The organism is Catellatospora coxensis (assembly GCF_016862635.1).
In the GTDB taxonomy this organism is placed as follows: domain Bacteria; phylum Actinomycetota; class Actinomycetes; order Mycobacteriales; family Micromonosporaceae; genus Catellatospora; species Catellatospora coxensis.
The window spans coordinates 1-41,534 of sequence record NZ_BONI01000081.1 but is presented as its reverse complement, the minus strand read 5'-3'; the positions used below and the strand labels follow the sequence as shown (position 1 = coordinate 41,534).

The following is a 41,534-nucleotide window of genomic DNA, read 5'->3' as shown; positions in this document are numbered from 1 at the left end:
GGCACGCCGGCGGGTCCGACCCCAGGTGACGCGGCGGGTGACCGCTGTGGCATGTGGGGTCGGCCCTATCTCGGCGAGGCTCAGTGAGGAGTAGTCATGGGGCGATATGCCCTCCGCCGTTTGCTGCAGGCGATCCCTGTCTTCATCGGCACCACCTTTCTCATCTGGTTCCTGGTGTGGGGACTACCAGGTGACCCCTTTGCAGGACGATGCGGCGAGCGGCAGTGCCCGCAGGCGTACGTCGACTTCATGACCGACAAGTTCGGCCTGGACGACCCGCTGCCGATCCAGTACCTGAACTACCTGACCAACCTGCTGCGTGGCGAGTTCGGCCAGACCTTCAACGGCACCGAGATCGGCGAGCTGCTGGGCCAGGCGTTCCCGGTGTCCATCAAGCTCGCGCTGGTGGCCGTGGCCGCGGAGGCGCTGATCGGCATCACCGCCGGTGTGCTCACCGGCCTGCGCCGGGGCAGCTTCATCGACAACCTGGTGCTGGTGTCGACGCTGGTCCTGATCGCGCTGCCGATCTTCGTGATCGGCCTCGTGGCCCGCTACTCGCTGAATCTGTCCTCGGTGTCGCCGGAGGCGCCGCTGGTGGAACTGATCATTCCAGGACTCATCCTGGGCAGCGGGTCACTGGCCTACATCACCCGGCTGACACGGGTGAACCTGGTGGAGAACCGGCGGGCCGACTACGTGCGGACCGCGGTCGCCAAGGGCCTGACCCCGAGCCGCGTCACCGGTGTGCACACGCTGCGCAACTCGATGATCCCCGTGGTCACCTGGCTCGGCCTCGACCTCGGCTCGCTCATGGGCGGCGCCATCGTCACCGAGGGCATCTTCAACATCCGCGGCATCGGCGGCCTGCTGTTCGACTCGATCAACCGCAGGCAGTCCGGCGTCGTGGTCTCGATCGTGGCGATCCTCGTGCTCGTCTACCTCGTCGTCAACCTGCTCGTCGACCTTCTGTACGGGGTCCTGGACCCGAGGATCCGCTATGAGTAGCCCTGAAGTGGCCACCCCCACGGCCGAAGCCGCCCCGATGCCGGTGACCCCGGCCGTCGCGGAGCAGGCTCCCCAGAAAGACAAGAAGGACAAGCCCCGTAGCCTGTGGACGGACGCCTGGTACGAGCTGCGCCGCAAGCCGCTGTTCGTGATCTCGGCGATCCTGATCATGATCTTCGTGCTGATGGCGGCGTTCCCGTCGCTGTTCAGTTCCGTCGACCCGGCGGCCGCGGACCTCAACCGGAGCCTGACCAAGCCCGACTTCGGGGCCTGGTTCCAGTTCGGCAAGGGTGGCCAGTTCGGCTACAACGTGCAGGGCCAGGACATCTACGCCCGCACGATCTACGGCGCCCGCGCCTCGATCGTGGTCGGTCTGTCCGCGGTCATCGGCAACATGCTGCTGGGCGGGTTCTTCGGCATCCTGAGCGGCTACCTGGGCGGGTGGACGGACACGCTGCTGGCGCGGTTCGGCGACATCTTCCTCGGCCTGCCGTTCGTGCTCGGCGCGCTGGTGATCCTGTCGACCTTCGCCCCGGTGCAGAGCAACCCGAGCGCGTTCCGCATCACCAGCCTGGTGATCGCCACGTTCGTGGCGCTGGGCTGGCCGTCGTTCGCCCGCATCATGCGGGCGGCGGTGCTGTCGACCAAGCAGCTGGACTACGTGCACGCCGCTCAGGCGCTGGGCGCCCGGCCGGGCCGGGTCGTCTTCCGGCACGTCCTGCCCAACTCCGTCGCCCCGATGGTGGTCGTCGGCACGATCACGCTCGGCGCGTACATCGGCGCCGAGGCGACGCTGTCCTTCCTCGGTGTCGGCCTGCGGGAGCCGGTCGTCTCCTGGGGCATCATGATCGGGCAAAGCCGGCAGTTCATGGAGGCCGCTCCGTACATGATGGCCTTCCCTGCCGCATTCCTGGCCATCGCGGTGCTCAGCTTCGTCATGCTCGGCGACGCCGTGCGCGACGCACTCGACCCGAAGCTGCGCTAGGAGAGCGACGTGAGTGACATCAAGGTGAAGACGGCGCCGGTACAGGGCGTCGACGGCCGCTCGGGCGGCCACCTGCTCGAGGTCGAGAACCTCCACGTGGAGTTCCGCACCCGCGACGGCGTCGCGAAGGTGATCAACGGAGTGTCGTACCACGTGGACGCGGGCGAGACGCTGGCGGTGCTGGGCGAGTCCGGCTCCGGCAAGAGCGTCACGGCGCAGACCATCATGGGCATCCTCGACACCCCGCCGGGCTTCGTGACGGGCGGTTCCATCCGCTTCCGCGGCAAGGACCTGCTCACCATGGGCAAGGACGAGCGCCGGCTGGTCCGCGGCGAGGGCATCGCGATGGTGTTCCAGGACGCGCTCTCGGCGCTGAACCCGGTCTTCACGGTCGGGTTCCAGATCGCCGAGCTGTTCCGCAAGCGGCGGGGCATGAGCCGCGCCGACGGGTACAAGCGCGCCACGGAGCTGCTGGACCTGGTCAAGATCCCGGCGGCGAAGACGCGCCTGAAGGACTTCCCGCACCAGTTCTCCGGCGGCATGCGCCAGCGCGTCATGATCGCCATGGCGCTGGCGCTGGACCCCGAGGTGCTGATCGCGGACGAGCCCACCACGGCGCTCGACGTGACGGTGCAGGCCCAGATCATGGACCTGCTGGCGGAGATCCGCCGCGACCGGAACATGGGCATGATCCTGATCACCCACGACCTCGGCGTGGTCGCCGACGTCGCGGACCGGATCGCGGTCATGTACGCGGGCCGGATCGTGGAGCAGGCCGACGTGCACGCGCTGTACGGCAAGCCCTGCCACCCGTACACGCTGGCCCTGCTGGACTCGCTGCCGCGCCTGGACCTCAAGGGCCAGGAGCTCAACACCATCAAGGGCCTGCCGCCCAACCTGCTGCGCATCCCCTCGGGCTGCGCGTTCCACCCGCGGTGCCGGATGGCGAAGGACATCTGTTCGGCCGAGCGCCCCGCGCTGGTCGAGCTGGGCGGCGTCCGGGCCAGTGCCTGTCACTTCGCAGAGGAGCTGTACGGCCGTGAGTGAAGTGATCCTCGAAGTACGCGACCTGGTCAAGCACTTCCCGATCCGCCAGGGCATCGTCTTCAAACGCACCATCGGGCAGATCAAGGCGGTCGACGGCGTCTCGCTCGACCTGCACAAGGGTGAGACCCTGGGCATCGTCGGCGAGTCGGGCTGCGGCAAGTCGACGCTGGCCAAGCTGCTGATGAACCTGGAGAAGCCCACCTCGGGCGAGGTGCGCTACCAGGGCCGGGACGTGCTGCGGCTCAGCCCGGCGGAGCAGCGCAAGCTGCGCCGCAACATCCAGCTGGTCATGCAGGACCCGTACACCTCGCTCAACCCGCGAATGACCGTGGGCGACATCGTCGGGGAGCCTTTCGAGATCCACCCCGACGCCGCGCCCAAGGGCGACCGGCGGCGCAAGGTGCAGGAACTGCTCGACGTGGTCGGTCTCAACCCCGAGCACATCAACCGGTACCCGCACCAGTTCTCCGGCGGTCAGCGCCAGCGCATCGGCATCGCCCGGGCCCTGGCGCTCAAGCCGGAGGTCATCGTCTGCGACGAGCCCGTGTCGGCACTCGACGTGTCGATCCAGGCACAGGTCATGAACCTGCTGGACCAGCTCCAGACGGAATTCAACCTGTCGTACATCTTCATCGCGCACGACCTGTCGGTGGTGCGCCACATCGCCGACCGCGTCGGTGTGATGTACCTCGGCAAGATGGTCGAGGTCGGCACGGACGACGACATCTACGTGCGGCCGACCCACCCGTACACGCAGGCTCTGCTGTCCGCGGTGCCGGTGCCGGACCCGACGGCGCGTCAGCGCAAGGCGGTCATCCGGCTGGAGGGCGACGTCCCGTCGCCGGCCAACCCGCCGTCGGGCTGCCGTTTCCGCACCCGGTGCTGGAAGGCCCAGGAGATCTGCGCGACGGAGACGCCGCTGCTGCAGATCCGCCCCACCTCGGGGCACCCGAGCGCTTGCCACTTCGCGCAGGAGCGGGACGTGGTGCACGCGGGGTAGGAGTGTCTCCCGGTGGCGAACGGTCAGGTGGGGTTGAGCCTCCGGCCGGACCGCCCGCCACCGGGTCAACATAGAGCAGGGCACCGTCCGCGCAGCGGGCGGTGCCCTGTGCATGTGCGCCCGAACCCATGATCCACGGAACAGGCGCGCGGACCGGGCCGGTGCGACCCGCCGCCGCCGTCTCGCAATCGACGTTGGCCTATCTCATCGAATTCGATCTACGCCCAGTCGATGTAATAGGCCAACGTCGATTGCAAAGCGCGGCGGGCCTTGGTGCGGGTGGGGCGGCTGGTTACAGCGGGCCGCGGCCGGCGCGGAGGATGAGGAGGGCGAGCTGGGTGCCGTCGGGGCCCAGTTCGGCGCGGAAGCGGTCCATGATCTCGCGTTCGCGGCTGAGCACCAGGCGGGTGCCGCCGGAGGCGACGCGGGTCTTGCCGACCTGCTGGGAGATCGCGGCACGCTCCTTCCACAGCGCGATGAGGGCGGCGTCGATCTGGTCGATGCGCTCCCGCATCGAGGTGATCTCGGTGGCTGCCTCCGGCGCGGTGGTGCCGGTCTCGTGGGCGATGGCGCTCATGTGGGACTCCTCAGTGGGATTGTCGCTCACCAGTGGCCGGGACAAGGCGAAAAGCCCCGGGCTCTGGGAGCCCGGGGCTTTTCGTGAGGTCTGTGTGCTCAGGCGCGACCTACGACTGCCGGGTTCCCGGAGCCATAGGTAAAGTAGAACGCCTGGTTGATCACGTTGCCAAGTATGCCATGGATACCTCGCCACGCAAGCACGTCGACCATCATGTGAGACCTTGATCTATCCGCGCGGCGCTCAGCCGAGCTTGGTGATGCGATTGGCCGGCCCCGGGGTGACCGGGCCGGTGGCCAGGTGCGCCACCAGCGCGTCGACGTCGAAACCGGGCGCGTAGACCCGGCCCGTGCCCGCGGTCAGCGCCGTGAAGTTGTCGCCGCCGTTGGCCAGGAAGTCGTTCGTGGTGACCTTGTAGGTCGCCGCCGGGTCGATCGGCGTGCCGTTCAGCGTCAGGCCGGAGACCCGGCTGCCGAGCGGCAGGGTGCTGTCGTACGAGTACGCGAAGCCCGCCGAGATCTGCAGGATCTTGGTGGTGTTCTGCCCGGCGTGGCCGGCGAACTGCTGCTCCAGCACCGCGTCGAGCTGCGCCCCGGTCAGCGAGTAGGTCACCACCAGGTTGTTGAACGGCTGGACGGTGAACGCCTCGCCGTACGTGACCTGGCCCGCGGGCTCGCCACCGGGCGAGTTCGCGAAGGTGAGCGGCGCCCGGATGCCGCCCGGGTTCATCAGCGCGAGCTGCGCCCCGGCGGAGGCGGTGTAAGCCAGCTGGGCGTCGGCGATGACGTCGCCGAGCGGGCTCTCCCCGCTGGGCTGCACGTCGCGCACGATGTCGGCGGAGATGCTACCGACGACCCGGTTGGCCAGCGGCGCGACGGCGGTGCGGTACTTGTCCGCGATCGCCTTGGCGGCCGGGTCGACCAGCGCGGGGTTGCGCACGAACACGCCGGGTGCGGTGGTCTGCCAGGTGCCGTCGGCGTTGCGCACACCGTTCTCGGTCACGACGTTGTGCGCCTCGATCGAGGTGAAGGTGCGGCTGCGCCGGTCCATGGTCAGCGTGATGTCGGTGACCAGCTGGCCGTTGGTGCCTGCGCTGGTGACGACGACGGGCTTGCCCGACTTGTTGGGCAGCTGGCACGAGTAGAAGCGGTGGGTGTGGCCGGAGACCACGACGCCGATCTCGTCGCGCAGGCCGGCCACGATCGGGGAGATCACGCCGGTGAACCCGTCACAGGTGGAGACGTTGCCGGTGGCGCCCTGCTGGCCGCCCTCGTGCAGCAGCAGCACCTGCGCCTTGACGCCGAGCAGGCGGAGCAGGCCGCTCCACAGGTTCGCGGTCTCGATCTCGTCGCGGAAGTCGACCGTGGTGATGCCCGCCGGGTTCACGATGCCCGGGGTGCCCTCCAGCGTCATGCCGATGAAGCCGACCGGCACGCCGTCGATGATCTTCACGTCGACCGGCGGCAGGATGGGCAGCTTGGTGCGCTTGTCGGTGACGTTCGCGGCGAGGTACTGGAACTCCGCGCCGTCGAAGCCGTCGCCGGCGAAGCAGCCCTCGACCGGGTGGCAGCCGCCGTGCTGCATGCGCTTGAGCTCGGTGACGCCCTCGTCGAACTCGTGGTTGCCGACCGAGCTGACGTCCAGGCCGAGCTCGCTGAGCAGCTCGATGCTGGGCTCGTCGTGGAACGCCGCGCTGACCAGCGGGGTGGCGCCGATCATGTCGCCCGCGCCGACGGTGACGACCTCCTGGCCGGCCGCCTCGCCCTCGGCACGCAGCTTCTTGACCCAGTGGGCCAGGTATTCGACACCGCCCGCGGGGGTGCCCAGCACCGCCGCGCCGCTGCCGGTCGGCGGGTCGATCGCGCCGTGGAAGTCGTTGAACGCGAGAAGGTTGCCGTACGCCGTGTGGTCGGCCGGAGCCGCCGCGGCCATGTTCACCGACACGGGCGTGAGGGGGTTCCACGCCGGGGTGGAAGAGGCGCTCGATCCGCTGCTCAGCGGGATCGTCGCCACTACGGCCAGTGCCAGCGCCGGTAGCGCCAGGTGCCGCATCGTGCCTGCCCAGCCCCGAGAACGGGGGTGATTCATGGGGGGCCTCCAGAGTCGGCATCGCGCGGGGGTGCGCGATGATTTATGAAGGCATCCTTGCGTATGCGTTTCCGCCGCGCCACAGCCCATCGGTGACACCTGCACGACCGTCTCGCTACGGGCCGGTTTCACGCTCATCGGTGGCGGGCTGGGTCGATGTCGGTGGGGGCGCATAGACTCTCCAGACGATGCATGCGCTCTTCGATCTCCCCGAGATGACGCCGTCCGAGACGACGCCCGGGGGGAGGCCCGCCACCGCGAAACCGCCCGCCGAGAAGGCCTCTGGCGGCTCTTGGCCGTCCCAGGGCGACCGCGCCCCCACCGAGTCCGGCCCCCGCATAGCGGCGCTCCTGGAGGGCCTCAACGAGCCCCAGCGGGCGGCCGTCACCCACGAGGGCACCCCGCTGCTGATCGTCGCCGGCGCCGGCTCCGGCAAGACCCGGGTGCTCACCCAGCGCATCGCCTACCTGCTGGCCGCCCGGGGCGTGCACCCCGGCGAGATCCTGGCCATCACGTTCACCAACAAGGCCGCGGGCGAGCTGCGCGAACGGGTCGCCGCGCAGGTCGGCAACCGGGCCCGGATGATGTGGGTGTCCACGTTCCACTCGGCCTGCCTGCGCATCCTGCGCGCGGAGCACGAGCACGCCGGCCTCAAGTCGTCCTTCTCGATCTACGACGCGGACGACTCGCGCCGGCTGATGCAGCTGGTCGCGCGCGAGCTGGACCTCGACCCCAAACGCTACCCGCCGCGCAGCCTCGCCGCGCAGGTGTCGAACCTGAAGAACGAGCTGGTCGACCCCGAGGCGTTCACGCCGCACGGCCCCGCCGAGCGGGTGCTCGCCGAGGCGTACACGCTCTATCAGCAGCGGCTGCAGCAGGCTCAGGCGCTCGACTTCGACGACATCATCATGCGCACCGTGCACCTGCTGCAGGCCAAGCCCGAGGTGACCGAGAAATACCGGCGGCGCTTCCGGCACGTCCTGGTCGATGAGTACCAGGACACCAACCACGCGCAGTACGTGCTGGTCAAGGAGCTGGTCGGGGACACCGGCGAGCTGTGCGTGGTGGGTGACGCGGACCAGTCGATCTACGCGTTCCGCGGCGCGACGATCCGCAACATCCTGGAGTTCGAGCGGGACTACCCGCAGGCGCGCACCATCCTGCTGGAGCAGAACTACCGCTCGACGCAGACGATCCTGTCCGCCGCCAACTCCGTGATCGACCGCAACAGCGACCGCAAGCCCAAGCGCCTGTGGAGCGACCAGGGCGCGGGCGAGCAGATCGTCGGGTACGTCGCCGACAACGAGCACGCCGAGGCCGACTGGGTGGCGCGCGAGATCGACCGGCTCACCGACGCCGAGTCGGCGCGGCCGGGCGACGTCGCGGTGTTCTACCGCACCAACGCGCAGTCCCGGGTCTTCGAGGACATCTTCATCCGGCTCGGCCTGCCCTACAAGGTCGTCGGCGGGGTGCGCTTCTACGAGCGCAAGGAGGTCCGCGACGCGCTGGCCTACCTGCGCGCGGTGTCCAACGAGGACGACACGGTCAGCATGCGCCGGATCATCAACACGCCCAAGCGCGGGCTCGGCGACCGTGCCGAGGCCGTGGTGGAGGCGCTGGCCGCCCGCGACCGCGTCTCCTTCGGAGCGGCGCTGCGGCGGGCCGCGGACGCGCCGGGCATCTCGACCCGCGCGGTCAACTCGATCGGCGAGTTCCTCACGATGATGGACGCCGCCCGCGAGCTGGCCCGCACCGCGCCGCCGGAGCAGGTGCTGGAGCTGCTGCTCACCGAGTCCGGCCTGCTGTCGGAGCTGGAGGCGAGCCTCGACCCGCAGGACGAGGGCCGGGTGGAGAACCTCCAGGAACTCGTCAGCGTGGCCCGGGAGTACGCCGAGCGCACCGCGGCGGCCGACGAGACGCCGACCCTGGCCGGTTTCCTGGAGCAGGTCGCGCTGGTGGCCGACGCCGACCAGGTGCCCTCCGACGACCCGGAGCACCAGGGCGTGGTCACGCTGATGACCCTGCACACCGCCAAGGGCCTGGAGTTCCCGGTGGTCTTCCTCACCGGCCTGGAGGACGGGGTCTTCCCGCACCTGCGCTCGCTGGGCGAGGTCAAGGAGCTGGAGGAGGAGCGGCGGCTGGCCTACGTCGGCATTACCCGCGCCCGCCGCCGGCTCTACCTGTCCCGGGCGGTCACCCGCTCGGCGTGGGGGCAGCCGCAGTACAACCCGGCGTCGCGCTTCCTGGAGGAGCTGCCGCCGGAGCTGCTCGACTGGCACCGCACCGAGGGGGCGTACACCTCCTGGGGTTCGCGCGGCGGCGGTATCGGCGGCCGCGAGCGGGCCCAGGAGCGGGGCAGCGGCGGTTTCGTCGGCGGCACCGCCCGCGCGGCGGCGCTCGCCAGCAAGATCGGCATCGACCCGAGCAAGCTGGCCACCGCCAGCGACCTGGCCGCCGCGCCGTCGCTGTCGGCCGGCGACCGGGTCAACCATCAGCGCTACGGGCTGGGCCGGGTGCTCGCCGTGCAGGGCGCCGGAGCCCGCGCCCAGGTCCAGGTCGACTTCGGCGACCAGGTCCTCTGGCTGGTCCTGCGCCACGCCCCGATCGAGAAGATCTGACCCTCGCCGACCCGGCCGGGCACTGCCTCCAACGGTCTCGGCGAGGGCACCCCCACGGCCCGCCCCCGCGACCCGCTCCACGGCCCGCCTCCGGCTCGCCATAGACGCTGGCCTATCACATCGACGGTGACCCTGATCGAACTCGATGTGATAGGCCAGCGTCTATCAAGGCCGGACCGAAACGAGCGATCACCGCATCCTTCGTCAGACGCGTGTGGCCCAGATCTCGCGATCCGGGCCACACGTCTTCGGGGGGAAGGGGTTCTCGCTGGGGGGGGACCCCGGTGCGCGCGTGGGCGCGCACCGGTGTCCGGGATGGGTGGGTCGAGCTCAGCAGTTGACCGGCACGCCGCGGGCCTTCAGCCACGCGCTCGGCTCGATCTGGTTCCACATGCCCTTGTGCACCTCAAAGTGCAGGTGGGGGCCGGTGGAGTCGCCGGTGGAGCCCTCGTAGCCGAGCAGGTCGCCGGCCTTCACCTTCTGGCCGATCTGCACCGCGTCGCGGCTCATGTGGGCGTAGTGGGTGAAATAGCCGTCGCCGTGGTCGATGACCACCGAGATGCCGTAGCCGCTGTAGGCCCAGCCGTTGCTGAACACGGTGCCGGGGCCGACCGCGCGGATCGGGGTGCCGGCGGGCTCGGCGAGGTCGACGCCGGCGTGCAGGACGCCCCAGCGCTGACCGAAGCAGGAGGTGACCTGGGCGCCCGGCATGGGGCTGCCCCAGACGGGACGGGCCTTGACCGGCGCGGCGGCCTTCGGCGCGGCCTTGGGCACGGAGGTGCCGGCCTTCGCCTTGGCCTGCGCGGGCTGGACCGCCTTGGGGGCGATCGCCTTGGGCGCGGCCTTCGGCGCCGCCTTGGGTGCCGCGAGCTGGGTCTTGGCGGTGGCGCGCGCGGCGCGGTCGGCGCGATCGGCGGCCGCCTCGCGGCCGACCGTGGACGTCGCCGCCACGGGGGTGACCTCGGTGGGTCCGTTGTCGATGTTGGCGGCGACCAGGCCTACCGACGCGATGCCGGCCAGTGCCGCGATGGCTACGACGTGACGCGAGCGGCCGCGGAGGCCGCTTCGGATCTTGTCTCGGGCCACGTCGTACTGAGCGCGGGCTGCCTTCAGGAGTTCGGTGCTGCTGCCTTGCATGAGGTGGGAACCTCCGGGTCTTCGTTGACACGGGCTCGAGCCATGTTGCCTGGTCAAACCAGGTATGGCCAGCCCGCCCGAATCCCGGAACGGACACCCGGGCAGGTAGCACTCGGGAGTTATGTACCTTTTACGTACCCGCACCTACCCTGAGTCCCGTCAGGGTCGAGTGACGTGTGCCACCGGATTCGGGTGACCGGGGCCACCGCCTGTCGTGTCTGAATACGACAAAGCCGCCCGGATCTGGCGATCCCGGGCGGCTCTGCGGACGAAAAGTCGGCTCACCCGCCGTCGTAGGCCTGTTCGATCTCCAATTCGAGGTCGACGCCGTGTGCCTTGAACCACGGGAGGGGGTTCACGGCCACGTCGTTGACGTGGATCTCGAGATGCACGTGCGGGCCGGTGGAGTGGCCGGTGCTGCCGGAGATGGCGATGATGTCGCCCGCCTTGACCCGCTGGCCTTCCTTGACCATCAGGCGGCTGTTGTGCCCGTAGGTGGTCTTGATGCCGTTGCCGTGGTCGATGATCACCTGGTTGCCGTAGCCGCCGTTGTACGAGGCCAGCACGATGATGCCCTCGTGCATCGCGGCGACCGGGGTGCCCTCGGGGACCGCGATGTCGACGCCCTTGTGCGCCTTGCCCCAGCGCTGACCGAACAGGGAGGTCAGGCGGTAGTCGTGGTTCGGCAGGACCCACGCGTTCGGGGACTGGGCGATCGAGGTGGACAGCGAGCGGTCCTCGCCGCGGCCCGCGCGCTCGGCGGCCTCGAGGCGGGCGCTGCTGAGTTCGGAGGCGGACGTCTCGCCGACGAGAGCGTCGGTCTTCGCGTCCTTGATGCCGGCTCCGGCACCGAAAGCGACAACCCCGGCACCTACGAAAGCGGTCGTGACTACGGCGAGGTATCTGCTCCGGGGCGGGGCGGGAGCCCGTCGGCGGCCGCGGTAGCGGTCACCCTCCCGTAACAGTGTTGGCCTGTATTGCACGTACAGCCTCCGTCATCGGTGGCGCCGCGGACTCCGACGCTCTGTCACCCATTTTTGGATGGCACTTCTGGTTGGCACTTCTGGTTGGCACTGCGGCACAACTTAACCAACCCGTAGGGGTAGGCACAAGCTCCTGTCCGTCATCGCTTCGCTATGAGTGCGACTGTCCGGCCCGGAATGCCCGATAGCGACGTTAATTGTCCTGATATGCGATACACACGCTGCGTAATGGGCCTCGGGGCGGCGCGTATATATAGGTATCGCGGACTGAGACCACTGGACCGCTGGCAGTGACCGCCGGCGGGTGGGTTACCGTTCGTTAAGGTCAGTACGGCGGAGAGGTGAGCACTGATGGGCACTCGTATTCGCGTGGTCGTCGCCAAGCCTGGGCTCGACGGGCACGACCGCGGCGCGAAGGTGGTGGCCAGAGCCCTGCGCGACGCCGGCATGGAGGTCATCTACACCGGCCTGCACCAGACGGCGGAGCAGATCGTGGAGACCGCGATCCAGGAGGACGCCGACGCGGTCGGCCTGTCCGTGCTGTCCGGGGCGCACATGACGCTCTTCCCCCGGGTGGTCGAGCTGCTGCGCGAGCGCGGCGCCGGCGACATGGTGGTGTTCGGCGGCGGCATCATCCCCGACGCGGACATCCCGGAGCTGGAGCGGCTCGGCGTGGCCAAGGTGTTCACGCCCGGGGCGACCACGCACGCGATCGTGGACTGGGTGCGGGCCAACGTGGCGACCGCGCAGCCCGCCTGACCGTCCACCCCTGAAGACATCCGCACCCCCGCGCCGGAACGGCTCGGGGGTGCGTGCGTTGCGGATACGCAAAAAGGGAGGAGCCGGACGCACCCCTCACACGTCCGGCTCCTCTATGCACGATGCCCCGCCGCCACCCCTCGACCGACAGGGCATCGGCCGTTTGTGTCATCCTGCCTCGGCCGTTCCGACCTCAGCGCTCTGACATCAGACTCAACGACGGCCCGAGCCCGGGGTTACGGGCAATCGCGGGGTCACCGAAAAGAGTGACGGACTGCTAGGTTCACGCGCCATGACCAGCCCTCAGACCCCGGCGGGCACCCCCGCCCCCGTGCCGACCATCCGGCCGCTCATCCCGGCCGGCCTGCCGGTCACGGTCCAGCTGTCCGGCGCCGGGCGGCACCTGCTGGCCCACCGCCGCGGCGAGCTGACGGTGCTGGCGCTGCTCACCCTCTTCCTGGTGCCCGCCGGGGTCTACCTGCTGCTGCACTCGGCGGAGACGGTGCACAACGCCAGGTACGGCGACATGAACAGCGGCCTGCTCGGCGGCGCCGTGCTGGTGCTCGTGCTGGGCCTGCTGGTCTGGCTGCCGATCTCCGTCGTGCGCCAGCTGCGCCCGGTGCAGCTCGCCGCCGACGCCGAAGGGGTGTACGTGCGGCCCTTCCTCGACAAGGCCCGGGTGCTGCACCTGCCGTGGGCGGACATCGAGTCGGTGTACGTGCGGCACTGGCACGGCCCGCAGCTGTGCGTGAAGCCCCGCGACTCCCGCATCGAACCCCAGTTCAACCTCGTCAAGCAGGGCGACGCGGGCAGCCGGGCGGGTGTCGCCGTCGCGCAGAAGCGGCGCATGAAGAAGCTGGAGACCAACATCCACGTGCCTATCGCCGCGGCTCCGGGCACCCCCGCCGACCTGCTGGCCGCGCTGCGCTACCAGGCCGCCGGGCGGGTGCCGGTCGAGACGTCCGTCTGAGCACGGACCGGGGACGGGCCGGGCGGCCAACCGGCCGCCCGCTCCGACCGTGGACGTGGTGTGCAGTTGGGCACACCGGGCGGTCGTGCCGATACGTTGCGCTGACCGACCGTTAGGCTGCGCGGAAGGCCCAGCCAGCGGAGGATGGGCAATGGTCCCTACGCGTCGCAGCGGGCGTCCAGCCCGCGACGCCATGGGCTGGACACACGAAGAGGTATCGGTGGACCTGTACGAGTACCAGGGGCGCGATGTCTTCGAAAAGCACGGCCTGCCCGTGCTCGCCGGTGGCGTCGCCGAGACCCCGGAGGAGGCCCGCGCGATCGCCGAGCGACTGGGCGGCCGGGTCGTCGTCAAGGCGCAGGTGAAGGTCGGCGGCCGCGGCAAGGCCGGTGGCGTCAAGCTCGCCGCCGACGCGACCGAGGCGTACGACCGCGCGAACGACATCCTCGGCATGGACATCAAGGGCCACACGGTCCACAAGGTGATGCTGGCCGAGACCGCCGACATCGTCGAGGAGTACTACTTCTCCTACCTGCTGGACCGGGCGAACCGCACCTTCCTGTGCATCGCCAGCGTCGCCGGCGGCATGGAGATCGAGACCGTCGCCGAGGAGCAGCCGGAGAAGGTCGCGAAGATCGCGATCGACGCCAACCGCGGCGTCGACGAGGCGCTGGCCCGCGAGATCGTCGCCGCCGGCCACTTCCCGGCCGAGGTCGCCGACCAGGTCGTGGACATCGCCATCAAGCTGTGGCAGACCTTCCGGGCCGAGGACGCGACCCTGGTCGAGGTCAACCCGCTCGCGAAGATCAGCTCCGGCAAGGTGCTGTGCCTGGACGCGAAGGTGACGCTGGACGAGAACGCCGGCTTCCGCCACGCCGACCACGAGGCGCTGGAGGACAAGGCCGCGGTCGACCCGCTGGAGCAGGCCGCCAAGGCCAAGGACCTCAACTACGTCAAGCTCGACGGCGAGGTCGGCATCATCGGCAACGGCGCGGGCCTGGTCATGTCCACGCTCGACGTGGTCGCGTACGCCGGTGAGCAGTTCGGCGGGGTCAAGCCCGCGAACTTCCTCGACATCGGCGGCGGCGCGTCGGCCGAGGTGATGGCGAACGGTCTGGAGATCGTGCTGTCGGACCCGGCCGTGAAGAGCGTGTTCGTCAACGTCTTCGGCGGCATCACCGCGTGCGACGCGGTCGCCAACGGCATCGTGCAGGCGCTGGCCATGCTGGACAGCCGCGGCGAGACGGTGACCAAGCCGCTGGTCGTACGCCTCGACGGCAACAACGCCGAGGCCGGTCGCGCGATCCTCGACAGCGCGAACAACCCGCTCGTCGAGCGGGTGGACACCATGGACGGCGCCGCCAAGCGTGCCGCCGAGCTCGCCGCAGCGGGGAAGTGAATCTGACATGGCTATCTGGCTCACCAAGGACTCCAAGGTCATCGTCCAGGGCATGACCGGCTCCGAAGGCTCCAAGCACACCCGGCGCATGCTGGCCGCGGGCACCCAGATCGTGGGCGGCGTGAACCCGCGCAAGGCGGGCACCTCGGTCGACTTCGACGGCACCGCGGTGCCGGTGTTCGGGTCGGTCGCCGACGCGATGAAGGAGACCGGCGCGGACGTCACGGTCATCTTCGTGCCGCCGGCGTACACCAAGGACGCCGTCGTCGAGGCGATCGACGCGGGCATCGGCCTGGCCGTCGTGATCACCGAGGGTGTGCCGGTGCACGACACCGCCGCCTTCTGGGCGCACGCCGTCGAGACCGGCAACAAGACCCGGATCATCGGGCCGAACTGCCCCGGCGTCGCGTCCCCGGGCGCGAGCAACGCCGGCATCATCCCGGCCGACATCTCCGGCTCCGGCCGCATCGGCCTGGTGTCGAAGTCCGGCACGCTGACCTACCAGCTCATGTACGAGCTGCGGGACATCGGCTTCTCGACCGCCGTGGGCATCGGCGGCGACCCGATCATCGGCACCACCCACATCGACGCGCTCGCGGCCTTCCAGGACGACCCGGAGACCGAGGCCATCGTCATGATCGGTGAGATCGGCGGCGACGCCGAGGAGCGCGCGGCCGAGTTCATCAAGAACCACGTGACCAAGCCGGTCGTCGGTTACATCGCGGGCTTCACCGCCCCGCCCGGCAAGACCATGGGCCACGCGGGCGCGATCATCTCGGGCTCGTCCGGCACCGCCGACGCGAAGAAGGCAGCGCTGGAGGCGGCCGGGGTCAAGGTCGGCAAGACGCCGTCGGAGACCGCGCGGCTGATGCGCGAGGTCATGTCCGGCCGCTGACGCCGTACGCAGGCACAAAGGTGGGCGTCCTCCCGATCGGGGAGGGCGCCCACCGCTCTTTTCCGGTCAGTAGCCGCGGTTGTTGACGGACATGCTTCCGCTGAACGCGCCGGCCACGCAGAGCAGGATCGCACTGATCACCTGCACCGCGGTGAACGCGATGCCCAGCCAGAAGGCGACCTTGCCCAGCGTCTGGTCGGTGCCGCGCTCCCGGGCCTCCTTCATGGACAGCCAGCCGAACAGGATGCCCAGCGGGGCGCAGCAGAACACGGCGGTGACGATGCCGATGATGCCGTAGATCAACGGCATGTCCTTGCCGCCGCCGCTGCCCGGTGCGGGCGGCACGCCGTACGGCGGAGGCGGTGGTGGCGGCGGTGGCGGCGGGTTGAGCGGCGGCGGTGCCGGTGGAGGAGTCACCGGTGGCGGCTCGTACGGCGGCAGCGGGTCGTTCGTCATGGGTTTCCCCTATCCCGACTAGGTCAGTTGAACTTCATCCCGCCGCTGGCGTAGCGGATGCCGTAGATGATGTTCCAGATGATGCCGATGACGCCGATGGCCATCGCGATGTAACCCAGCGTCGGCTTCTTGCCGACCTTCTTCGCCTCCTGAACCGACAGCCAGCCCAGGATCAGGCCGATGATGCCGCAGCAGCAGAGGCCCAGCACGATGCCGAGCACGCCGTACAGCGTCACCTTGTCGCCGCCGCCCTTGGGCGGCATGCCGGATCCGTACGGCGGCGGTCCCGGCGGCGGTGGCGGAACCGGTGGCGGCGGTGGCGGCGGCGGCACTGACGGCGGCGGCGGTGTGTAGGTCACGGCAAGCCTCCTCGATGAACGACCTTGTTCGCAGCGTAACCCTCCTAACTCGCATATCGGGTCGAAATGGCCACGGGGTAGGGTTCGTAGTCAACCCGGCTCGTTTGTGGTTAGGTAGCGCCTGATGACGGAGCAAGGTGACACCCTCGGCGTGCAGCCTGAGCTGCGGCGCGCTGCGCCCGGCGAGGGATCGGACGCTTACGCGCGGCCGGCTTCCGGCGGATCGCGCCCGGCCGACATCCGTGTGCCCGGCCCGGCCCCGTCCGAACGCGAGGTTGCCGAACCGGACGGTTCGCGTGGCGACACGCCGGAGGGGAGCGGAGCGGACACCGGGCGCGAGGCCGATCCCGGCCCGTCGGAGCGTGCCGCCGACGCTCGCCTGTCCGGGCAGGATGCGGCCGCCGCCCCGCTCGGGCGCGCTGCCGACACCCAGCCGTCCAGGCAGGATGGGGACGCGGGCGCGCCCGTGGGCGGTGCCGACGTCTTGGACGCGGGTGTGGATCAGGATGCCGGTGCGAGCGCCCGGCGCGATGCCCATGAGGATCCGAGGGTCGCCGAGGCCGATCCGGACGCCGCCGGGTTCGACGACGACGTGTACCTGGCCACTCGGGACACCGTCAAGATCGATCTGGCGCACCTGGCGGCGCGCGAGACCGTCAAGATCGACTTGGACCGGCCCCTGCCGCGGGAGCCGCTCGACGACGAGATCTCCACCCGGGAGACCGTGCTGCTGCCGCGCGGCCGGCCGGCCGGCATGCTGCGCCCGCGGGGCGCGCCGCTGCCGGTGGCCGCGCTGGTCAACACGGGCTGGGCGGCGCTGCTGGTGCTCGGGCCGCTGCTGCTGCTGACAGTCGCGGTGCGCTTCGCCGAGGGGGCTGTCGACTGGGGACTGTCGGTGCGGCTGATGCTGGCCGGCTGGCTGCTCGGGCACGGCGTGCCGATCACCGTCGGGATCGACGGCCGGCTGGGCGTCATGGAGCTGGCGCCGCTGGCGCTCACCGCGTTCGCGCTGTGGCGGGTCAACCGGGCCGGGGTGCACACCACCCGGGCCATGGGCGCCCAGGGCAGCGGTTCGATCCGGCACGCGGTGCTCGGCACGGCGGCCGTCGCCGGGGCGTACGGCTGCTTCGGCCTGCTCGCCGCGGTGCTGGCCGACGGCCCGGGGCTGTTCGTGACGCCGTGGCGGGCCGGGCTGCACTTCCTCGTGCTGGGAGCGGCGGCGGGCGCGGTCGGGGTGCTGCGCAGCGGCGGGGTGCTGCGCCGGCTGGCCCGGCACACGCCGGTGGTGCTGCGCGACGGCGTACGCGCCGGGGTGGTGGCGGCGCTGCTGGTGCTGGCCGTCGGCGCGGGCGCGGTGGGCCTCGCGGTGGCCATGAACGGCGCACAGGCCACCCACGACCTAGCAGGCTTCCACACCGGGGTGCTCGGCCAGGCCGGCCTGACCCTGCTGAGCCTGGTGTACGGGCCGAACTTCGCCGTCTGGGCGGCGTCCTACCTGCTCGGCCCGGGGTTCGCCGCGGGCACCCTGCCGCTGACGCAGCTGCCGGTGTTCGCCGGAGTGCCGACCGGCCCGCTACGGGGCCTGGGCTGGCTGCTCACGGTGCTGCCGCTGCTCGGCGGTGTGGCCGCGGCGGTGCTGATGGCGCGGCGGCGGCTGCGCCCGCGCCGGAACCGGCGAGGTGACGTGCTCACGCCCGAGCCGCGCTGGCTGCGGCTGTGCGGTTCGGCGCTGATCGCGGGGCTGGTCGCCGGGGTGCTGCTGGCGGCCGCGGGATACGCCTCCGGCGGGGTGCTGCCGGTGTCCGGGCCGGTCCGCACCGGTCCGGTGGTGTGGCAGGTCGGAGCGATGGCGACGCTGGTGGTCGCGCTGGGCGGCCTGCTCGGCGTAGCCGGCTTCTGGGTGCTGCGCGGTCTCCGACAGACCGAAGGGCGGCCCGCTGTGCGGACCGCCCGTCAGCTCGTGCAGTGATCGCTGATCACATGCCCGCGGCGCCGTTGGCGCCGATCACGAACACCTGCAGGGCGCAGCAGATGCAGCCGAGCGCCCAGCCGATGCCACCGATGATCAGGGCGAGCTTCGACCACTTCTTGGACTCGGCCGCCGCGGCCTGGGCGCCCGCGTAGTCGCCCGCCTGCAGCAGCGGGTTGACCTTGTTGGCGTTGATGATGGCCGGGATGGCCAGCGGCCAGAACAGGAAGATCGAGACGATCGACATCGTCAGGTTGTTGTCGATCTGCGGCTGCGGCTGCTGGGAACCGTAGGTCATGGAGACTCCAGGGGTGTTGGGGTGGTGGCTCGGAGTGAGCCGTTGCCAAACGTGCGGAGTCTAATAGCAAGTTGTGACGGACGTGACTGGTGGGACAGCTGATATCCGCTGTCCCACCAGTCGGCACGATTCGATCAGTTGAACTGCTGGTACTGGTCGTAGATCCGATCCTGCCAGCCGGTGGCGATACCGCAGATGGCGGCGATCATGGCGATGACGCCCAGCGCGATGGCGACCCAGCCGAGCCACGACATCGAGGCCGCGCCCTTCTTCACCTTGTTGAGGTGCATCGCGCCGAGGATGACCGCCGGAATGCCGCCGATGAACGGCGCACCGTTGAGCCACGGGCAGCAGCAGCACCCGGTGCCGATGATGCCGCAGGCCAGCGCGATCCAGCCGAACAGATTGTTCTGCCCGCCCGCCTTCTGGTACACGGTGCCCTGCGCGGGGCCCAGCGGCGGTGGCGGTGGCGGTCCCCCGATCGGCGGTGGCGGCGGGACCGGCGGCAGCGGCGTGCCGCCCGAGCCGTACACCGTGCCGCCGCCGGTGCCGTACGAGCCGGTCACCGGCGGTGGCGGGGGCGGCGCGGGAGCCGGGTACGGCTGCTCGGCGGGCTCGGGCCAGCCGGGCGGGGTGGGCGTGCTCGCGCCGATCGACGGCGGCGGGGGCACCGGTGGCATCGGCGGCGGCGGTCCCGGCGGCGAGGGCGGCGGTGGGGGAGTCGGTGGCGGCGGCGGCGCGGTCGGGTCGCTCATGGCGGTCGGCGGCGGCCCGAACTCCGGCGCGGGTGGCGGGTTGAACGGGTTGTCCACGCTGGCCGGCGGCTCCGGCAGGCTGCTGGGCGGCTCCGGCCAGACGCCACCGACGGTGCCCGGCGAGCCGGACTCCGGCGCGGGGTGCTCGGGGGCGGTCGGCGGTGCGAACTCAGGCGCGGACGGCGGCTCGGCGGCGGTCGGCTCATGCGCCGGTTCGGCGGCCGGGGAGACCGGCTCGGGTTGCCAGGTCGCGCCTTCGGGGGGTGCGGGAACCGGCTCGCTCGGCGGCGGTGGCACATCCGGCGAGGGCGGGGCGGGCGGCTGGTCCTCGCGCGACGGCGGCTGCGGCGGCCACGACGGCGGCTCCTCCGGCGGCTCCGGTGGTGTCGGCGGTTGCGTCAAGATCGGCTCCTCGCGTTCGGCAGCACGTGCGGGGTGACGGGCACCCGGGTGACCGGGCCGGTCGGCACGTTCTGGAATGCAGTTCTTCGCCCAATATCTACTTTATTTTCTCGTTTGTCGGGCAAAACGCCGTAAGTGCCCGCCGTACCCGGCGCGAGCAGCTTCTGCGCTGCCCGATAGGGTGCAGAGGTGACCGCTCGCCTCGTCGTCCTGGTCTCCGGTTCCGGTACCAATCTCCAAGCACTGCTCGATGCCTGCGCCGACCCCGCATACGGGGCGGCCGTCGTCGGCGTCGGCGCGGACCGCCACGGCATCGCGGGCCTGGCCCGTGCCGAGGCCGCCGGAGTGCCCACCTTCGTCGCCCGCGTCCCCGACTTCGCCACCCGGCAGGAGTGGGACGAGACGTTCACCGAGCTGACCGCGGCGCACCGCCCCGACCTTGTGATCGGCGCGGGCTTCCTCAAGCTGGTGGGCAAGGCGTTCCTGGACCGGTTCGGCGGACGCTACGTCAACACCCACAACGCGCTGCTGCCCGCCTTCCCGGGCATGCACGGCCCACGCGACGCCGTCGAGTACGGCGTGAAACTCGCCGGGGCGACGCTGCACTTCGTGGACGGCGGCGTGGACACCGGGCCGATCATCGCGCAGGTCGCGGTGCCGGTGCTCGACGACGACACCGAGGACACCCTCTCCGAGCGCATCAAGGACGCCGAGCGTGGCCAGCTGGTCGAGTACGTCGGCCGCATGGCACGCGACGGCTGGACCGTCAATGGCAGGAAAGTGATCGTCGGCTGAACGGACCGCCCTTCCACGCCGTGAAAACCCGGCCCGGGACGGCGACGACCGGGCGCGACGAGCAGACCACGGGGCCGGCGGCTCAGACCGGCCTCGAACCAGCGAGGAGAAGGTATGGGCGCGCCCGGCCACGGTGCGGGAGCTCATGCCGGCGACGAGCGTAGCGAGGAGATGGCATGACCACCGATGAGCGCAAGCCCATTCGACGCGCGCTGATCAGCGTGTGGGACAAGACCGGGCTGGAGGCCCTCGCCGCGACGCTGCGGCGGAACGGGGTCGAGATCGTGTCGACCGGCAGCACGGCGCAGCAGATCGAGACCACCGGCTCGCCGGTCACCCGGGTCGAGGAGCTGACCGGTTTCCCGGAGACCCTGGACGGGCGGGTCAAGACGCTGCACCCGCGGGTGCACGCGGGCCTGCTGGCCGACGTGCGCCTGGACACGCACCGCGCGCAGCTCACCGAGCTGGACATCGAGCCGTTCGACCTGCTGGTGTCGAACCTGTACCCGTTCACCGAGACGGTGGCCTCGGGCGCGTCCACGGACGAGTGCATCGAGAAGATCGACATCGGCGGCCCGGCCATGGTGCGCGCGGCGGCCAAGAACCACGCCAACGTCGCGGTGGTCACCTCGCCGGCCGACTACCACCTGATCGCCGCGGCCCTGGAGACCGGCGGTTTCACGCTGGGCGAGCGCCGCGCGCTGGCGGCCCGCGCCTTCGCCGACATCGCCGACTACGACGTCGCGGTGGCCAACTGGTGCGCCCAGGAGCTGGCCCCGCCGCAGGCGGAGGGCTTCGCCTGGCCGGAGTACGCCGGTCTCGGCCTGTGGCGCAGCAACGTGCTGCGCTACGGGGAGAACCCGCACCAGGCGGCGGCGCTGTACATCGACCCGGCCGCCGCGCCCGGCCTGGCCCGCGCGCAGCAGCTCGGCGGCAAGGAGATGTCGTACAACAACTACATCGACGCCGACGCCGCCTGGCGCACCGTGCACGACTTCGAGGGCGTGCACGCCGCCGCGGTGATCAAGCATGCCAACCCGTGCGGCATCGCGATCTCGTCGGTCTCCATCGCCGACGCCCACGCCAAGGCGCACGCGTGCGACCCGATGTCGGCGTACGGCGGCATCATCGCGGTCAACAGCGAGGTCACCGCGGAGCTGGCCCGGCAGATCGCGGAGATCTTCACCGAGGTCGTGGTGGCCCCCGCGTACGCGCCGGAGGCCGTGGAGATCCTGACCGCGAAGAAGAACCTGCGGGTGCTGCTCGCCCCGGCGTTCCGCCCGAACAAGGTCGAGCTGCGGCAGGTGTCCGGCGGCATGCTGGTGCAGACCCGCGACGACTTCGGGGCCGACGGCGACGACGCGGCCAACTGGCGGCTGGCGACCGGCGAGCCGGCCTCCGAGGAGCTGCTGCGCGACCTGGAGTTCGCCTGGGGCGCGATCCGGGCCGTCAAGTCCAACGCGATCCTGCTGGCCAAGGACGGGGCCAGCGTGGGCATCGGGATGGGCCAGGTCAACCGGGTCGACTCGTGCCGCCTGGCGATCTCGCGGGCCGGTGACCGGGCCGCCGGTTCGGTGGCCGCCTCGGACGCGTACTTCCCGTTCGCCGACGGTCTGCAGCTGCTGCTGGACGCGGGCGTGACCGCGGTGGTCCAGCCCGGCGGCTCGATCCGCGACGAGGAGGTCATCGCCGCGGCGAAGGCCGCCGGCATCACCCTCTACCTCACCGGCTCCCGCCACTTCGCCCACTGACGAAGACGAAGGAAGGGCACCTTCTTAACGGACGTCCGTTAAGAAGGTGCCCTTCCTTCTGACCTTGCCCTACGGCGCGGGAGTCAGCCGACTACCTGGCGCAGCTCGGCGAAGTGGCACGCGCTCGGGTGCGGGTCGACGCCGCGGCGGATCAGCAGCGGCTCCTCCACCGAGCAGCGCTCCTGGGCCTTCCAGCAGCGGGTGCGGAAGCGGCAGCCCGACGGCGGGTTGGCCGGGGACGGCACGTCGCCGGTCAGCCGGATGACGTCGCGGTGGGAACGGGCGTCCGGGTCCGGCACCGGCACCGCCGACAGCAGCGCCTGGGTGTACGGGTGCGTCGGCCGCTCGTAGATCTCCGCGTCCGTGCCGACCTCGACCATCTTGCCGAGGTACATCACGCCGACCCGGTCGGAGATGTGCCGCACCACGGACAGGTCGTGCGCGATGAAGATGTAGGACAGGTCCAGCTCGCCCTGCAGCTTCTCCAGCAGGTTGATGACCTGCGCCTGGATCGACACGTCCAGCGCGGACACCGGCTCGTCGCAGACGATGATCTCGGGCTTGAGGGCGAGCGCGCGGGCGATGCCGATGCGCTGGCGCTGTCCGCCGGAGAACTGGTGCGGGTAGCGGTTGATGTGCTCGGGGTTGAGACCCACGAGCTCCAGCAGCTCCTGCACCCGGCGCTGGCGGTCGCCCTTCGGCGCCACCTCGGTGTGGATCTCGTACGGCTCGCCGATGATGTCGCCGACGGTCATCCGCGGGTTCAGCGAGGTGTACGGGTCCTGCATCACCATCTGGATGTTGCGGCGCATGCGGCGCAGCTCGGAGCCGGACACCTTGAAGATGTCCTTGCCCTTGAGCATGGCCCGGCCCGCGGTCGGCGTCTCCAGCCGCATCAGCAGCTTGGCCAGCGTCGACTTGCCGCAGCCCGACTCGCCCACGATGCCCAGCGTCTCGCCGCGGTGCAGCTCGAAGCTGACCCCGTCGACCGCCTTGACCGCGCCGACCTTCTTCTTGAAGAGGATGCCCTGGGTGATCGGGAAGTGCTTGACCAGGTTCTCGACCCGCAGCAGCGGCTCGCCGGCCGGGCGGGCGCCCGCGACGTTCTCAGCGGAGTGTGCCATCGAGCATCTCCTTCGCGAAGTGGCACGCGCTGGTCCGGCCGTGGCCGAGGTCCAGCGAGAGGGGTGTTTCGGTGGTGCAGACCGCCTTGGCGTACTTGCAGCGCGGGTGGAACGCGCAGCCCGTCGGCGGGCGCATCAGGTTCGGCGGCAGGCCCTTGATGGTCGCCAGCTCGGTGCCCTTGGAGTCCAGCCGCGGGATCGAGTCGAGCAGGCCCTCGGTGTACGGGTGCGCCGGGTGCTTGTAGACGCTGCGCACGTCCGCGTGCTCGACGATGCGGCCCGCGTACATGACCGCGATGCGGTCCGCGACGTCGGCGACCACGCCCAGGTCGTGCGTGATCAGGATCAGGCCCATGTTCATGTCGCGGCGCAGGTCGCCGAGCAGGTCCATGATCTGGGCCTGCACGGTCACGTCGAGCGCGGTGGTCGGCTCGTCGGCGATGAGCACCTTGGGCTCCATGGCCAGCGACATCGCGATCATGACGCGCTGGCGCATACCGCCGGAGAACTGGTGGGGGTAGTCCTTGACCCGGGCCTTGGCGGCCGGGATCTTGACCAGGTCCATCAGCTCGACGGCCCGCTTGAGCGCGTCCTTGCGGGACAGGCCGGCCCGGGTGCGCAGCGTCTCGGAGATCTGCCAGCCCACCGGGAAGACCGGGTTCAGGGCCGACAGCGCGTCCTGGAAGATCATGGAGATCTCCTTGCCGCGTACCTGGCGGCGCTGCTCCTCCGACATGGTGAGCAGGTCCTGGCCCTTGTAGAGGATCTTCCCGCTCGGGATCTTCGCCGGCGGCATGTCCAGGATGCCCATGATCGCCTGCGCGGTCACCGACTTGCCGGAGCCCGACTCGCCCAGCACGGCCAGGGTCTCGCCCGGGTCCAGGTGGTACGACACGCCGTTGATCACACGGGCGACGCCGTCGCGGGTGTGGAACTCGACGTAGAGGTCCTTCACCTCGAGCAGGTGCCGGCCGGAGCCGGTGGGGCCGGCCGCGCCGGAGGTCACGTGGATGTCAGTCATGTCGGGTCACCGCAGCTTCGGGTCGAAGGCTTCGCGGATCGTGTCGCCCAGGATGACGAAGGCGAGCACGGTCAGCGCCAGGAACGTCGACGGCACGATCAGCGGGATGGGGTTCTCCCGCATGTAGGCCCGCGCGGTCGAGATGTCGATGCCCCAGGACTGGCTCGGCGGCCGCAGCCCGATGCCCAGGAAGGACAGCGTCGCCTCGGCGGCGATGAACGAGCCCAGGGCCATCGTGATGATCACGATGAACGGCGCCAGCGAGTTCGGCAGGATGTGCCGCCACATGATGCGGCCGCTGCCCGCGCCCAGCATCTTGGCGGCGTGCACGTAGTCCTGCTGCTTGGCGGTGATCACCGAGGACCGGATGACGCGGGCCGCGGTGGTCCAGCCGAGCAGGCCGAGGATGGAGATCAGCGCGAGCAGGATGGCGGTCTGGCCGCCGCCGGCGTTGGTGACCCGCTTCATGAACACGATGCCGGCCAGCAGCAGGGGCAGGCCCAGCACGATGTCGATCACGCGCGAGACGACGCCGTCCCACCAGCCGCCGAAGTAGCCGGAGGTGATGCCCAGCACCATGCCGAGGATGCCGGCCACCAGCGCCGCTCCCGCACCGGCCAGCAGCGAGTTCTTGGTGCCGTAGATGGACTTGGCGAACACGTCGCAGCCCTGCACGTCGTACCCGAAGATGGCCGCGCCGGACGGGTCGCCCATGCGGTGGCTCAGCGAGCAGGTGGTCGGGTCGGCCGAGGTGAACAGCGACGGGAAGGCGGCGATCAGCAGGACCAGCCCGACGATCACCAGCGCGATCCAGAACAGCGGGCGGCGGCGCAGTTCGCGCCAGGCGTCCGCGCTGGCGCTGCGGGGCTTGGACACCTCAAGGGTGTGCGGCTGGCCGGGCGCGTTCGGATCGCCGGCCGGTCCGGGGGTGGCCGTGTGCAACTCGGTCGCGGCCACGGACTCGAAGTCGGTCATGTCAGAAACCTCTTACTCGTACCGGATCCGCGGGTCGAGCACCGCGTAGAGCAGGTCGACGATCAGGTTGGCCACCAGGAAGACGATCACCAGCACGCTGACGATGCCGATGACCAGCGGGGTGTCCTCGGTCTTCAGCGCACGGTTCAGCTGGTAGCCGACGCCCGGGACGTTGAAGACGCCCTCGGTGACGATGGCGCCGGCCATCAGGCTGCCCAGCTCGACGCCGAGGAAGGTGACGATCGGGATCAGCGAGTTGCGCAGCACGTGGATGCCGATGACCCGGCGGCCGGGCATGCCCTTGGAGCGGGCGGTGCGGACGAAGTCGGCGCGCAGGTTCTCGCTGACCGAGGCGCGGGTCAGCCGCATCGCGGTGGCGACCGACAGCGAGCCGAGCACGATGCCCGGCAGCAGCAGCTCGAACCAGAGGCTGGGGTCGGACCAGCGCTCCCAGCCCCCGACGCCGCTCGCGGTGGTGGGGAAGATCTTCCACTGGATGGTGAAGAGGTACTGCGACAGCGGCGCGAGCACGACCGAGGGGATGCCGATCACCAGAAGCGTCAGCACGAGGGTGGAGTTGTCGAAGATGCTGCCTCGGCGGATACCGGCGATGACACCGGCGGTGATCCCGAAGATGATCGTGAAGAGGATGGCGATGGTCGCCAGCTGCATCGTCACGGGCCACGCGTCGGACAGGATGTCGTTGATCGAACGGCCGGTCAGCGTCGTGCCGAAGTTCGGCGGCCACTGCAGCAGGTCGCTCAGGTAGTTCCAGTAGCGCTGGAGGAAGGGCTGGTCGAGGCCGTACTTCTCGACCAGCTGGGCGCGCTGAAGGTCGCTGACGGGCTTCTCGCCGGCCAGGGCCTGGATGGGGTCGCCTCCGGTCCAGTACATCAGCGAGTACACGATGAACGTGGTCGCGATGAACACCATGATCATCTGGAGGAAGCGCCGCACAAGATAGCGGAACATCGTCGATTTCTTCTCTCACCGGGCAGCCCGTTTAGCACGAAATATCCGTGTTCTTCGTACCACGGGGCTGCGGTCGACGTGGTGGTGGTGCGCCTAACCGGGTCGGAGGACGCGGGGGCGGGGGGTCTCGGCGCGATGGTGGTGCCGGCCCGAGAGGACCGGCACCACCACCGTCAGTCGACCGTCAGGCTTCAGCCGGCGATCTGGATCTTGTTGAGGTCGACCCGGTTGAACAGGTCGATGTGAACGTCCTTGACGTTGGTCGAGTGACCGAAGACGTTCTGGCCGAAGCGCAGCGGAAGCACCGGCATGTCCTTGGCGAGGATGTCCTCGGCCTCCTGGTACTTCTTGATGGCCTCGTCCTGCGTCGCCGCGGCCGAGCCCTCCTTCAGCAGGTTGTCGAAGGTGGGGTTGCTGTAGCCGTAGTAGTTCGAGGAACCACCGGTCGAGTACAGCGGGCCGAGGTAGTTCTCCATGGACGGGTAGTCCATGACCCAGCCCATGCGGAACATGCCGACGTCCTTCTTCGCCTTGACCTTGGTGAGCAGGTCGGCGAACTTCGGCTCGGGGGTGCCGACGCACTCCACGCCCAGGTTGGCCTTCAGCTGGTTGCAGGTCGCGTCGACCCACTCCTGGTGGCCGCCGTCGGTGTTGTACGTGATGTTGAGCGACTTCGGACCGCCCGCGGCCTCGTACTGCTTCTTGGCCTCGGTCGGGTTGAACTCGCACGCCGCGCCACAGGTCTTGTCGCGGTAGCCCGCGACGACCGGGGAGACGAAGGAGTAGGCGGCCTTCTGCGAACCCTGGAAGACCTTGTTCGCGATCTCCTCGCGGTCGATCGCCATGGAGATCGCCTTACGGACCTCGGGCTTCTCGAAACGCTTGTCGAAGGTCGGGAAGGCGAGCACCTGCAGGGTCGACGCCGGGCTGGTCTGGTAGCGGTCACCCAGGTCGCCGGTGGCCGTGGACAGGCTGGCGGTCGGGATCTGCTTCACCACGTCCAGGTTGTTGGCCTGGAGGTCGGCGTACTCGGCGTCGCTGTTCTGGTAGATCTTGAACAGCGCGCCGCCGATGGTCGGCTTGGTGCCGGCGAAGGCGTCGTACTTCTCGACCTCGACCTGGGCGTCGTGCTGCCACGAGCCCTTGATCTTGAACGGGCCGTTGCCGATGGGGGCGTCCTCGTAGCTCTTGGCCAGGACCAGCGGCGAAGCGGTCGCGCTCTCGAACGCGGCGTTCGGCAGGGGGTAGAACGCGGTGTAGCCCAGCAGGGCCTTGAACTCGCTGAACGGCGCGTTCAGGGTCACCGTGAAGGTCTTGTCGTCGACCTTCTTGAGACCGGTGAGGGCGGTCGCCGTCGGCTTGGTGTTCGCGTCGGCAGGGTTGAGGTCCTTGTAGCCCTCGACCTTGTCGAAGAAGTAGTTGTTGTCCTGGGCGTTCGGGCCGTAGGCCGCGTAGTTCCAGGCGTTGATGTAGCTGTCGGCGGTGACCGGCTCGCCGTTGTGGAACGTCCAGCCGTCCTTCAGCTTGATCGTCCAGGTCTTGTTGTCGGTGGTGCTGATCTCCTGCGCGGCCACCTCGAAGGGCTTGTTGGCCTCGTCGAAGTCGACCAGGGGGGCGAACAGCGCGGCCAGCACCTGGGAGCCACTGGTCTCCGCGGTGTTGGACGGGATCAGGTGCTTCGGTTCGGCGATGCCGATGGAAACCACACCATTGGGGTTGGCGCTACCCGAGTCGCTGCCACCGCTCTTGCCACAGGCCGACAGGCCGAGAGTGACAGCAAGCGGGAGAGCAGCCCAGGCTGCGAGCCTACGGACCTGCATTGAGCCTCCTCATCTCCTACGTCGCACCTCACGACGGCAGGCTGACCAGCCGTTGTCACGCAGTGCAACGTCCGGCAAAGGTAGGACGAAGCTCGGCCCGGCACCAAACCCACGGGTTGCAGATTCGCAACAGTCTACGAGGGGAGTACTTGCGGGTCGGGTCACGATTCTGGTATTAGAGGGCAGCCTGTCATATGGGCGTAACTACGCCAGTATGCCCGATTCAGACCGTGACCCAGGCAATAGTCGCCGGTCACATAGTGGGACTGTCGGGAGCCCGATTTGACCCCTTATGGCGTCCCGGATGCTGGAAGATCCTGCAACCAAGGCCACGCGGTGATCTATCCCACTGCTACTCACAGTTAGTTCCCCAGCTAAAGGGCCAAATGATCGACGCCGGTCATCGCAGCCGCTAGCCCCCAGTGCGCCATGATCCTCGGATTTGCCTGGCAAACGGGCGTATCGCCGCGGCGCATTCGCCCCATTGCCCGGCAAGTCGGTCGATCATGAAGGGCGGGCCGTCGAACGGGATGTCCTGGTTTCAGGTGGTCAAAGTCGTGATGGCAGGATCGACGGCATGACGGCGACGATCCTCAACGGCACCGAGACGGCAGCGGCGATCAAGGCGGACCTGCGGACCCGGGTGGCCGCGCTGCAAGCCCGGGGCGTGACCCCAGGCCTGGGCACGGTGCTGGTCGGCGACGACCCGGGCTCCCGGTGGTACGTCAACGGCAAGCACAAGGACTGCGCCGAGGTCGGCATCGCCTCGCTACGCCGCGACCTGCCCGCCGACGCCACCCAGGCCGATGTGGAGCGTGCCGTCGCGGAACTCAACGCCGACCCCGCCTGCACCGGCTACATCGTCCAGCTGCCGCTGCCCAAGGGCCTGGACGAGCAGCGGGTGCTGGAGCTGATCGACCCGGACAAGGACGCCGACGGGCTGCACCCGGTCAACCTCGGACGGCTGGTGCTGGGCGTGCCCGCGCCGCTGCCGTGCACGCCGCGTGGCATCGTCGAGCTGCTGCGCCGGTACCACGTGCCGATCGCGGGCGCGGAGGTCTGCGTCGTCGGTCGCGGCGTCACCGTGGGCCGCCCGCTGGGACTGCTGCTCACCCGGCGTACCGAGAACGCGACGGTGACCCTCTGCCACACCGGGACCAAGGATCTGGCCGCGCACACCCGCCGGGCCGACATCGTCATCGCCGCGGCGGGGGTGCCGGGCATCATCACCCCGGGCATGGTCCGGGCGGGCGCCGCCGTGCTCGACGTCGGCGTGTCGCGGGTGGAGGGACCGGACGGGAAGAAGCACATCGTGGGTGACGTGCACGCCGACGTCGCCGACGTGGCCGGGTTCGTGTCGCCGAACCCCGGCGGGGTAGGGCCGATGACCCGGGCCATGCTGCTCACCAACGTGGTCGAGAAGGCCGAGTCGGCGCTCTAGCCCACACCCGCCGCACCCGACCGGCCGTCGATAGACGCAGCGGACTATGGTGCGGATCGTTACACCTTCGTCACAGGGCTGTGCTGGTCACCACCAGACATCCGCCAGCAGGGAGTATGTGCCAATGGGCAAGAAGGTCACCGTCGTCGGCGCCGGTTTCTACGGCTCGACCACCGCGCAGCGCCTCGCCGAGTACGACGTCTTCGAGACCGTCGTGCTGACCGACATCATCGAGGGCAAGCCCGAGGGTCTCGCCCTGGACCTCAACCAGTCCCGCTCCATCGAGGGCTTCGAGACCAAGGTCGTCGGCGCCACCACGGGTGTCGACGGCTCGGGCTACGAGGCCATCGCCGGCTCCGACATCGTCGTGATCACCGCCGGCCTGCCGCGCAAGCCCGGCATGAGCCGCATGGACCTGCTCGGTGTCAACGCCAAGATCGTCCGCGGGGTGGCCGAGCAGGTCGCCAAGCACGCGCCCAACGCCGTCGTCATCGTGGTGTCCAACCCGCTCGACGAGATGACCGCGCTGGCCCAGATCGCCACCCAGTTCCCGAAGAACCGGGTCATCGGCCAGGCCGGCATGCTGGACACCGCCCGCTTCACGCACTTCGTCGCCGAGGAGCTGAACGTCCCGGTCGGCTCGGTGAAGACGCTGACCCTGGGCTCGCACGGCGACACCATGGTGCCGGTGCCCTCGCGCTGCACCGTCGACGGCAAGCCGCTGTCCGACCTGCTGCCCGCCGAGAAGATCGAGGAGCTGGTCACCCGGACCCGCAACGGCGGCGCCGAGGTCGTGGCGCTGCTGAAGACCGGTTCGGCGTACTACGCCCCGTCGGCCGCCGCCGCCCGCATGGCCAAGGCCGTGGCCGAGGACTCCGGCGAGGTCATGCCGGTCTGCGCCTGGGTCGACGGCGAGTACGGCATCTCCGGCGTCTACCTGGGCGTCGAGGCCGAGATCGGCGCCACCGGCGCCCGCAAGGTCGTCATCACCGACCTCACCGAGACCGAGCTCGCCGGCCTCAACGAGGCCGCCGAGGCCGTCCGCGCCAAGCAGGCCGACGTCGCCGGCATGTGACCTGTCCAAAGGAAGGGCACCTTCTTAACGCTCCGCGTTATAGAAGGTGCCCTTCTTAACACCCGACGGTCGTTGACCTGCGGTTGCGGTTGCGGTTGCGGTTGCGGTTGCGGTTGCGGTTGCGGTTGCGGTCAGGGCAGGTAAGCGGGCCGGCGGTCGGAAGAGGGCCAGACGTAGGGCAGATCGGCGGGGAGGTCGCCGAAGAGCGGGCGGTAGTGGGCGGCGTCCTTGCGCAGCAGCACGGAGCGGTGACTCAGGTGGAAGGCCTCGTCGCCCAGCCAGGGTGGGAGGTCGCCGGTCGCGCCGAGTGCCGGCTGGTCGCGTATCGCCGCGGGACCACCGGCCGAGGCGAGATCCGTGGCGAGCGTTGCAGAGCAGGTGTCCGCGCGTTCGGCGGCCGACCACACGCCGCAGATCTCCAGGCCGTAGCGGACCAGGGCCTCCTCGTAGCCGGCCCACATCTTCACCGCAGGATGGTGCCGCCAGCCGTAGCCGGGCACGATCAGCCCTCGCAGCACCTGAATCGTCTCGACCCGCTGCTTGCCCAGCCGTCGCGGATCGAGCGCCGCGGCGCTGGCCGCGAAGTCCGGATAGGGCAGGAACGTCTGCACGACGGTGGATACCCGCAGGCCAGGCCGGTCAAACCGCCGGGGCGGGGCTTAGCCGCGCGGTTGTCGGACGCGGGCACTATGGTGTCCCGCATGGCATTGGACCTGCTCGACCTGCTGCCCGCTGAGTGGCGCGACGTGATGAAGCCGCACCTGGACCTCGACGCCACGGCCCGGCTCTCCTCCTTCGTGGAGAACGCCTACGCCACCGAGACGGTGTACCCGCCGCGCGACGACCTGTTCACGGCGTTCCGGCTCACCTCGCCCGCGCACACCCGGGTGCTCGTCCTCGGCCAGGACCCCTACTTCAAGCCGGGCCAGGCGCACGGCCTCAGCTTCAGCGTGCGCCCCGGCGTGGCCGTGCCGCCGAGCCTGCGCAATGTGTACAAGGAGCTCAAGGACGACCTCGGCGTCGAGCCCCCGCGCAACGGCGACCTCACCGGCTGGGCGAGCCAGGGTGTGCTGATGCTCAACGCGGTGCTCACCGTGGGCGTCAAGCCGGGCAGTCACGCCAACCAGGGCTGGGAGGCGTTCACCGACGCCGCGATCAAGGCCGTGAACGACTCGCCGTACCGGGTGGTCTTCGTGCTGTGGGGGTCGTATGCCCGCAAGAAGGCCGTGCTGGTGAACAACCCGCAGCACGTCGTGCTGGAGGCCGGGCACCCGAGCCCGATGAACCCGAAGGGGTTCCTGGGCAGCAAGCCGTTCTCGCAGATCAAGACCGCGCTGCTGGAAGCCGGCCGCGGCGAGATCAACTGGAGCTGACTCGCTCCGCGCCGCGGCGATCCGTTCCGGGAGCCGCGGCGCGGCCGGTCAGTGGAGCAGCAGCGCCAGTGCGAGCCCGATCACGGCACCGGCCGCCGAGCCGACGGCGAGCGCCCGGCGATACTGCGGGCTCACGTCGAACAGGCTGAGGAAGACCCGCCCGCCCTCGCCGCGCAGCCGCCGCCACACCCAGTGGCCGATGGCGAACAGAACCACCCATACCGCGATCCCGGCCAGCGCCGACATGGCTCCGTCCGACAGAGCCTCCCCGGCGGGTGTATGGGCGGCTGCCCGGTGCTCCGGCGACTCGGGGCGGTAGCGGCCGTGATCGAGCGGGCGGTGCCGGCTGGTCAGCACGGCGAGCTGCGCGGTGGCGACCAGCACGCCTGCCGAGGCCAGGTATCCCCAGGGCCGGCGCAGCGGTCGGGCGGTGACGTCGAACGTGCCGACCGCCAGGCACAGCGCCGGGAAGGCGACCAGCGTCCACGCGAGCACGAGCGTGACCGTGGTCGGCACGTCTGCCAGCGCCCACGTCTGTGCGGGCAGCAGCAGGTCGCGCAGCAGGTAGAAGAGGCCCAGGGTGGCCAGGTTGGCCACGCCGACCAGCCACATCATCGGAGTGGGCGCCGATGTCCGGTTCACTGTCGTCACGGCGCGCAGCGTAACGGCGGGGCGCGACCCGGCGCGGCCCCGTGACCGGGGGCACGGCACCCTGGCGGTTGCGCCTGGTGGATCTGGCAGTACGCTCGTACTGCTAAACGAGACCGCCGCCCGGCCTTCCGCGCCGGACGCCGAAGGTTTTAAGGAGCGCCCTCGCGATGGCGAAGATCAAGGTAAACAACCCGGTCGTCGAGCTCGACGGCGACGAGATGACCCGGATCATCTGGAAGCAGATCCGGGAGCAGCTGATCCTGCCCTACCTCGACGTGGAGCTGGAGTACTACGACCTGGGCATGGAGCACCGCGACGCCACCGACGACCAGGTGACGATCGACGCCGCCAACGCCATCAAGCGGCACGGCGTGGGCGTCAAGTGCGCCACCATCACCCCGGACGAGGCCCGCGTCGCCGAGTTCGGCCTGAAGAAGATGTGGAAGTCGCCGAACGGCACCATCCGCAACATCCTCGGCGGCGTCGTCTTCCGTGAGCCGATCATCATGAGCAACGTGCCGCGCCTGGTGCCGGGCTGGACCAAGCCGATCGTCATCGGCCGTCACGCCCACGGCGACCAGTACAAGGCCACCGACTTCGTGGTCCCGGGCCCGGGCAAGGTCACCATCACGTACCAGCCGGCCGACGGCTCGGAGCCGATGGAGCTGACCGTCTCCGACTTCCCCGGCGGCGGCGTCGCCATGGGCATGTACAACTACGACGAGTCGATCCGCGACTTCGCGCGCGCCTCGCTGCGCTACGGCCTGGCCCGCAACTACCCGGTCTACCTGTCGACCAAGAACACGATCCTCAAGGCGTACGACGGCCGGTTCAAGGACATCTTCGCCGAGGTCTTCGAGACCGAGTTCAAGTCCGACTTCGAGGCCGCCGGCATCACCTACGAGCACCGGCTCATCGACGACATGGTCGCCGCGGCGCTGAAGTGGGAGGGCGGGTTCGTCTGGGCCTGCAAGAACTACGACGGCGACGTGCAGTCCGACACCGTGGCGCAGGGCTTCGGCTCGCTCGGCCTGATGACCTCCGTGCTGATGACGCCCGACGGCAAGACCGTCGAGGCCGAGGCCGCGCACGGCACCGTCACCCGGCACTACCGCCAGTGGCAGAAGGGCGAGAAGACGTCGACCAACCCGATCGCGTCGATCTTCGCCTGGACCCGGGGCCTCGCGCACCGCGGCAAGCTGGACGGCACCCCGGAGGTGACCAACTTCGCCGACGTGCTGGAGCAGGTCATCATCGAGACCGTCGAGGGCGGTGCGATGACCAAGGACCTCGCGCTGCTGATCTCGCGCGACGCGCCGTGGCAGACCACCGAGGAGTTCATGAACACCCTCGACACCAACCTGGCCCGCCGCCTCGGCGCCTGATTTTCACCGGGTACGGCCACAGCCGTCTCCTGCCCCGCCTGCGATCGTTTGACCAGGTGAAACAGCAGAAGAATCCCGCCTGAAAGTCCCTTCCCGAACAGTGCCGACCCGCCTCCCGCGGGTCGGCACTGTTTTTGCGCCGCGCGCTGGACCGTGATCGCCGTTTCCGGTCGGAACCTTGGGTGCCACCGCAGGTTCTGACCGGAATGCTGCCATGGCGACGAGGTCAGGACGTGCGGAGCCAGACGGGGCCGTCGGGGGTGTCCCGCAGTTCGATCGACGCGGCGGTGAGGGCGTCGCGGACCCGGTCGGCAGCGGCCCAGTCGCGCTGCTCGCGGGCCTTCTCGCGGAGGCCGATCAGCGCGTCCACCAGCGGGGTGAGCAGTGGCGTCGGGTCCGCGGCGCCGGCGAGCGCGCCGAGCCGCACGATCATGCCGCGCAGCAGTCCGTGCGCGTGCTCGCCGGAGTCCGAGGTGAGCGTGTCGGCGCTCCAGTCGGTGATCGCCTGCTCCAGTTCCAGCACCGCCGCGACACAGCCGTCCACGTCCCGCTCGGCCAGCGCGGTCGAGAACCGGGCCTCGGCCTCGTCGGCCGCGTCGCGCAACGTCGCCGCGCCGCTCCCGGCCGCGCGGCTCCCAGCCGCGCCGCTCCCAGCGGCGACCTCCGCGGCCGGGACGCTTTTGGCCGCGCCGCCGCCGGCCGCGATACCTCGGCCCGGACCGCCTCGGGCCCTGCCGCCCCCTGCCACGCCGTCCCCGTCAGCACCCCCGACCTGGCCGTCCGTGCCGTCGGCGTTAAGAAGGTGCCCTTCCTCTACCAATAGCGATAAGAAGGTGCCCTTCCTTTCTTCGAGGGGGAGGACGGTGCCGGTGGGGTAGGTGCGGGTGCGGGTGCGGTGGCGGAGGGTGAGGTGGCCGTTGCCGAGGACGGTGGCGGTGCGGGCTTCGAGGTCGCAGACCAGGGCGGTGTGCTCGTCGATGCCGATGATGACGGTGTCGTCGGGCAGTTCGCGTTCGAGGCGGGCCAGGCGGGGTTCGCCGAGGTAGCAGAAGCGGGTGTCGTGATGGCCGCCCTCGGCGTTGTCGTAGTGCGGGATGACCACGGCGGGGATGCCGGTGAGCTGCTCGAACAGGTTGAGGCCGGCCTCCCAGGCCGGGTCGGCGCCGGCCTTGTAGATCTCGTACACGGGGATGGTGTGCGAGCCGAGGGTGAGCGCGGCGGCGCTGGCGAAGACGAGCACCTCGGCCTGGACCAGCAGGGACGGCAGCTCGGTGTCGCGCCACTGGCGCAGGGCGTACGTCGGCGAACCCGGCCCCGCGAAGATCCAGTTCGCGCCGCGCAGCGCGGCCAGCGCGCGTTCCCGGTCGAGGCCGGGTGCGGGCGTGGTGCGCCAGGAGACGACGTCCACGGCGCGCCCGACGCTATGCGCGAAGTAGCCGACGGCCCGCGCGCTGATCTCGTCGGCGTTGAGCTGGAAGCCGTACGGCGTGTCCAGCAGCGCCGCCCGGTCTCCGTCGCGCAGGGCGGCGAAGAACTGCCGGTGCGGCTTGATCATGGTGGGGGTGGTCTCGCCGGACCCCATGATCACGAGCAGCTTCGTCACGCCGCCTCCTTGCGCCGGTCACCGGGCACGGCCAGGGTGAGCAGGTCGGCCGCGACCATGGCCGGGTGCTGGGCGTGCAGGTCGTGGTCGCCACCGGGATACCAGCGCACGTCCGCGTCGGGCAGTGCCGCTGCGGCGCGGCGGACCGGCTCGGCCCGCTCGTCGTCGGGCCCGAGCGCGGGCAGCAGCAGCGCGGGCACCGCGACCAGAGGCAGGTCGGGGCCGGGCGGCCCGTCCCACATCGACCGCAGGATCTCCAGGTGGTGCGGGATGGTCAGCCGCCGTTCCATGGCGCCGTCGGGCCTGATCCGCATGTTCGCCAGCGTCGCCGCGCGGGCCGTCTCCGACCAGTCGGGGTGCGCCGAGTCCAGCCACTGCCGCATGGTGGCGGCGGGACGGCCGTCGATGTCCTGCGGGCGCAGCGTGCGCTCGCACGACCCCCAATCGGGGAAGGCGGCGTGCAGGTCGATCCAGCCGCCGTCGACCAGCCCGAGCGCGCCCGGCAGCTCCGGATGCTTGGCGGCCAGCCGGACCACCACGTTGCCGCCCCACGACTGGCCGACCACCACCGGGCGGTCCAGGCCGAGCGCGGTGATCAGGGCGGCCAGGTCGGCGGCGGCGGTGCCGGTGTCGTAGCCGGACTCCGGAGCGTCGGACTCACCGTGCCCGCGCAGGTCCACCGCCCAGCTCGGATGCCCGGCGGCGGCCAGTGCCCCGGCCACCTCGTCCCACAGCCGGGCGTTCGACGACAGCCCGTGGACGAGCAGGAACGGCACCGCGTCGGAGCCGCCCACCCGGCGCGCCGTGCCCTGCTCGACCGACGTGCCACCTGAGTCAGGCGTGCCGTGTTCGAACGCCGTGACGGGTCCAGGACCCGTGCTCGCGGGGCGGTGGCGCAGTCGCAGCCGCACGCCGGGCTCGACTTCGACCTCGACCTGACGGACCTCGTCGTCGTTCACATGTACGAACTTAGAGGGAAACCGCCCTGAGCGCAGCAGCGGCCTGCTCCGGCGCGATGTCGTTGACCCACGCGCCCATCGCCGACTCCGACCCGGCCAGGTACTTCAGCTTGCCCGGCGCGCGCCGGGAGCTGATCAGCCGCAGGTGCAGGTAGCCGAGGTCGCGGTCGGTGTGCACCGGGGCCTGGTGCCAGCCCGCGATGTACGGCATGGCCACGCCGAACAGCCCGTCGAGCCGTCGCGTGATCTCCGACCACAGCGGCGCGCACGCGTCCAGCTCCGCCTCGGTGAGCGCGGCCAGGTCGGGGACCTGCCGGTGCGGGGCGAGGTGGATCTCGTACGGCCAGCGGGCCGCGTACGGCACGAACGCCGTCCACAGCTCGTTCGACGCGACGACCCGGGCGCCCTCGGCACGCTCGCGGGCCAGCAGGTCGGCGTACAGGTTGCCGCCGTTCGCGTCCCGGAATCTGCGGGCCGCCTCCAGGTAGCGCCGGGTGACCGGGGTGACGTACGGGTACGCGTAGATCTGCCCGTGCGGGTGGTGCAGCGTCACGCCGATCTCGACGCCCCGGTTCTCGAAGCAGAACACCTGCTCCACGCCCGGCTGGGCGGACAGCTCGGCGGTCCGGTCGGCCATCGCGCCGAGCACCGTGCGCACCCGCGACACCGGCAGGTCCTTGAACGACGAGTCGTGCTGCGGCGAGAACACGACCACCTCGCAGCGCCCGGCGTCACCGGAGAACGAGGGGAAGCGGTTCTCGAACACCACCACGTCGTAGTCGTCGGCGGGCACCTCGGTCAGGAACGCGCTCCTCGTGGGGCAGAGCGGGCACTCCTCGGTGGGCGGCAGGAAGGTGCGGGCCTGCCGGTGCGCCGCGACGGCGACCCAGTCCTCGGTGAGCGGGTCGAAGCGCAGCTGCGCGGGCGAGGGCGGCGGGGGCAGCTCACGCTTGTCCACGGTGGCGCGTACCGCGTCGTCGTGCTCGTCGAAGTAGATCAGTTCGCGGCCGTCTGCCATGGTGATGCTGGTGCGCTTCATGGGGTGATCTCCACAACGGTGAGCTCGCTGACGTCGACCGGCGGCTCGGCGTCGGTGATGAGCAGGTCGACGGCGCTGAGCGGGACGATCGACGCGATGCCGAGTGTGTCCCACTTGGTGTGGTCGGCGAGCACGACCAGGCGGCGGGTGGCCGCGATCAGGGCCCGGTTCGTCTCGGCTTCGAGCAGGTTCGGGGTGGTCAGCCCGGCCTCGACGCTGAGCCCGTGCACGCCGAGGAAGAGCTGGTCGACGTGCAGGTCGCGCAGCGAGGCGACGGCGATCGGGCCGACCAGCGCGTCGGAGGGGGTGCGGGTGCCGCCGGTGAGCACCACGGTCTGGTCGGGGCGGCCGGCGCGGTAGAAGACGTCGGCGACCGGGATCGAGTTGGTGACCACGGTCAGCCCGGGGACCTCGACCAGGGCCTGCGCCAGCCGCACCGTGGTGGTGCCCGCGGACAGCGCGACGGCGCTGCCGGGGGCCACGTGGGCGGCGGCGGCTTCGGCGAGCTTCGCCTTCTCCGTACGCTGGCGCTCGGCTTTCGCGGCGAAGCCGGGTTCGTCGGCGACGCCGGACGGGGGCGCGGTGGCCCCGCCGTGCACCTTGACGACCAGGCCGCGCTCGGCGAGCACCTCCAGGTCGCGGCGGATGGTCATGTCGGAGACGCCGAGCTCGGCGACGAGGTCGGCCACGCGTACCCCGCCGGAGCGGCGCACCTGGGCGAGGATCGCCTGCTGGCGTTGCGGGGCGAGCATCCCGTCTCCTCACCTGCCGGCCCTGGCGGGCCTAAGTCACCGAAATCCAACAAGGTTCAACACGGTATCGTACGCGGACGCGCACGGGCAACGGTGGAACGTGGTGATCGGTGCAGGTGTGACGGTGCGAACGTGTTCAGATGCCGTGCCCGCGCCGGTGCAGCGCGGTCAGCACCGTCTCGACCTTGACGGCTCCGGTGAGGGCGGCCAGCGCGATCGCGGCCCGCGGCTCGCGCCAGTTGTTGCGCATGGTCTCCCGGGTCCAGCGCCAGGCCTGCCGCCGGTCCCCGGCCGCGGCCGACCAGCAGGCGAGCTGGCCGTACACCCGGGCCGCGCCGGGGCGGCAGCCGGAGATCTCCGGGTGGCGGGCCATCATCCAGCGCAGCGAAGAGATCTTGGTCGAGTACTCGTACGCGTAGAAGCTGCTGCGGCCCCAGAGCACCCGGACCAGCGGCTCGTCGACGTGCACGATCGGGTGCCGCCGGGCGGCCCGCAGCAGCAGATCCCAGTCCTCGTTCTGGCTGCCCGGGGCGTCCTCGGAGACCGGGCCGATGACCCCGGACTCCAGCAGCGCCTCGCGCCGGGCCAGGAAGCCCGACGAGTGCAGCATCGACATCCGGGAGCGGGCCAGGTGCTCGACGGTCACCGAGCCGGTGCCGGCCAGCCGCGGGTGGGCGACCCCCTCGAACTCCACCTCGATCGCACACGTCGCGAACTCCGCGTCCGGCGTGCGGACCAGCGCGCCGACCTGGCGGCGCAGCTTGCTCGGGTGCCAGAGGTCGTCGTCGTCGCAGAACGCCACCAGCTCGGTGTCCAGCGCCGCGATACCCGTGTTGCGCGCCCCGGCCAGGCCGGGCTGCCGCCAGTTGGCCAGCACCAGCACCGGCCGGTCGTCGGCGCGGGTCAGCTCCGGGTCGGGCTCGGCCTGGTCGAAGACCACGATGACGCGCAGCGGGCCGGGGTAGTCCTGGGCGCGTACCGCGTCAAGGGCCTTGCCTAGCAGCTCCGGGCGGTTGCGGGTGGGAATGACCACGCCGACCGCCGGCCAGTCGCGCCGGCTCTCCGGCGTCGCGCCCGCCTCCGCCTCGCCCCGGGCCGACGGCCTGCCCGGCGCGTCGGTGCCGGCGGTGGTGGCGCTGCCGGCGGGACGGGCCCCGCGTGTGCCGTCGAACCGGCCGGTGTTTGCCTTGACCCTCATCGGTGTGCTCCCACGATCTCAGCGGTACTGCTCAGCGGGTACCCGTACGCCCGCAGCAGCGGCGCGCACACGGCCCCGACCAGGGCGCGCTGGCGCGGCGGCAGTTGCCGGCGCCAGGCGTCGTCGCGGCGCAACTCGATGCGCCCGACCGTGAACCGCATCGGGTTGCCCGCGGCGCTGTGGCCGCGCGACAGCTCGACGGACTCGTCCTCGACGAAGCCCAGGTCCATCACGGACGGGTCCAGCCCCATGAACGCGGCGATGCGCTGCACGCTGCTGCGGGGCCGGGCCAGGAACTCCTCGTACCGCACCCGGCGCACGGCGACGCCGCGGCGGCGCAGCAGCCCGAACGCGGCGTTGTGCGCGTTCCACAGCAGCGCGCTGCGCGTCGGGGCATACCGGGTCATCTCGTCGGCGCCGTCGGTCTCCGGCCGCGCCACCGTCTTGGTCCACGAGTACGCCACCCCGCGGGCGTCGCGCACCACGTGCAGCACCCGCAGGTCCACCGAGTCCGACCAGCGCAGGCAGTGCGCCAGCGCGCTGTGCTTGGACGAGTCGATCACCACGCTGGCCCCGGCGGTCTCGGCTGCGGCCGCGTAGATGCGCGCGTAGTAGTCCGCGTACTCGGTGACCAGGGCGGTGAAGTCCAGGGCCTGCCGCTTCGGCCCGGCCAGCCGGGGGATGTGCCGGGTGCGCTCGACCAGGTCGCGCAGGGCCAGGATGCGGTGCACGTCGACGCGGTGCCAGCCGCCGAACGCGGCCTTGCCGACGCGCTGCCAGAAGTCGCAGCCGCTGAACCGCTCGCCGCAGCCGCAGCGCTCGTCGTCGCGCAGGTCGCGCTGCCAGAGGTGGACGATCTCGCCGAGGGCGCAGACGCCGGGCAGCTCGCCCAGCACGCGTTCGATCAGGGTCGTGCCGCTGCGGCCGAGCCCACCGACGAAAAGAACCCTGGTCGTCATACATCCCCCACTGCGGCATCACGGTCCGCGACGCGCCCTCGTGCGGTATAACGACCGAACAGTGTTGTTGGTCTGTATTGTCTGAATTCATGGCTTTTACGGGGACTGTTTATGGCCGAAAGGTCCACCTCGCCGGCACCTGGTTCGACGCCGTCACCGAGGAGGCCGTCGCCGAAAGAGTGATCGCCGCCCTGGAACGCGGCGACGGGGGACGCATCCTCACCCCGAACGTCGACATCATGCGGCTCGCTTCGGGGCGCGGTGCGCGCGCCGCCGAGGTACGCGGCTTCCTGGAGGACGCGACCCTCGTCGTCGCCGACGGCATGCCGCTGGTCTGGGCCAGCAAGCTCTCCCGCACCCCGCTCCCCGAACGGGTGACCGGATCCGGTCTCATCTGGAGCCTGTCCGCCGCCCTCGGCCGCGCCGGGCGCTCGGTGTACCTGCTCGGCGGCACGCCCCCCGACGAGACCGGCACCGACGGCGCGGTCAAGGCGGCGTCGGTGCTCGCCGCCGGGTGCCCCGGGCTGCGCATCGCCGGCCAGGTCGCGCCGCCGTTCGGCTTCGACCTCGACCCGGACACGTGCGCGCAGGTGTACACCGAGGTCATCGAGGCCAAACCCGACTTCGTCTTCGTCGGCCTGGGCTTCCCCAAGCAGGAGCGCGTCATCTCCGACCTGCGCGCCGAGCTGCCGTTCACCTGGTTCATCGGCTGCGGCGCGGCGATCGGATTCGTCGCCGGGGAGCTGCACCGCGCCCCGATCTGGATGCAGCGCAGCGGCCTCGAATGGGCCCACCGCCTGGCCCAGGAACCCGGCCGTCTCGCGGGCCGCTACCTCGTCCACGACCTCCCGTACGCCGCCCGCCTCCTCGCCGGCGCCGCCCTCCGCCGCCGCTAGACCAAAGGAAGGGCACCTTCACATCGCTCCGCGATGTAGAAGG

General features: G+C 70.5%; 38 protein-coding genes. 17 read left to right on the top strand and 21 right to left on the bottom strand.

The genetic code is table 11. From position 1 onward, the window contains the following. Positions 1-96: 96 nt before the first annotated feature. The 4 genes from Cco03nite_RS34245 to Cco03nite_RS34230 are packed head-to-tail and all read left to right on the top strand — an operon-like array spanning position 97 to position 4,037. On the top strand, positions 97-1,005 hold the full coding sequence (locus tag Cco03nite_RS34245; RefSeq protein ID WP_203698000.1) for an ABC transporter permease: 909 nt from the start codon (positions 97-99) through the stop codon (positions 1,003-1,005). After that, positions 998-1,990 (top strand): ABC transporter permease, encoded by a 993-nt coding sequence (locus Cco03nite_RS34240; RefSeq protein WP_203697998.1) that lies wholly within the window; start codon positions 998-1,000, stop codon positions 1,988-1,990. Before Cco03nite_RS34245 ends, Cco03nite_RS34240 begins: the two co-directional genes overlap by 8 nt. Before the next feature lie 9 nt (positions 1,991-1,999). After that, positions 2,000-3,037 (top strand): ABC transporter ATP-binding protein, encoded by a 1,038-nt coding sequence (locus Cco03nite_RS34235; protein ID WP_203697997.1) that lies wholly within the window; start codon positions 2,000-2,002, stop codon positions 3,035-3,037. After that, complete coding sequence (locus Cco03nite_RS34230; RefSeq protein ID WP_203697996.1) at positions 3,030-4,037, top strand: ABC transporter ATP-binding protein; 1,008 nt, start codon at positions 3,030-3,032, stop codon at positions 4,035-4,037. Before Cco03nite_RS34235 ends, Cco03nite_RS34230 begins: the two co-directional genes overlap by 8 nt. A 292-nt stretch (positions 4,038-4,329) precedes the next feature. Here Cco03nite_RS34230 and Cco03nite_RS34225 read toward each other — a convergent pair whose 3' ends face one another. Next, entirely contained in the window at positions 4,330-4,647 is a 318-nt protein-coding gene (locus tag Cco03nite_RS34225; RefSeq protein WP_275412097.1) for a chorismate mutase, read from the bottom strand. A gap of 210 nt (positions 4,648-4,857) precedes the next feature. Beyond that, complete coding sequence (locus Cco03nite_RS34220; protein ID WP_486303446.1) at positions 4,858-6,666, bottom strand: bifunctional metallophosphatase/5'-nucleotidase; 1,809 nt, start codon at positions 6,664-6,666, stop codon at positions 4,858-4,860. 224 nt (positions 6,667-6,890) lie between these two features. Here Cco03nite_RS34220 and pcrA point away from each other — a divergent pair, with 224 nt between their 5' ends. After that, a complete protein-coding gene (gene pcrA, locus Cco03nite_RS34215) occupies positions 6,891-9,320 on the top strand; it encodes a DNA helicase PcrA (protein WP_239167894.1) in 2,430 nt (809 codons plus the stop codon). A 330-nt stretch (positions 9,321-9,650) separates the two neighbouring features. On the opposite strand, the gene Cco03nite_RS34210 is transcribed toward pcrA, so the two are convergent. Both Cco03nite_RS34210 and Cco03nite_RS34205 read right to left on the bottom strand, forming a co-directional pair. Then, positions 9,651-10,457: a M23 family metallopeptidase gene (locus tag Cco03nite_RS34210; RefSeq protein ID WP_203697993.1), complete on the bottom strand. Its 807-nt coding sequence runs from the start codon at positions 10,455-10,457 to the stop codon at positions 9,651-9,653. A 281-nt stretch (positions 10,458-10,738) separates the two neighbouring features. Beyond that, complete coding sequence (locus Cco03nite_RS34205) at positions 10,739-11,440, bottom strand: M23 family metallopeptidase (protein WP_239167893.1); 702 nt, start codon at positions 11,438-11,440, stop codon at positions 10,739-10,741. A 351-nt stretch (positions 11,441-11,791) separates the two neighbouring features. On the opposite strand from Cco03nite_RS34205, the gene icmB reads away from it, so the two are divergent. From icmB to sucD, 4 genes are all read left to right on the top strand, one after another. Then, complete coding sequence (gene icmB / locus Cco03nite_RS34200; protein WP_120317046.1) at positions 11,792-12,199, top strand: coenzyme B12-dependent isobutyryl CoA mutase small subunit; 408 nt, start codon at positions 11,792-11,794, stop codon at positions 12,197-12,199. A 292-nt stretch (positions 12,200-12,491) separates the two neighbouring features. After that, the gene (locus Cco03nite_RS34195) at positions 12,492-13,169 is read left to right on the top strand and encodes a hypothetical protein (protein ID WP_203697992.1); all 678 of its coding nucleotides are present in this window, start codon (positions 12,492-12,494) and stop codon (positions 13,167-13,169) included. Positions 13,170-13,389: 220 nt separating this feature from the next. Next, positions 13,390-14,568, top strand: coding sequence for an ADP-forming succinate--CoA ligase subunit beta (gene sucC / locus Cco03nite_RS34190; RefSeq protein ID WP_203698001.1), 1,179 nt, complete (start codon positions 13,390-13,392; stop codon positions 14,566-14,568). Between the two features lie 7 nt (positions 14,569-14,575). Continuing rightward, positions 14,576-15,463 carry a succinate--CoA ligase subunit alpha gene (sucD, locus tag Cco03nite_RS34185; protein ID WP_203697991.1) on the top strand — a complete coding sequence of 296 codons (888 nt, stop codon included), beginning with the start codon at positions 14,576-14,578 and terminating at the stop codon, positions 15,461-15,463. Between the two features lie 66 nt (positions 15,464-15,529). Here the strand turns inward: sucD and Cco03nite_RS34180 are convergent, their stop codons facing one another. Continuing rightward, on the bottom strand, positions 15,530-15,919 hold the full coding sequence (locus Cco03nite_RS34180; protein WP_203697990.1) for a hypothetical protein: 390 nt from the start codon (positions 15,917-15,919) through the stop codon (positions 15,530-15,532). Between the two features lie 23 nt (positions 15,920-15,942). After that, complete coding sequence (locus Cco03nite_RS34175) at positions 15,943-16,182, bottom strand: hypothetical protein (RefSeq protein ID WP_203697988.1); 240 nt, start codon at positions 16,180-16,182, stop codon at positions 15,943-15,945. A gap of 220 nt (positions 16,183-16,402) precedes the next feature. Here Cco03nite_RS34175 and Cco03nite_RS34170 point away from each other — a divergent pair, with 220 nt between their 5' ends. Then, a complete protein-coding gene (locus Cco03nite_RS34170) occupies positions 16,403-18,247 on the top strand; it encodes a cell division protein PerM (protein WP_203697986.1) in 1,845 nt (614 codons plus the stop codon). A 7-nt stretch (positions 18,248-18,254) separates the two neighbouring features. On the opposite strand, the gene Cco03nite_RS34165 is transcribed toward Cco03nite_RS34170, so the two are convergent. Both Cco03nite_RS34165 and Cco03nite_RS43000 read right to left on the bottom strand, forming a co-directional pair. Then, on the bottom strand, positions 18,255-18,545 hold the full coding sequence (locus tag Cco03nite_RS34165; protein WP_203697984.1) for a CD225/dispanin family protein: 291 nt from the start codon (positions 18,543-18,545) through the stop codon (positions 18,255-18,257). A gap of 134 nt (positions 18,546-18,679) precedes the next feature. Continuing rightward, positions 18,680-19,702 (bottom strand): DUF4190 domain-containing protein, encoded by a 1,023-nt coding sequence (locus tag Cco03nite_RS43000; protein WP_203697982.1) that lies wholly within the window; start codon positions 19,700-19,702, stop codon positions 18,680-18,682. 189 nt (positions 19,703-19,891) lie between these two features. Between Cco03nite_RS43000 and purN the strand changes: the two genes are divergently transcribed. Together purN and purH are read left to right on the top strand one after the other, a co-directional pair. Continuing rightward, entirely contained in the window at positions 19,892-20,497 is a 606-nt protein-coding gene (purN, locus tag Cco03nite_RS34155; RefSeq protein ID WP_203697980.1) for a phosphoribosylglycinamide formyltransferase, read from the top strand. Positions 20,498-20,673: 176 nt separating this feature from the next. Further along, entirely contained in the window at positions 20,674-22,248 is a 1,575-nt protein-coding gene (purH, locus tag Cco03nite_RS34150; RefSeq protein ID WP_203697974.1) for a bifunctional phosphoribosylaminoimidazolecarboxamide formyltransferase/IMP cyclohydrolase, read from the top strand. 83 nt (positions 22,249-22,331) lie between these two features. Here the strand turns inward: purH and Cco03nite_RS34145 are convergent, their stop codons facing one another. The 5 genes from Cco03nite_RS34145 to Cco03nite_RS34125 all read right to left on the bottom strand — a co-directional run bounded on the left by Cco03nite_RS34145 (position 22,332) and on the right by Cco03nite_RS34125 (position 28,160). Beyond that, positions 22,332-23,372: an ABC transporter ATP-binding protein gene (locus tag Cco03nite_RS34145; RefSeq protein ID WP_203697973.1), complete on the bottom strand. Its 1,041-nt coding sequence runs from the start codon at positions 23,370-23,372 to the stop codon at positions 22,332-22,334. Then, positions 23,356-24,393, bottom strand: a complete 1,038-nt coding sequence (locus Cco03nite_RS34140) for an ABC transporter ATP-binding protein (protein ID WP_203697971.1) — start codon at positions 24,391-24,393, stop codon at positions 23,356-23,358. Before Cco03nite_RS34140 ends, Cco03nite_RS34145 begins: the two co-directional genes overlap by 17 nt. A gap of 6 nt (positions 24,394-24,399) precedes the next feature. Beyond that, on the bottom strand, positions 24,400-25,368 hold the full coding sequence (locus Cco03nite_RS34135) for an ABC transporter permease (protein ID WP_203697969.1): 969 nt from the start codon (positions 25,366-25,368) through the stop codon (positions 24,400-24,402). Between the two features lie 12 nt (positions 25,369-25,380). After that, positions 25,381-26,340: an ABC transporter permease gene (locus Cco03nite_RS34130; protein WP_203697967.1), complete on the bottom strand. Its 960-nt coding sequence runs from the start codon at positions 26,338-26,340 to the stop codon at positions 25,381-25,383. Positions 26,341-26,531: 191 nt separating this feature from the next. Next, the gene (locus Cco03nite_RS34125) at positions 26,532-28,160 is read right to left on the bottom strand and encodes a peptide ABC transporter substrate-binding protein (RefSeq protein WP_203697966.1); all 1,629 of its coding nucleotides are present in this window, start codon (positions 28,158-28,160) and stop codon (positions 26,532-26,534) included. Between the two features lie 577 nt (positions 28,161-28,737). Between Cco03nite_RS34125 and Cco03nite_RS34120 the strand changes: the two genes are divergently transcribed. Further along, entirely contained in the window at positions 28,738-29,601 is an 864-nt protein-coding gene (locus Cco03nite_RS34120; RefSeq protein ID WP_203697965.1) for a bifunctional methylenetetrahydrofolate dehydrogenase/methenyltetrahydrofolate cyclohydrolase, read from the top strand. Positions 29,602-29,725: 124 nt separating this feature from the next. Continuing rightward, entirely contained in the window at positions 29,726-30,676 is a 951-nt protein-coding gene (gene mdh, locus Cco03nite_RS34115; RefSeq protein ID WP_203697964.1) for a malate dehydrogenase, read from the top strand. Positions 30,677-30,807: 131 nt separating this feature from the next. Here the strand turns inward: mdh and Cco03nite_RS34110 are convergent, their stop codons facing one another. Further along, on the bottom strand, positions 30,808-31,287 hold the full coding sequence (locus Cco03nite_RS34110) for an MSMEG_6728 family protein (RefSeq protein ID WP_203697963.1): 480 nt from the start codon (positions 31,285-31,287) through the stop codon (positions 30,808-30,810). A gap of 90 nt (positions 31,288-31,377) precedes the next feature. Between Cco03nite_RS34110 and Cco03nite_RS34105 the strand changes: the two genes are divergently transcribed. Next, on the top strand, positions 31,378-32,049 hold the full coding sequence (locus Cco03nite_RS34105; RefSeq protein WP_239167892.1) for a uracil-DNA glycosylase: 672 nt from the start codon (positions 31,378-31,380) through the stop codon (positions 32,047-32,049). Between the two features lie 48 nt (positions 32,050-32,097). On the opposite strand, the gene Cco03nite_RS34100 is transcribed toward Cco03nite_RS34105, so the two are convergent. After that, positions 32,098-32,700: a hypothetical protein gene (locus Cco03nite_RS34100; RefSeq protein ID WP_203697961.1), complete on the bottom strand. Its 603-nt coding sequence runs from the start codon at positions 32,698-32,700 to the stop codon at positions 32,098-32,100. A gap of 167 nt (positions 32,701-32,867) precedes the next feature. Between Cco03nite_RS34100 and Cco03nite_RS34095 the strand changes: the two genes are divergently transcribed. Continuing rightward, a complete protein-coding gene (locus tag Cco03nite_RS34095) occupies positions 32,868-34,085 on the top strand; it encodes an NADP-dependent isocitrate dehydrogenase (protein ID WP_203697959.1) in 1,218 nt (405 codons plus the stop codon). A 226-nt stretch (positions 34,086-34,311) separates the two neighbouring features. Here Cco03nite_RS34095 and Cco03nite_RS34090 read toward each other — a convergent pair whose 3' ends face one another. From Cco03nite_RS34090 to Cco03nite_RS34065, 6 genes are all read right to left on the bottom strand, one after another. Beyond that, positions 34,312-35,688, bottom strand: a complete 1,377-nt coding sequence (locus Cco03nite_RS34090) for a CysS/YqeB C-terminal domain-containing protein (RefSeq protein WP_203697957.1) — start codon at positions 35,686-35,688, stop codon at positions 34,312-34,314. Then, entirely contained in the window at positions 35,685-36,647 is a 963-nt protein-coding gene (locus tag Cco03nite_RS34085) for an alpha/beta fold hydrolase (protein WP_203697955.1), read from the bottom strand. Before Cco03nite_RS34085 ends, Cco03nite_RS34090 begins: the two co-directional genes overlap by 4 nt. Positions 36,648-36,657: 10 nt before the next feature. Continuing rightward, positions 36,658-37,686: a galactose-1-phosphate uridylyltransferase gene (gene galT, locus Cco03nite_RS34080; protein ID WP_203697953.1), complete on the bottom strand. Its 1,029-nt coding sequence runs from the start codon at positions 37,684-37,686 to the stop codon at positions 36,658-36,660. After that, entirely contained in the window at positions 37,683-38,438 is a 756-nt protein-coding gene (locus Cco03nite_RS34075; RefSeq protein WP_203697951.1) for a DeoR/GlpR family DNA-binding transcription regulator, read from the bottom strand. The genes galT and Cco03nite_RS34075 overlap by 4 nt, the downstream gene beginning before the upstream one ends. 136 nt (positions 38,439-38,574) lie before the next feature. Next, entirely contained in the window at positions 38,575-39,636 is a 1,062-nt protein-coding gene (locus tag Cco03nite_RS34070; RefSeq protein ID WP_203697949.1) for a glycosyltransferase family A protein, read from the bottom strand. After that, positions 39,633-40,595: a sulfotransferase gene (locus Cco03nite_RS34065; protein WP_203697947.1), complete on the bottom strand. Its 963-nt coding sequence runs from the start codon at positions 40,593-40,595 to the stop codon at positions 39,633-39,635. Before Cco03nite_RS34065 ends, Cco03nite_RS34070 begins: the two co-directional genes overlap by 4 nt. Before the next feature lie 89 nt (positions 40,596-40,684). Between Cco03nite_RS34065 and Cco03nite_RS34060 the strand changes: the two genes are divergently transcribed. After that, a complete protein-coding gene (locus Cco03nite_RS34060; RefSeq protein WP_203697945.1) occupies positions 40,685-41,491 on the top strand; it encodes a WecB/TagA/CpsF family glycosyltransferase in 807 nt (268 codons plus the stop codon). The last annotated feature ends 43 nt before the right edge of the window (positions 41,492-41,534 follow it).

What these genes read in the sequence shown, in the direction of transcription:
- Cco03nite_RS34245 (WP_203698000.1), top strand. Translation starts at nt 97, where the DNA reads ATGGGGCGATATGCCCTCCGCCGTTTGCTGCAGGCGATCCCTGTCTTC.
- Cco03nite_RS34240 (WP_203697998.1), top strand. Translation starts at nt 998, where the DNA reads ATGAGTAGCCCTGAAGTGGCCACCCCCACGGCCGAAGCCGCCCCGATG.
- Cco03nite_RS34220 (WP_486303446.1), bottom strand. Translation starts at nt 6,666, where the DNA reads ATGCGGCACCTGGCGCTACCGGCGCTGGCACTGGCCGTAGTGGCGACG.
- pcrA (WP_239167894.1), top strand. Translation starts at nt 6,891, where the DNA reads ATGCATGCGCTCTTCGATCTCCCCGAGATGACGCCGTCCGAGACGACG.
- Cco03nite_RS34210 (WP_203697993.1), bottom strand. Translation starts at nt 10,457, where the DNA reads ATGCAAGGCAGCAGCACCGAACTCCTGAAGGCAGCCCGCGCTCAGTAC.
- icmB (WP_120317046.1), top strand. Translation starts at nt 11,792, where the DNA reads ATGGGCACTCGTATTCGCGTGGTCGTCGCCAAGCCTGGGCTCGACGGG.
- Cco03nite_RS34195 (WP_203697992.1), top strand. Translation starts at nt 12,492, where the DNA reads ATGACCAGCCCTCAGACCCCGGCGGGCACCCCCGCCCCCGTGCCGACC.
- sucD (WP_203697991.1), top strand. Translation starts at nt 14,576, where the DNA reads ATGGCTATCTGGCTCACCAAGGACTCCAAGGTCATCGTCCAGGGCATG.
- Cco03nite_RS34180 (WP_203697990.1), bottom strand. Translation starts at nt 15,919, where the DNA reads ATGACGAACGACCCGCTGCCGCCGTACGAGCCGCCACCGGTGACTCCT.
- Cco03nite_RS34175 (WP_203697988.1), bottom strand. Translation starts at nt 16,182, where the DNA reads ATGCCGCCCAAGGGCGGCGGCGACAAGGTGACGCTGTACGGCGTGCTC.
- Cco03nite_RS34170 (WP_203697986.1), top strand. Translation starts at nt 16,403, where the DNA reads ATGACGGAGCAAGGTGACACCCTCGGCGTGCAGCCTGAGCTGCGGCGC.
- Cco03nite_RS34165 (WP_203697984.1), bottom strand. Translation starts at nt 18,545, where the DNA reads ATGACCTACGGTTCCCAGCAGCCGCAGCCGCAGATCGACAACAACCTG.
- purH (WP_203697974.1), top strand. Translation starts at nt 20,674, where the DNA reads ATGACCACCGATGAGCGCAAGCCCATTCGACGCGCGCTGATCAGCGTG.
- Cco03nite_RS34145 (WP_203697973.1), bottom strand. Translation starts at nt 23,372, where the DNA reads ATGGCACACTCCGCTGAGAACGTCGCGGGCGCCCGCCCGGCCGGCGAG.
- Cco03nite_RS34140 (WP_203697971.1), bottom strand. Translation starts at nt 24,393, where the DNA reads ATGACTGACATCCACGTGACCTCCGGCGCGGCCGGCCCCACCGGCTCC.
- Cco03nite_RS34135 (WP_203697969.1), bottom strand. Translation starts at nt 25,368, where the DNA reads ATGACCGACTTCGAGTCCGTGGCCGCGACCGAGTTGCACACGGCCACC.
- Cco03nite_RS34130 (WP_203697967.1), bottom strand. Translation starts at nt 26,340, where the DNA reads ATGTTCCGCTATCTTGTGCGGCGCTTCCTCCAGATGATCATGGTGTTC.
- Cco03nite_RS34125 (WP_203697966.1), bottom strand. Translation starts at nt 28,160, where the DNA reads ATGCAGGTCCGTAGGCTCGCAGCCTGGGCTGCTCTCCCGCTTGCTGTC.
- Cco03nite_RS34120 (WP_203697965.1), top strand. Translation starts at nt 28,738, where the DNA reads ATGACGGCGACGATCCTCAACGGCACCGAGACGGCAGCGGCGATCAAG.
- mdh (WP_203697964.1), top strand. Translation starts at nt 29,726, where the DNA reads ATGGGCAAGAAGGTCACCGTCGTCGGCGCCGGTTTCTACGGCTCGACC.
- Cco03nite_RS34105 (WP_239167892.1), top strand. Translation starts at nt 31,378, where the DNA reads ATGGCATTGGACCTGCTCGACCTGCTGCCCGCTGAGTGGCGCGACGTG.
- Cco03nite_RS34095 (WP_203697959.1), top strand. Translation starts at nt 32,868, where the DNA reads ATGGCGAAGATCAAGGTAAACAACCCGGTCGTCGAGCTCGACGGCGAC.
- galT (WP_203697953.1), bottom strand. Translation starts at nt 37,686, where the DNA reads ATGAAGCGCACCAGCATCACCATGGCAGACGGCCGCGAACTGATCTAC.
- Cco03nite_RS34075 (WP_203697951.1), bottom strand. Translation starts at nt 38,438, where the DNA reads ATGCTCGCCCCGCAACGCCAGCAGGCGATCCTCGCCCAGGTGCGCCGC.
- Cco03nite_RS34070 (WP_203697949.1), bottom strand. Translation starts at nt 39,636, where the DNA reads ATGAGGGTCAAGGCAAACACCGGCCGGTTCGACGGCACACGCGGGGCC.
- Cco03nite_RS34065 (WP_203697947.1), bottom strand. Translation starts at nt 40,595, where the DNA reads ATGACGACCAGGGTTCTTTTCGTCGGTGGGCTCGGCCGCAGCGGCACG.
- Cco03nite_RS34060 (WP_203697945.1), top strand. Translation starts at nt 40,685, where the DNA reads ATGGCTTTTACGGGGACTGTTTATGGCCGAAAGGTCCACCTCGCCGGC.